The organism is uncultured Veillonella sp. (assembly GCF_963522475.1).
Taxonomy (GTDB): Bacteria; Bacillota; Negativicutes; order Veillonellales; family Veillonellaceae; genus Veillonella.
Map to the genome: position 1 here is coordinate 230,686 of NZ_CAUQYW010000001.1, position 57,671 is coordinate 288,356.

Annotated in this window: 56 protein-coding genes, 4 pseudogenes and 1 other annotated feature (1 of these 61 running past the window's edge); of the genes and pseudogenes, 11 read left to right on the plus strand and 49 right to left on the minus strand. The window is 39.6% G+C overall.

Annotation, left to right across the window (positions count from 1 at the left end; genetic code table 11):
- The 16 genes from hisC to RWP19_RS01120 form a co-directional block, all read right to left on the minus strand.
- Positions 1–640 carry the 5' portion of a histidinol-phosphate transaminase gene (gene hisC, locus RWP19_RS01045; protein ID WP_314356123.1) on the minus strand. 452 nt of this gene lie to the left of the window's left edge, so only the first 640 of its 1,092 coding nucleotides appear in the window; it begins with the start codon at positions 638–640; the stop codon falls past the left edge of the window.
- Positions 641–676: 36 nt separating this feature from the next.
- Complete coding sequence (hisE, locus tag RWP19_RS01050) at positions 677–1,003, minus strand: phosphoribosyl-ATP diphosphatase (RefSeq protein WP_012863732.1); 327 nt, start codon at positions 1,001–1,003, stop codon at positions 677–679.
- Between the two features lie 48 nt (positions 1,004–1,051).
- A complete protein-coding gene (hisI, locus tag RWP19_RS01055) occupies positions 1,052–1,366 on the minus strand; it encodes a phosphoribosyl-AMP cyclohydrolase (RefSeq protein WP_314356124.1) in 315 nt (104 codons plus the stop codon).
- Positions 1,367–1,502: 136 nt separating this feature from the next.
- Positions 1,503–2,261: an imidazole glycerol phosphate synthase subunit HisF gene (gene hisF, locus RWP19_RS01060; RefSeq protein WP_314356125.1), complete on the minus strand. Its 759-nt coding sequence runs from the start codon at positions 2,259–2,261 to the stop codon at positions 1,503–1,505.
- A gap of 107 nt (positions 2,262–2,368) precedes the next feature.
- Positions 2,369–3,088: a 1-(5-phosphoribosyl)-5-[(5-phosphoribosylamino)methylideneamino]imidazole-4-carboxamide isomerase gene (gene hisA, locus RWP19_RS01065; protein ID WP_314356126.1), complete on the minus strand. Its 720-nt coding sequence runs from the start codon at positions 3,086–3,088 to the stop codon at positions 2,369–2,371.
- A gap of 26 nt (positions 3,089–3,114) precedes the next feature.
- Positions 3,115–3,705 (minus strand): imidazoleglycerol-phosphate dehydratase HisB, encoded by a 591-nt coding sequence (gene hisB / locus RWP19_RS01070; protein WP_314356127.1) that lies wholly within the window; start codon positions 3,703–3,705, stop codon positions 3,115–3,117.
- Between the two features lie 21 nt (positions 3,706–3,726).
- Positions 3,727–5,004, minus strand: coding sequence for a histidinol dehydrogenase (gene hisD, locus RWP19_RS01075; RefSeq protein WP_314356129.1), 1,278 nt, complete (start codon positions 5,002–5,004; stop codon positions 3,727–3,729).
- Between the two features lie 47 nt (positions 5,005–5,051).
- Positions 5,052–6,653 (minus strand): ATP phosphoribosyltransferase, encoded by a 1,602-nt coding sequence (hisG, locus tag RWP19_RS01080; protein ID WP_314356130.1) that lies wholly within the window; start codon positions 6,651–6,653, stop codon positions 5,052–5,054.
- A 282-nt stretch (positions 6,654–6,935) separates the two neighbouring features.
- Positions 6,936–7,337 (minus strand): hypothetical protein, encoded by a 402-nt coding sequence (locus RWP19_RS01085; RefSeq protein ID WP_314356131.1) that lies wholly within the window; start codon positions 7,335–7,337, stop codon positions 6,936–6,938.
- A 67-nt stretch (positions 7,338–7,404) separates the two neighbouring features.
- On the minus strand, positions 7,405–8,268 hold the full coding sequence (hisJ, locus tag RWP19_RS01090) for a histidinol-phosphatase HisJ (protein ID WP_314356132.1): 864 nt from the start codon (positions 8,266–8,268) through the stop codon (positions 7,405–7,407).
- A gap of 84 nt (positions 8,269–8,352) precedes the next feature.
- A complete protein-coding gene (locus RWP19_RS01095) occupies positions 8,353–8,853 on the minus strand; it encodes a GNAT family N-acetyltransferase (protein ID WP_314356134.1) in 501 nt (166 codons plus the stop codon).
- Between the two features lie 20 nt (positions 8,854–8,873).
- Positions 8,874–10,094 (minus strand): Fic family protein, encoded by a 1,221-nt coding sequence (locus RWP19_RS01100; protein WP_314356135.1) that lies wholly within the window; start codon positions 10,092–10,094, stop codon positions 8,874–8,876.
- Positions 10,095–10,565: 471 nt separating this feature from the next.
- Positions 10,566–11,234: an energy-coupling factor transporter transmembrane component T gene (locus RWP19_RS01105; protein ID WP_314356136.1), complete on the minus strand. Its 669-nt coding sequence runs from the start codon at positions 11,232–11,234 to the stop codon at positions 10,566–10,568.
- Positions 11,235–11,243: 9 nt separating this feature from the next.
- Positions 11,244–12,056, minus strand: a complete 813-nt coding sequence (locus RWP19_RS01110) for an ABC transporter ATP-binding protein (RefSeq protein WP_314356137.1) — start codon at positions 12,054–12,056, stop codon at positions 11,244–11,246.
- Entirely contained in the window at positions 12,049–13,644 is a 1,596-nt protein-coding gene (locus tag RWP19_RS01115; protein WP_314356138.1) for a tryptophan transporter, read from the minus strand. The genes RWP19_RS01110 and RWP19_RS01115 overlap by 8 nt, the downstream gene beginning before the upstream one ends.
- Positions 13,645–13,809: 165 nt before the next feature.
- Entirely contained in the window at positions 13,810–14,055 is a 246-nt protein-coding gene (locus RWP19_RS01120) for a type II toxin-antitoxin system prevent-host-death family antitoxin (protein ID WP_314356139.1), read from the minus strand.
- A gap of 262 nt (positions 14,056–14,317) precedes the next feature.
- Here RWP19_RS01120 and RWP19_RS01125 point away from each other — a divergent pair, with 262 nt between their 5' ends.
- From RWP19_RS01125 to rbsB, 7 genes are all read left to right on the plus strand, one after another.
- Positions 14,318–14,839: a cysteine hydrolase family protein gene (locus RWP19_RS01125; RefSeq protein ID WP_314356140.1), complete on the plus strand. Its 522-nt coding sequence runs from the start codon at positions 14,318–14,320 to the stop codon at positions 14,837–14,839.
- 79 nt (positions 14,840–14,918) lie between these two features.
- Complete coding sequence (locus RWP19_RS01130) at positions 14,919–15,575, plus strand: NAD(P)H-binding protein (RefSeq protein WP_314356142.1); 657 nt, start codon at positions 14,919–14,921, stop codon at positions 15,573–15,575.
- Between the two features lie 321 nt (positions 15,576–15,896).
- Positions 15,897–16,784 carry a ribokinase gene (rbsK, locus tag RWP19_RS01135; RefSeq protein WP_314356144.1) on the plus strand — a complete coding sequence of 296 codons (888 nt, stop codon included), beginning with the start codon at positions 15,897–15,899 and terminating at the stop codon, positions 16,782–16,784.
- A gap of 25 nt (positions 16,785–16,809) precedes the next feature.
- Positions 16,810–17,223 carry a D-ribose pyranase gene (gene rbsD / locus RWP19_RS01140; RefSeq protein ID WP_314356145.1) on the plus strand — a complete coding sequence of 138 codons (414 nt, stop codon included), beginning with the start codon at positions 16,810–16,812 and terminating at the stop codon, positions 17,221–17,223.
- A gap of 73 nt (positions 17,224–17,296) precedes the next feature.
- A complete protein-coding gene (locus RWP19_RS01145; RefSeq protein WP_314356146.1) occupies positions 17,297–18,778 on the plus strand; it encodes a sugar ABC transporter ATP-binding protein in 1,482 nt (493 codons plus the stop codon).
- Complete coding sequence (locus RWP19_RS01150) at positions 18,778–19,713, plus strand: ABC transporter permease subunit (RefSeq protein WP_314356147.1); 936 nt, start codon at positions 18,778–18,780, stop codon at positions 19,711–19,713. Before RWP19_RS01145 ends, RWP19_RS01150 begins: the two co-directional genes overlap by 1 nt.
- Before the next feature lie 9 nt (positions 19,714–19,722).
- Positions 19,723–20,625: a ribose ABC transporter substrate-binding protein RbsB gene (rbsB, locus tag RWP19_RS01155; protein ID WP_314356148.1), complete on the plus strand. Its 903-nt coding sequence runs from the start codon at positions 19,723–19,725 to the stop codon at positions 20,623–20,625.
- Positions 20,626–20,738: 113 nt separating this feature from the next.
- On the opposite strand, the pseudogene RWP19_RS01160 reads toward rbsB, so the two are convergent.
- The 4 genes and pseudogenes from RWP19_RS01160 to RWP19_RS01170 all read right to left on the minus strand — a co-directional run.
- Positions 20,739–21,212: pseudogene (locus tag RWP19_RS01160) on the minus strand (GNAT family N-acetyltransferase); the annotation flags it as partial.
- 89 nt (positions 21,213–21,301) lie between these two features.
- Positions 21,302–22,075: pseudogene (locus RWP19_RS01165) on the minus strand (amino acid ABC transporter ATP-binding protein).
- Between the two features lie 325 nt (positions 22,076–22,400).
- Positions 22,401–22,868: pseudogene (locus RWP19_RS09430) on the minus strand (MFS transporter); the annotation flags it as partial.
- 146 nt (positions 22,869–23,014) lie between these two features.
- On the minus strand, positions 23,015–23,488 hold the full coding sequence (locus RWP19_RS01170) for an Rrf2 family transcriptional regulator (RefSeq protein WP_314356150.1): 474 nt from the start codon (positions 23,486–23,488) through the stop codon (positions 23,015–23,017).
- Between the two features lie 128 nt (positions 23,489–23,616).
- On the opposite strand from RWP19_RS01170, the gene RWP19_RS01175 reads away from it, so the two are divergent.
- Together RWP19_RS01175 and RWP19_RS01180 are read left to right on the plus strand one after the other, a co-directional pair.
- Positions 23,617–24,531, plus strand: a complete 915-nt coding sequence (locus RWP19_RS01175; protein WP_314356151.1) for an EamA family transporter — start codon at positions 23,617–23,619, stop codon at positions 24,529–24,531.
- 9 nt (positions 24,532–24,540) lie between these two features.
- Complete coding sequence (locus tag RWP19_RS01180) at positions 24,541–24,666, plus strand: S-ribosylhomocysteine lyase (protein WP_314356152.1); 126 nt, start codon at positions 24,541–24,543, stop codon at positions 24,664–24,666.
- Positions 24,667–25,223: 557 nt separating this feature from the next.
- Here RWP19_RS01180 and RWP19_RS01185 read toward each other — a convergent pair.
- The 14 genes from RWP19_RS01185 to RWP19_RS01250 all read right to left on the minus strand — a co-directional run bounded on the left by RWP19_RS01185 (position 25,224) and on the right by RWP19_RS01250 (position 41,096).
- Complete coding sequence (locus RWP19_RS01185; RefSeq protein WP_314356154.1) at positions 25,224–26,555, minus strand: S-layer homology domain-containing protein; 1,332 nt, start codon at positions 26,553–26,555, stop codon at positions 25,224–25,226.
- Between the two features lie 130 nt (positions 26,556–26,685).
- Positions 26,686–27,339: a pyroglutamyl-peptidase I gene (gene pcp / locus RWP19_RS01190; RefSeq protein WP_314356183.1), complete on the minus strand. Its 654-nt coding sequence runs from the start codon at positions 27,337–27,339 to the stop codon at positions 26,686–26,688.
- 21 nt (positions 27,340–27,360) lie between these two features.
- Positions 27,361–28,290 carry a DUF979 domain-containing protein gene (locus RWP19_RS01195; protein WP_295991176.1) on the minus strand — a complete coding sequence of 310 codons (930 nt, stop codon included), beginning with the start codon at positions 28,288–28,290 and terminating at the stop codon, positions 27,361–27,363.
- Between the two features lies 1 nt (position 28,291).
- Positions 28,292–29,041, minus strand: coding sequence for a DUF969 domain-containing protein (locus tag RWP19_RS01200; protein ID WP_314356155.1), 750 nt, complete (start codon positions 29,039–29,041; stop codon positions 28,292–28,294).
- A gap of 215 nt (positions 29,042–29,256) precedes the next feature.
- Positions 29,257–29,742: a GNAT family N-acetyltransferase gene (locus RWP19_RS01205; RefSeq protein ID WP_314356156.1), complete on the minus strand. Its 486-nt coding sequence runs from the start codon at positions 29,740–29,742 to the stop codon at positions 29,257–29,259.
- A gap of 219 nt (positions 29,743–29,961) precedes the next feature.
- Complete coding sequence (locus tag RWP19_RS01210; protein WP_314356158.1) at positions 29,962–31,917, minus strand: S-layer homology domain-containing protein; 1,956 nt, start codon at positions 31,915–31,917, stop codon at positions 29,962–29,964.
- 693 nt (positions 31,918–32,610) lie between these two features.
- Positions 32,611–33,798 (minus strand): MBL fold metallo-hydrolase, encoded by a 1,188-nt coding sequence (locus RWP19_RS01215; protein WP_314356159.1) that lies wholly within the window; start codon positions 33,796–33,798, stop codon positions 32,611–32,613.
- A 213-nt stretch (positions 33,799–34,011) separates the two neighbouring features.
- Entirely contained in the window at positions 34,012–34,554 is a 543-nt protein-coding gene (locus tag RWP19_RS01220; RefSeq protein WP_314356160.1) for a hypothetical protein, read from the minus strand.
- Positions 34,555–34,718: 164 nt separating this feature from the next.
- Positions 34,719–35,789, minus strand: a complete 1,071-nt coding sequence (gene leuB, locus RWP19_RS01225; protein ID WP_314356161.1) for a 3-isopropylmalate dehydrogenase — start codon at positions 35,787–35,789, stop codon at positions 34,719–34,721.
- 175 nt (positions 35,790–35,964) lie between these two features.
- The gene (locus RWP19_RS01230) at positions 35,965–36,456 is read right to left on the minus strand and encodes a 3-isopropylmalate dehydratase small subunit (protein ID WP_295276394.1); all 492 of its coding nucleotides are present in this window, start codon (positions 36,454–36,456) and stop codon (positions 35,965–35,967) included.
- A gap of 1 nt (position 36,457) precedes the next feature.
- Entirely contained in the window at positions 36,458–37,717 is a 1,260-nt protein-coding gene (gene leuC, locus RWP19_RS01235) for a 3-isopropylmalate dehydratase large subunit (RefSeq protein ID WP_295289445.1), read from the minus strand.
- A gap of 1 nt (position 37,718) precedes the next feature.
- Positions 37,719–39,257, minus strand: coding sequence for a 2-isopropylmalate synthase (locus RWP19_RS01240; RefSeq protein WP_314356162.1), 1,539 nt, complete (start codon positions 39,255–39,257; stop codon positions 37,719–37,721).
- A 156-nt stretch (positions 39,258–39,413) separates the two neighbouring features.
- Positions 39,414–39,617, minus strand: a binding site (T-box leader).
- A gap of 82 nt (positions 39,618–39,699) precedes the next feature.
- Complete coding sequence (locus RWP19_RS01245) at positions 39,700–40,107, minus strand: hypothetical protein (RefSeq protein WP_314356163.1); 408 nt, start codon at positions 40,105–40,107, stop codon at positions 39,700–39,702.
- 359 nt (positions 40,108–40,466) lie between these two features.
- The gene (locus tag RWP19_RS01250) at positions 40,467–41,096 is read right to left on the minus strand and encodes a hypothetical protein (RefSeq protein WP_314356164.1); all 630 of its coding nucleotides are present in this window, start codon (positions 41,094–41,096) and stop codon (positions 40,467–40,469) included.
- A gap of 230 nt (positions 41,097–41,326) precedes the next feature.
- Between RWP19_RS01250 and RWP19_RS01255 the strand changes: the two genes are divergently transcribed.
- Positions 41,327–41,674, plus strand: coding sequence for a hypothetical protein (locus tag RWP19_RS01255; RefSeq protein WP_314356165.1), 348 nt, complete (start codon positions 41,327–41,329; stop codon positions 41,672–41,674).
- Positions 41,675–41,742: 68 nt separating this feature from the next.
- Here RWP19_RS01255 and RWP19_RS01260 read toward each other — a convergent pair whose 3' ends face one another.
- From RWP19_RS01260 to RWP19_RS01325, 14 genes and pseudogenes are all read right to left on the minus strand, one after another.
- Complete coding sequence (locus tag RWP19_RS01260; protein WP_314356166.1) at positions 41,743–42,735, minus strand: virulence RhuM family protein; 993 nt, start codon at positions 42,733–42,735, stop codon at positions 41,743–41,745.
- Between the two features lie 424 nt (positions 42,736–43,159).
- Entirely contained in the window at positions 43,160–44,359 is a 1,200-nt protein-coding gene (locus RWP19_RS01265; RefSeq protein ID WP_314356167.1) for an NADH-dependent flavin oxidoreductase, read from the minus strand.
- Positions 44,360–44,610: 251 nt separating this feature from the next.
- Positions 44,611–44,913 (minus strand): helix-turn-helix transcriptional regulator, encoded by a 303-nt coding sequence (locus RWP19_RS01270; protein ID WP_295991126.1) that lies wholly within the window; start codon positions 44,911–44,913, stop codon positions 44,611–44,613.
- Positions 44,914–45,065: 152 nt separating this feature from the next.
- The gene (locus RWP19_RS01275; protein ID WP_314356168.1) at positions 45,066–45,806 is read right to left on the minus strand and encodes a dipeptide/oligopeptide/nickel ABC transporter ATP-binding protein; all 741 of its coding nucleotides are present in this window, start codon (positions 45,804–45,806) and stop codon (positions 45,066–45,068) included.
- 1 nt (position 45,807) lies between these two features.
- Positions 45,808–46,575 (minus strand): ABC transporter ATP-binding protein, encoded by a 768-nt coding sequence (locus tag RWP19_RS01280; RefSeq protein ID WP_314356169.1) that lies wholly within the window; start codon positions 46,573–46,575, stop codon positions 45,808–45,810.
- Positions 46,568–48,091: an ABC transporter substrate-binding protein gene (locus RWP19_RS01285; RefSeq protein WP_314356170.1), complete on the minus strand. Its 1,524-nt coding sequence runs from the start codon at positions 48,089–48,091 to the stop codon at positions 46,568–46,570. The genes RWP19_RS01280 and RWP19_RS01285 overlap by 8 nt, the downstream gene beginning before the upstream one ends.
- A gap of 69 nt (positions 48,092–48,160) precedes the next feature.
- Complete coding sequence (locus RWP19_RS01290) at positions 48,161–48,970, minus strand: ABC transporter permease (RefSeq protein WP_314356171.1); 810 nt, start codon at positions 48,968–48,970, stop codon at positions 48,161–48,163.
- Complete coding sequence (locus RWP19_RS01295) at positions 48,963–49,913, minus strand: ABC transporter permease (RefSeq protein WP_308221110.1); 951 nt, start codon at positions 49,911–49,913, stop codon at positions 48,963–48,965. Before RWP19_RS01295 ends, RWP19_RS01290 begins: the two co-directional genes overlap by 8 nt.
- A 226-nt stretch (positions 49,914–50,139) precedes the next feature.
- Positions 50,140–50,364: pseudogene (locus RWP19_RS01300) on the minus strand (hypothetical protein); the annotation flags it as partial.
- A 292-nt stretch (positions 50,365–50,656) separates the two neighbouring features.
- On the minus strand, positions 50,657–51,415 hold the full coding sequence (locus RWP19_RS01305) for an SDR family NAD(P)-dependent oxidoreductase (protein ID WP_314356172.1): 759 nt from the start codon (positions 51,413–51,415) through the stop codon (positions 50,657–50,659).
- A 286-nt stretch (positions 51,416–51,701) separates the two neighbouring features.
- The gene (locus RWP19_RS01310; RefSeq protein WP_295209894.1) at positions 51,702–52,703 is read right to left on the minus strand and encodes an electron transfer flavoprotein subunit alpha/FixB family protein; all 1,002 of its coding nucleotides are present in this window, start codon (positions 52,701–52,703) and stop codon (positions 51,702–51,704) included.
- The gene (locus RWP19_RS01315) at positions 52,703–53,689 is read right to left on the minus strand and encodes an electron transfer flavoprotein subunit beta/FixA family protein (protein ID WP_314356173.1); all 987 of its coding nucleotides are present in this window, start codon (positions 53,687–53,689) and stop codon (positions 52,703–52,705) included. Before RWP19_RS01315 ends, RWP19_RS01310 begins: the two co-directional genes overlap by 1 nt.
- Positions 53,690–53,693: 4 nt before the next feature.
- Positions 53,694–53,972, minus strand: coding sequence for a ferredoxin family protein (locus RWP19_RS01320; RefSeq protein ID WP_295209890.1), 279 nt, complete (start codon positions 53,970–53,972; stop codon positions 53,694–53,696).
- Positions 53,969–55,276: an FAD-dependent oxidoreductase gene (locus RWP19_RS01325; protein ID WP_314356174.1), complete on the minus strand. Its 1,308-nt coding sequence runs from the start codon at positions 55,274–55,276 to the stop codon at positions 53,969–53,971. The genes RWP19_RS01320 and RWP19_RS01325 overlap by 4 nt, the downstream gene beginning before the upstream one ends.
- A 390-nt stretch (positions 55,277–55,666) precedes the next feature.
- On the opposite strand from RWP19_RS01325, the gene RWP19_RS01330 reads away from it, so the two are divergent.
- Complete coding sequence (locus RWP19_RS01330) at positions 55,667–56,128, plus strand: helix-turn-helix transcriptional regulator (protein ID WP_295209884.1); 462 nt, start codon at positions 55,667–55,669, stop codon at positions 56,126–56,128.
- 81 nt (positions 56,129–56,209) lie between these two features.
- Here the strand turns inward: RWP19_RS01330 and RWP19_RS01335 are convergent, their stop codons facing one another.
- Entirely contained in the window at positions 56,210–57,526 is a 1,317-nt protein-coding gene (locus tag RWP19_RS01335; RefSeq protein WP_314356175.1) for an aminotransferase class I/II-fold pyridoxal phosphate-dependent enzyme, read from the minus strand.
- Between the last annotated feature and the right edge of the window lie 145 nt (positions 57,527–57,671).

Genomic DNA, 57,671 nt, shown 5'->3' on the forward strand with positions numbered 1-57,671 from the left:
GGAATTCATCTAATAAAGCTCGCACTGTTGGGACCGTTACAGAGGTAACAAAGTCAATATAGGCCTCGTCTACTATAACTAAAGTTTCCTTTGGTACAGCAGCTACGAATTTACGAATATCTTCAACAGACTCATAGGTGCCTGTTGGATTATTAGGATTACAAATCCATACGAGGCGTGTTGTCTCATCTATAGCTTTTAACAATGCAGCGAAATCATAGTGACCTGTTGCAAAATCAGCTGGAACCTCGCGAATTTCAGCACCTTCCACAAGGCCGTTCAATGCATATTCTGAGAAGGCTGGCACACTAACCACAATGGAATCCCCAACGTTAATCAATGTCTTATTGACCATTGCAATGACTTCATCAAGGCCTACACCAATGACGAGTTGTTCTGGTTGTACCTTCCAATACTTCGCCAATTTCAAACGCAAATCAGTGGCATTCCCATCAGGATAATAGTTAGCATCATTATGTGTTACATAACTAAGAATAGCCTCACGCACCAACGGAGATGTACCGTATGGATTTTCGTTGGCAGACAGACGCACCAAGCGGTCCACACCGAGGCGTTCCTTTACTGCTGCAGCAGGTTCCTCAGGTATATAAGGTTTCAATGTGCGAATTATCTCTTTCATAAGCTATCCTTTCTAACTATTTTCTTAAAATGTATATTATAAATTTGTAATTTCTGGGCGATCTGTAGTCTTACTTACTACGCCTTCACGGCTAGCAAGCTCTGCCTCAATGGCTTCGTAAGGGATGTTTTTCTCCACTAATAATACGAGCAAGTGATACAACACATCTGCTGTTTCGTATATCAATTCTTGAGGGTCCTCATTCTTTGCAGCGATAACAACTTCAGTAGCCTCTTCTCCTACCTTTTTCAAGATTTTATCGAGCCCTTTATCAAATAAGTAGTTCGTATAAGAACCTTCCTTTGGCTGTGCCTTGCGGTTCTTAATAATTTCGTATAATTCGTTCAATGTTTGCTGTGCCATATATAACTCCATTATGTCTCTAATAATTTATATCCTATTGTGCTTATCTTATGCTTCTACATCATTAAAGAAACAGCTTGTACGCCCCGTGTGACATGCAGGGCCTTCCGGCTTCACTTGAATGAGCAAGGTATCGCCATCGCAATCGAGGGCCATACTCACCACATGTTGCACATTGCCGCTCGTACCGCCCTTATGCCATAGTTCCTGACGAGAACGAGACCAAAACCACGTTTCCTTTGTCTCTAGTGTTTTGTGAAAGCTTTCTTCGTTCATCCACGCCACCATGAGAACCTCTTTCGTATCTGCATCTTGCACAACGGTTGGCAATAAGCCATTTCCTTTTTCAAAATCAGGTTTCATATATTAATCCTTTATGAAAATAATCGTTTTAAAACTCAGTATTTTATTAGTATCGTTACCATAGTATTTTATGTACTACCTTCAAGTACCTTTAAATACTGTAATTATTTAAAAACGTATATATGAAAGCTACTTTCTATCGTACAGTAATACCGTGAGCTCGTAATTCATCTTTGAGTTCTGGAATTTTAATCTCCCCAAAGTGGAAGATTGATGCCGCTAAGGCACCTGTCACGCCTGTTTCTTCAAAGAGATCTATAAAATCTTGCACAGTACCCGCACCACCAGAGGCGATAATAGGCACATCTACAACGGCTTCAATTGCCTTATATAGTTCAATATCAAAACCAGATTTTGTGCCGTCCTTATCCATGCTCGTTACGAGCAGTTCTCCGGCCCCGCGAGATACGGCTTCCTTAGCCCAATCGAGAGCTTTCCACTCTGTACGTTTACGACCGCCGTGAGTATAGGCATACCATTCACCAGTTTCTTCGTCTGTTTTTACATCGATGGCTACTACCATGCATTGATTGCCAAACTTTTGAGCCCCTTCTGTGATGAGTTCAGGATTAGCAAGGGCTGCAGAGTTCAAGGACACCTTATCGGCACCAGCTTTCAATAAAGCCGTCATATCATCGATACTCTTAATACCGCCACCAACGGTGAGAGGCATAAATACTTGGGATGAAATCTCTTGCACCACATCGCGCATGGTGGTCCGTGCATCAACAGTGGCCGTAATATCTAGAAAGACAAGCTCATCTGCCTGTTGTTGCTCATAGGATGCTGCAATATCTACGGGACTGCCTACATCTACGAGATTAACAAAGTTAACCCCTTTTTTTACGCGCCCATCGTCTACATCTAGGCACGGAATAATCCGTTTCGCTAACATAATTTCCTCTCCATTGAGTGCTACTCAATTTATTTCGTCTGTTTAATTCTATCTGTCATCCCATTTAAGATTTACTTTTAAGCAGATACAATTCTGTCATTTCTACATTATCGTTGGTTATACTCAGCGATCTCCTCTAATGTAATCGTTCCTTCATATAGCGCTTTACCGACGATACTATCCATGACGCCTTTTGCTTCAAGTGATTTAATATCCTCTAAATTACGAACACCACCAGAGGCAACGATACGAGCTGTAGGGAATGTTTTTTGCAAATTGCCGAGCAAGTCTTCGTTAGCCCCCTGCATGGTACCGTCCCGGTCCACATCAGTAACGATAAAGTACTTTGCGCCGCCTTCAATCATGGCGCCGATTAAATCGGTCATAGGCACATCGGATTGATCGAGCCAACCTTCAGCAGCGACCTTACCATTTTTACCGTCTACACCAATAACGATACGCTCTGCACCATATTTAGCAATCACTTGTTTCGTAAGCTCAGGGTTTTTAAGGGCCACAGAGCCTAGGATAACTCTGTCTACGCCTAAACCTAAATAGAGGTCAACAGCCGCTTTATCGCGGATGCCACCACCGATTTCAAGGATGCCTGTGAAAGCCTGACGCACTGCTTTTACAATGTCCACATTAACAGGCTTACCTGCCTTAGCACCGTCTAAATCGACGAGGTGGAGTGCGCCTACCTTGGCATCTTCATATTGTTTTGCTTGGTCCACTGGCTCTGGATTGATAACCGTTTCCTGTGCGAAGTCACCTTTATAGAGGCGAACACTGCGACCATCTTGTAAATCTATAGCTGGAAAAATCATAGGTTCTCCTTTATTAAATGACTGTATTAAATAACACCCTTTGTAGAGTTTACCCCTTGAATATCTGGGTTAATAGTAACGGCCTTGCGCAATGCGCGGCCTGTAGCCTTAAACATGCTTTCAATGATGTGGTGCGTATTGCGACCATATAAATTGCGCACATGTAAATTCATAGCAGCGCTCATAGCGAGAGCTTGGAAGAAATCTTCCACTAGCTCTGTTTCAAAGTTACCACCTAAAACTGGAGTGCTCCATTCGCCTTGGAACACGAGGTATGGACGACCACTCAAGTCGATGACAACTTGTGTTAGTGCTTCATCCATAGGAACCCATGCATCGCCGTAACGCTCGATGCCAACCTTATCGCCAAGGGCTTTCACCAAGGCTTGACCTAACGCCAATCCAATGTCCTCAACGGTGTGGTGAGCATCTATGTATGTATCACCCTTTGCCTCAACTACAAGGCCAAAACGGCCGTGTTTTGCCAGTAGCGTCAACATGTGGTCAAAAAATCCAATTCCTGTGGAGATGGAGCTCGCTTGCGCCCCATCAAGGGTAAGTTCTACTGTAATATCTGTTTCTTGCGTGGTGCGTTGCACCGTACCTGTGCGTATCATAACGATCTCTATACTCCAAATCTATTTTTCAAAACGTACTTCAATGGCACGAGCATGTGCTTCGAGGCCTTCTGTACGAGCTAATGTGGTAATGTGTGTTGCCACTTCTTCTAACCGTTCTTTTGTAAATTGTGTAAAGGATGTACGTTTTACAAAATCATATACACCAAGTGGAGAGGAGAAGCGTGCTGTACCACTTGTAGGCAATACATGGTTTGTACCGCCTACGTAGTCGCCTAATGGCTCAGATGCATAGGCACCGAGGAATACGGAGCCTGCATTTTGAACGAGGCTCATATAGTTCATTGGATCTGGTAATTGGATTTCTAAATGCTCTGGCGCTACTTCGTTCATGACTGTAAACATGTCTGCAACACTATCCATAACAGCAATATAGCTATTATTTTCAATGGCTAGACGAGCGATGCTTTCACGAGGCAACAATTTCAATTGGCGTTCTACCTCATCTGATACGGCATTTGCCAAGCTTTCACTAGTGGTAACCATAATAGCGCGCGCTCGAGGATCATGTTCCGCTTGGGATAAAAGATCTGCCGCGAGATGAACTGGATTAGCACTATCGTCAGCGATAACACCGATTTCGCTAGGGCCTGCAATCATGTCGATATCGACTTGACCGAATACTTGACGTTTTGCAGTGGCTACGTAAATATTGCCAGGGCCTACGATTTTATCAACCTTTGGAATACTTTCAGTACCATATGCAAGGGCCGCTACACCTTGAGCTCCACCAACTTGGTATACTGCATCAACGCCAGCAAGCTTAGCTGCACCTAGTACAGCAGGATTGATGCCGTCCTTTTGAGGAGGTGTGACCATGACGATTTCTTTAACGCCTGCAATTTTAGCTGGTAACGCAGTCATGATAATAGTAGAAGGATATGCTGCAGTACCACCAGGAACGTAAAGGCCAACGCGAGCCAATGGAATTACCTTTTGACCGCGGATGATGCCTGGGGTGTCCATGTCCACAAAGCCTTGCTCAATTTCACGGCTGTGGAACTCTGTAATATTAGCCTTTGCCTTTAATAATGCAGCCTTTAAATCATCAGATAAGGACTCATAAGCAGCATCGATTTCCTCTTGAGGCACCTTGAAATCTTCGATAGACACACCATCGAATTTTTCAGAATAGGCCTTTAAGGCCACATCACCATTGGTGCGCACATCGTCGATGATATCGTACACGCGGCGTTCAATTTCCATGTCTGTAGTTTGTTGCGTATAATTTCGCACGATACTGATCATCGTATCTAATGATTCTTTATAAATTTTCATGTCTTATCCTTCTTCCTATATGCTATTCACACTATTAGTCCTATCTTTTATTTATTAATGGCTTCTGAAAGCTGGTCTATAAGTGTAAAAATGGTATTTCTCTTTTGTTTTAGTGCTAATGGATTAGCTACTAAACGGGTAGAAATCTTTTGTAACCAGTCAAAGATTTCTAAGTTGTTTTCCCGCAATGTTGTGCCCGTTTCTGTAATATCTACGATGGCATCTGCAAGTCCTACTAGAGGTGCCAACTCAACGGAACCTTCAATTTTGATGATTTCCACATCTTGCGCTCCAAAGTACTGTTTTGTAATAGTTGGATATTTTGTACCAATACGTTGGCGGCGCCCTTCTTTAGGATCATAGCCCGCAAGAGAGGCTAAGATAAATTGGCATTTGCCCGTTTGTAAATCAAGCATTTCATAACTTGTATCATCTTGTTCATCTAGTACATCACTACCAACAATACCGAGGTCTACTACACCATTTTTCAAATATGTTGTTACATCAGGGCCTTTAGCAAGTATTACCTCAATGGCATCACCTAATGGAATGATAAGCTTACGCGCCTTGTTGCGCAGTGGCTCACAATCGATACCGCATGATTCCAAGAGAGGAATGAAATCCTTTTCGACACGGCCCTTTGTAAGAGCAATACGCAATTTGCCATTATCTTGATTGTTGCTTTCACCATTCAAGGTAACATCTGTCAATACATCAATATTAAAAGCCATCCCAACCGCCGGCATCGGTGTACCATCAAAGCTAGATAACAAGCCATCATAACGGCCGCCGCTGACGATGTACTGAGATACGCCGTCTATGTAGCCTCTAAAGGTAAGGCCTGTGTAATAAGATTGAAGCGGCTCTGTAGACACATCAATGCGAACCTGTTGGCCTGTTTTAGACACTTGGTTGGCCATATCTACGAGATTATCTAAAATGCGTTGTGCTGCTGCAGGCAAGATAATTTGGTTGAGCTCATCCTTAATATCTCGGACCGTACCAAACAAGCGAGGCCATACAGTTAAGAATGGATATAACGCACTATTTTTAAAGTCGGAAATCAACTCGTTGTAACGAGGTAAATATTTAGTAAACAAAGCGTCTAATAGCTCTGTTCTTTCCTCATCACTAAGGCCTAGCGCATCGGTGATAGCACGAGAGAAACGAGCGTCCCCAATCTCAAGCAATAAGTTATTACCAAGCTGCGTTTCATTTACCTCTTTAATGATGGCAAAGCATTCTTGCTCTGCTTCAATGCCTTCATAGCCTACCATCTCGATGCCGCCTTGCGTTACTTGGTTCACATCACCACGGTGCTTTTTATTTTTCATGAACACATCGCCTAAATAGTAGAACATACGAGGTAGTTCAATATTCGTGGTCGCCAAGAAACGACCGATTGGCATGGTCAAATCAGGACGAATTACGACGGATGCATCCGAACTATCCATGAACTCGTACATATGCTGACCGCGCCCCATTGCATAGCCATTAAATACATCCTTGTACTCTACAAGAGGCGTAGAGATCTTTGTGTACTGGCGGCTACGACATAGACCGAGCACATATTGGCTCACATCATCCTTGCGCTCCGCTACGGCCCCTATATCATCGCGGAACCCCGTAGGTAATTGCTGCTGTACCATCGTAAACATCCTTTCTATCATTTCATTTCTCATACCTGTGAAAGCCCAATACACACTATTTTATATAAGTTATATTTCGCTACAATTTACTATGGGAAAAATTTTACCTATATCGATACTTTTATATTTTATCGCTTTATCTAGCTAAAGTATGAAATTATAATATAACGGTTCTATAGAATTGTCAATAGAACCGTTATGATTTCACATTATTAATATAAAGACACTACGCCTATGGCTTACATCCTTTTATAAGTATAGTTAAATACATATAATTAAGAATTAATTTTGACTTTGTAACGATAGATATATAGACCTATCAACTTCATCTAAGTCTTCAATCTTATACTTCGTTTTACTTGCATCAAAATGATAATATTTCTTTACATGATTTAATAAAGCTTTGGACTCTTGGTTTTGTTTGGAGAAGAATAGAATACAATTCATATTATTATCAAAGACAATCATATTATCCTTACATAATAAGTATAGATACGAGCTGCCAGCCTTATCTTTCTCTACAAAGGCATCAAAGAAATAAGGAAATTTAGAGTTAGAGAAACTAGTATCAGATACAATAAATTGGCTACCAAATTTGCTAATATAAATTTCATTCTTAGGCCCAAACTCTAAAACTACACTACGGTCAACCAGCTCATCTGATGATGGTTCATGATAAAACATATAAGCTACAAAAGCTGTTATTAGAGTAATCAAAATAATCAGATAAAATAACAATTTTCTCATCAATCTAGCCCCAAATTCGTTCTATGTCTGCTATGCTATGTGCATCAGAGCCCAAAACAAATGGCACCCCAATGACAGCAGCCATGCCTTGGATGAAGCGGCTTGGGTACATTTCACGGCAGTCTGGTTTGAAGAAGCCACTCATGTTATAGTCTAGTTCGCGCCCTTGTACGCGCATAATATGTAAAATATCGCTTACCACCTGCGCATTACGACGATCTAAATGATGTTCAAAGCCAAAGTGGTGTTGGTATTTCTTAATCAAATCAAAATGGCCAATACGTTTTGGCGTATATTCACCGAGGTCAGCACGCACGGCTTGACGCACAGTAGAATAATATTTGTAATATAACTCATATTGCTTTTGAATCCATGGACCAAAGCCCTTTTCAAATTCTTCAGGGCTGTAGTCTAAGCAGTAATAGGCATTATTCACGCCTTCCATAAAGTGAACGGACAAAATATTATCGTCCGTCAACGGACCATAGCGATCGAGGAACTCTTGAATATCTGCCTCAAAACCTGGAATGTAATCCACTTCAAAGCCAAGGGAGATGTCGATATGTGTGCCATAAGCACGTTGTAGTTGACGACCTAATTCTAAGTAGGTATCTACTTGGTTCAATTTCAAAGATGCTGTGTCATAAGCTTTTTGGTCACCACCGTATTCAGCTGCAAAAGCCTTTGGCAACGGCGCGTGCTCTGTAAGGCATACTTTTTCAATGCGCAACTCGATGGCCTTTTCAATCATCAATGCAGTTCGGTCCCCACTACCATGTGGACACAATTCTGTATGTACATGACCGTCCACAAGTCGGCTGCGATACTTGCTATAGCCAACGAACTGTCGTTCATCTTTCATGTTCATTCAATCACCCTATTCGCCCTACCCCACGGCGAACCCTTATCTATCATCTGTACATTTAGTCTTTAATTTAATATCTACGTTTTATTATACCAATAATGCGTATGTTTCGGTATCCTGATATTTACCCTGTTTGAAACCAACTTGCGGTGTTAGACCACAATAGGTAAATCCAAACCGTTCATGTAACGCTGTACTTGCCGCATTTCCCGCCGTAATGACAGACACTACCGTATGTAATGTTTCCGTTTCTTTCGCATGTTCTAATATATGGGCCATCAATTTAGATGCCACGCCTTTGCCGCGATACCCTTGATGAATGTAGATAGATAATTCGACAGTACTTTTGAAAGCATCCTTCGTTCTATATGGTGAAAGCGATGCATAGCCTACCACAACATCGTCCATAATCCCTACAAAAATGCAGTGCTCCACCGTTTGATGCGCCGCAAACCACTCCTGCCATTCTGGCAACGTACGGAGTTCAAGATCAAGAGTAGCCACACCGTTTATGACCTCGTAATTATAAATATCTAAACAAGGCGGTACATCATCAACTCTAGCACGACGAATATTTAAATTATTCATAGTAACTCTTCTTTCATAGATTACTGAATAGAACTCAATATAGATTTCTTTAACTTAAAATGCTCTGTTTTACCCACTTTTTGAACTTTAAGATGTTCACGTGGTATATGTTTAATACGTTCATACACGGTCTTTTTACTCTTACCTAAATTTTTCCATAATTCTTCTCTAGTAACTCCTGGTCCAATCGCAAATAAAGATGTCTGTAACAAGATATAATATATATCTTGAACCAGTTCATCTGTAATTCCTTGGTTGATAAAAAACTGATCTAATTGATCACAGGCGTTACGTAATCGTTCTAACCGTGTATTAAGCAATTCACTTAAATTATCAACTGTATCAACTAAAAAGGTTAGAAACTGAATAATAAAAGGCGTCAAATCCCCTCCGTTGCGTTCTGACGTAGTATTAATAAAGCTTTTATAATATTTAGAACGATTAGCCTTTATTAAAGCGGACAAACGCAAGGCTACCAATGGATGAAACACCTTTGATAAATACGAAGAAGAAATATACCTATTCACACGACCATTACCATCATAAAAAGGATGAATGTAACCAAACATATAATGAAATACCGCTACACGAATTGGTAATTGTATCTCATCATTATTCAAAAATTCTAGCGCTACGGTCATAAGTTTGATGATTTGTGATTCCGGCGTAGTTCCTATATGAATCTCTCTATCATAACCATCATAAACTGAAACAGGGTCGCGTCTAAAAATCGCTCCATCTAGTTTATTTTTCTCTTCAATTTCATTTGATACTAACTCATCATATAGAGCCCTAATATCTTCATTTATATAGAATTCTTTCTTCCCTGATGCATTTAATATATCTCTATATTTTGAAACAATACTACTAAACCTTTTTACCTCAGTAATATTTGTATCAATAGCCTCTTGAATCTCTCTTCTACTACTATGAACACCTTCAATATCATTACTAGCCTTGATTTCTTCTACCAAGAATGTGTTTAGTAAGTGAGGGTGCATAATTAACGGAACTTGCTTTAATAGATTTAAAAAAGCTGAATGTTTCCGCTCCAATTGGATCATTACATCAAGAATATCCTTATGATACATAAAAAAAGCAGGAAAACTCTTTTTTCTATTGATTTGTGCTATTGATATATTTAAATGTTGCGTATTTTCAGATGCATATCGTGCATCAAGAAGCTCTTGCCACTTCTCTTCGCATTTATAAAACACTTTATATAAAGGTTCATATGACATAGCTTTTCACCTTTCACAATCCATTAAAATGTAAAAATTGTAAATTTTACCTTTATACACCCAATATAACAAAACTGAGTGGTAAAAACAACGTTTTTTACCACTCAGTTTATGCATTTTGAAGTATATATAAGTAAAAAGCTCTTATTTTACTTATATACTCAAAAAGGCATAAAATCCTCCTAACAAACTAGCCCAAATATAACTTATCGCTGTATCAATACATAAAGAAAATACGCAACAAAAAGGACGAGCTGCAACTCGTCCTTTTTGTTATATTGTACGTAATATTTTGTACGCTTTACTACCTATCAGTAGTATACCATAAATAAATTTCCAAAAGATAATCAAAAGACACCTAGAAATTTCGCCCTTTCTAGGTGTCTTTTTAGGTGTACCAATTAAGATACCCCATACTCTTCAAATTAATTATAACACAATTAACACTATGAATTTATCCAATTCTATCTATTACACAATTACGAATAGTAGTACTGTAATAGCAATCAATGCACCAATCACGCCGTAGTCCACAGTTTTCAAGCCTACGGATGCAGCAAAGCTATGAGTAGGACCACCAAAGCCGCGTAGTTCTAGGGACAGCGCCATTGTTTCGGAGCGGCCCAAGGATTTTAAAAGCAATGGTTGGATCACAGATGCGTAAGATTTCATGCGCTTCAAGAAGTTGCCTTCTAAGGATAAACCACGGCACGCTTGCGCCTCTTGTACAGCATGGCTTTCAGCAATGAAATCAGGTACAAAGCGTAGTGCTGCGGTGAACATAAATGCATATTCATAAGGAATCTTGCATTGTGTTACGAGCGCTGCTGTAAGGTCTTGCAATTTTGTAGTTGCCAACAGGCAGATAAACACAAGCGTCATGGCAAGCATACGCAAGCCAGATACGATGGCAGATATTACATCGCCGCTACCAAGGAATTGGATAACCCCAAGGAATACAGCAAAGCTAGTCAATGCCAATACGGCTTTGTGTTGTTTAAATAGCAAACCAGCTACAAACAATACACCCAGTTCTACAACGACTAACGCCAATAATGATGCCCAGTCGCGCAATAGAATGGCCCACACGGATACAGCGAGGGTCATCAAGATTTTTGTTAACGGTACTAAACGTTCCATATGTCCCTCCTATTTTCTGCCCAACTGAGCCACTAACTTAGATTTCAATTCATCCATGGATTTGCAATAACCGAGGGATGGTACCGCTAGTGAAAGTTCCACACTTGGCGGTTTTGTAAGGCCTAGGTCTTGCAATTCATCCGTAGACTTCTTGAATAATTCTTCCGGACTACCATCAAAGGCAACGGTTTGGTTACCCATGATGAGTGCACGGCTACATTCGCTAGCCATGATTTCCATATCATGTGTAATAAGAAGGATCGTAATACCTTCTTGATTAAGCTGACGCAATAGTGCTAACAACTCTTTAGTTTCCTTCCCATCTTGACCACTTGTTGGTTCGTCGAGGATGAGGATTTTAGATTGCATTGCTAATGCAGAAGCGATAGCAACACGTTGTTTTTCGCCGCGGCGCAATGTTGGAGGATAGGCTTCACGTAAGTGAGCAATACCTGTACGTTCCAACACTTCATCAACGATTTGTTTTACTTCGGATTTAGTGCGACCTAGTGATTCAGGACCGAAGGCAACCTCTGTGGCTACTGTTGGTCTGAACATTTGGCGATCTGGTTGTTGGAATACATACCCAATAAATTGACCACGTTTAGACGGCGGCATGGATGTAATCTCTGTGCCATTGTAGTACATGCGACCGTCGCTCGCCTTTTCAAGGCCTACGAGCAATCGAGTAATGGTCGTTTTACCACAACCATTGCGGCCACCGATAGCGATATATTCGCCGCCTTCGATGGTGAAAGTCACATCGCGGAAGATGTCTACGGATGGCACATAACCAAAGCGGATATTTTCAACCTTAAGCATGAGCGCCACCGTCCTTTCCTTGTACATCATCAACGCGTTGAATTGGTTGTTTATTTTCTACTGTATTTGTTTGATTTGCTGTAGAGCTGCTTTCACCATGCACCTCATGTTGAATAGCGTGAGCCATTTCAATTTGGTGTAAGCCCTTGATCGCAGACTCGATGCTGAGCCAAGGTTCATCACTATGGAAACCGGCTTGTTCAAGTTCCATGTACGTTGTGAACACAGATGGCAACGCATCTACGTGAATATTGTGTTCGTACATATAACGAAGCGTAGTTGGTACATCCGCATCACATGCAACGGAGCCATCAACCATAAGAGCCATGCGGTTTGCATACGGCAATACAGCATGTAAATCATGATCGATAACGACAACAGTAATACCGTGTTTTTGATTTAAATCACCTACGAGACGATATAATTCTGCAGTCCCATCTGGGTCAAGGGAGCTTGTTGGTTCATCAAGGACAAGAACAGTTGGGTTCGTAGCCAACACAGAAGCGATAGCTAAACGTTGGCGTTGACCACCAGATAAACTTGTAATTTTACGGTCCTCTAAGCCTACGAGACCAACTTGCTTAAACACCTCTTCAGAACGAACTTTGATGGTTTCACGATCATAACCGCGGTTTTCCATAGCAAAGGCTACCTCTTCACGAACGGTCATCGTTACGAGTTGCGTATCGTAATCGGCAAGAACAACACCGATGTGGTTTGCAAGCTCTGGAATTTCCATTTGTGTAGTCGCTTTGCCATCTACAAAGACCATGCCTTCTAGACGACCGCCGTAGAATTTAGGCACAGCTCCTACCATAGCCATGCAAAGGGTACTTTTACCACAACCAGCAGGACCAGTCACAACGAGGAAGTCACCATCATGTACGTCGAGATTGATGTTTTCAAGAGACGGTGTCGTCGCCTTAGGATGGTAGTAATTTACGTGTTCAATAGAGATTTTAGCTTGGCGCTCAGGCAAAATCGTCATATGGCTATGGTCAGATGTCAATTGATCTGTACTTGGCAACATGCCACGTTTGGAGAATAAACGTTGCGCCGGAATGTACAGGATTGGCGTAATGGCACCGTTCAAAGCGCCTACAATAAGAACCATCGGCCACATACCATACATATATACATTGTCTGGTAGGCCCAATACTTTCCACAAGATGGTAACGAAAATACCGCCAGATACAACAGTCGCTAAGAAGCCAGATAGGATTGGCGTTAAATCAAAGCCACCGATTTTACGGAACTTCACGACCAACATAGCGCGTGTCACGAGAGCTGCCGTCAACGCACCGCCTGGCTCTGACAACAAGTTACCGTAAGGGAATGCTGACTTAGATGTCAAAACATTGATGAGGGCCGCTACAAGGCCAATCCCCAAGGTTTGACTCAAACTAGGACGAGTCAATAAAATAGCTACGCAGTACGTAGCAATCGTCCAGTTCGGCGTTACCCCAGCCACACTAGGGCTCACCAAATGCAATATCGTGCCCAATGCGAGCATCAATGTGCTGACAGTAACCCATCTAAACTGGCCACCCTGCACATGCGTGTACACAAGATCTTGAATCCGTTCCATAATAGCCTCTTTTCTAAAAATGAATATATAGTGTCTATTGTAACATCCTTCGAGAATTTGTTAAAGCCAAGATACTATTAATAAATAGTATCTTTATCATATGATAAAAAGCACCATCTATTAACGATAGTGCTTTTGGTGCATAGCTAATTTGATTATTCATAATTAAATCCCCAATTCACTCTTTAGTTGCTCTGATGAAATCCAGCCTAGTTCTTCACCAGATTTACGACCTGTCTCTAAAGCCCCCATAAGTTTTATAGTAGCCATTACACGTTCATAATCTTGAATATCCATAATTGCATATCTACCTCTACCATTTTTAGTTAAGAATACGGGACTATCTATAGTAACATCACGTAAAACTTCAGAATAATTACGTAAATCTGAAATAGGTTTTATATTCGGCATACTATCACCTCCAGAATACTTTAGTGATATAACACTCATCTTTCTAATATCTTATCATTATTGTAGTTAAATTATCATATAAATTCAACATCAAATTTTACAACACTTCTTAAAATTACTATCAACATATATGATACGGCTTTCTTCTTTTTCTTGTTATATAATATGCATAGATACTTGTAATAATTTAATAACTAATATAATAAATTCTAATTACATACTTATAATACATATAATTTATTTTTAATAAAGGAAATACATCATGGCACAAGCATTAATCGTAATCGATATACAAGAAGGCTTAGTTAACGAAAACCCTTACGATGCGAAAAATCTTATCGCTAATACAAAAGCCTTAATTAAAAATTTCAGAGATCAAAATATAGAAGTCATTTTTATAAGACATTCTGAAGATGAAGGTTTATTAGCAACAGGTAGCGATAATTGGCAAGTCTATCATGAATTAAAGCCTCAAAAAAACGAAAAGATTTTCAACAAATATTACAATAGCATCTTCAAAGATAGTGGATTAAAGGAGTATTTAGATAGCAAAAGTATTACCGATTTAACATTTGTAGGAATGCAAGTGGAATTTTGCATTGATACATCTGTGAAAGTAGGCTTTGAATATGGTTATAAAATCACCATCGTCGAAGATGCTATCTCAACCTTTGACAACATCCATCTATCTGCCAATCAAATCTTATCCTTTTACAAAGAGAAAATTTGGAGAAATCGATTTGCGCAACTAAGAACAACAAAAGAAATTCTAGCTATTAATTAAATTGTTATTCTCACTTTCTCGTCATATAGTTGTGATATAATGCATATAAATACTTATGCCTAGGACATAGGAGGTCTATATGTACAAATATATTACAATTTTAGGGGCCGCAGGCCAAATTGCACAAAAGTTGACTGCTACATTATTAACATATACAGATATGCACCTTACATTATATGGTCGCCAATTGAGTACTCGTTTACATTCAGAAATTTTAGAGCATGAACGAGTTACTGTCATCGAGGGTTCCTTCCAAAACCCTGCTAAACTAGAAGAAGCTGTAACAAATGCAGAGATCGTATTTGTAGGCGCTATGGAATCTGGCAGTGATATGGCGGCTATTGTGAAAGCATTGAGCCGTAAAAATGTACGCCGTGTTATAGGTCTTTCTATGGCTGGTCTTTCTGGTGAATTCCCTGCAGCTCTTGAAAAGTGGACCTTCGACAGCTTACCGATTAGCTATGTCCAAGGCGAACGTCAAGCACGCAATGTGTTGCGCGAGTCCAATTTAAACTACACAATCTTGCGCCTCACATGGCTCTATAATGATCCAGAAAATACAAATTACGAGCTCATTCCTGAAGGCGTTCAATTTAACGATGCCCAAGTTACACGAGAAGCTGTAGTAAAAGCCATCTTCGACATCTTGCATGTAGATGATGAAACTCCATTCCATCGCGCAAGCATCGGTATTGGCGAACCAGGCACACACTACGACAAACCAAGCTTTCACTAATATATAATTATATTAATTCTTAAATAATAAGGTATATCCAAAATCAAAAGAGTACATTTTTACTCATATAACACAGGTTTTGGGTATACCTTTTCTTATACCCATATTTTATAGTTATTTATATAGATAAACTTCTGTATTTGGGCTATACTAATAAATGATTAAGTTATACTAATAGATATGTGAATGCAATCGCCTATGCGGTTAGCGATTACATGTCTATATACATTTTGCGGAATAAAATCTTGTATTTTTATGTATAAGAATTAATGATATCCATTTCTAGCCCCACTAGGAGCTGAAACTTATTAAGGAGTTATTATGAATCGTATTGTTGTTATTGGCAGTTGCAACATGGATATTGTCGTCCTCGCAGATAAACGTCCGGCGGCAGGCGAAACAATCATGGGCAACGAGTTGCACATCGCTCATGGCGGTAAAGGTGCGAACCAAGCGGTAGCTGCTGCTCGTCTAGGTGCAGAGGTTACTATGGTAGGTTGCATCGGCGAAGATGCGTACGGCCAAATGATTATGGATAACCTAAAGGAAAATCATATCAATACAGACTACATCGTTACGGTTCCAGATACTACAACTGGTACAGCCCACATCACATTGGCTGAGGGCGATAATAGCATCATCGTGATTGCAGGCGCTAATGCTAAGGTAGACCAGTCCGTAGTAGATAACGCTTGGTCTACTATCGAGCAAGCAGATCTTGTAATGGTGCAAAATGAGATTCCTATTCCAACTATCGAATATATCGTTCGTCGTTGTCACGAGTCTAATGTGAAAGTCCTCTTAAATCCAGCTCCAGCGGCGGATCTAAATCCAGAGTGGTTAGAATTGGCGACCTATATTACGCCAAACGAGCATGAATTGTCTGCCCTCTACCCTGACCAATCGACAGAGAAAACATTATTGGCAAACGAAAACAAAATCATCGTTACTCTTGGCAGTAAAGGTGTAGGCTACGCCGATAACGGTGAAATCCACACCGTATCTGGCTTCAAGGTTGAACCAGTAGATACAACAGGCGCAGGCGATACCTTCAACGGTGCCTTTGCAACAGCTATCGTCAATGGTAAAAGCTTAGCTGACGCGTTACACTACGGCAATGCAGCTGCGGCCCTCTCCATCCAACGCTTAGGAGCCCAAGGCGGTATGCCAACGAAGGACGAAGTTGCTGCATTCTTGGCAAAGAATTAACTATTGAATAAATAAGGAGTTATGTATGCAACGACACGGCATTTTAAATAGCCATATAGCTAAGGTTCTTGCAGATCTTGGTCATACAGATACGATTTGTATCTCCGACTGTGGATTGCCAGTACCTGAAGGGGTTCAGAAAATTGACTTAGCTTTGGATTTTGGTGTACCAAGCTTTGAACAAGTGGTATCCATCATCGCTAAGCATATGAAATCCGAAGCAGTTCATGTGGCAAAGGAAATTAAGGAAAATAATCCTAAAGTTTACGACTTCTTGGAGTCTACCTTCCCATCCAATCAATACGAATGGATTGAAACAAGCCATGAAGCTTTCAAAGAAGCAACAAAACAATGCAAATGCATTATTAGAACTGGTGAAGCATCTCCGTATGCGAACATTATCTTACGCGCCGATTGTATTTTCAGCGATCGTCCCTAGAGCAATAGATTAACTGACCCTCAAATCTATTACATACATTAGAGATACTTTCACAAGTCATATAGGAGTAGTTATGGAAATTGTTATGTCAGGCATTGCAAAGGCATTTGGTACGAACCAAGTACTACGCGATGTAAGTATTACCCTCAAGGAGGGCGAGGTTCATGCCTTGATGGGTGAAAACGGCGCCGGCAAGTCTACCCTCATGAATATCCTTACGGGTATTCACAAGGCAGACGCTGGTAAAATCACCATCGACGGCGTAGAGCGTACCTTCCCGAACCCGAGAGAGGCCGAGCTAAACGGTGTGGCTTTCATCCACCAAGAGCTCAACATTTGGCCAAATCTAACCTTGTTAGAAAATCTATATTTAATGAGACCGAAGCGCAATAAATTCGGTATGCTCGATAAAAAGGCGATGCTCGCTGAGGCAGAAAATACATGCCGTGAACTAGGCATCGAATTGCCGCTCACAACAGAAGCAGGCCTTTGCTCCGTCGGTCACCAACAGATGACGGAAATCCTTCGTATCTTGATGTTAGATGCCAAGGTTGTCATCATGGACGAACCGACAGCAGCCCTCACAGAGCGTGAAACGGCGACATTGTTCAAAATGATGCGCAAAATGAAAGCCCGCGGCGTGGCTATCGTATATATTTCTCACCGTATGGAAGAGGTATTTAGCGAATGCGATACTATAACGGTTATGCGTGATGGTCACACCATTATTACAAAACCAACTGCTGAGATTTCTGTAGATGAAGTGGTACGCCACATGGTAGGTCGTTCTATCGACGAGTTCTACCCTGCTCGTACTACAATACCTGGCGAAGTTGTGATGAGCGTCGATAACCTCAAACCAGAAGGTTTCGACAACGACATTTCCTTCTCCTTGCGCAAAGGTGAAATCCTCGGCGTAGCAGGCCTTATGGGCGCGGGCCGTACAGAAATCATGCGCGCCATCTTTGGTGTAGATAAACATAATGGCGGTACCGTAACAGTTAACGGCTCTGTTCTGAACTGTAAAAAACCAGAAGATGCCATCAAAGCTGGCATTGCTTTCATTACAGAAAATAGAAAGAGCGAAGGCTTGATCCTCGATTTCTCCATCGGTTCCAATATTACATTGCCGAACCTTAGCGAAATTTGTCCATCTCATGTACTGGATAAGGGCAAGCTCAATTCCTTTGCTGACGAATTGTCTAAAAAGCTAGGCGTTAAAACACAATCTATTCACGAACCGGCATCGTCCCTATCCGGTGGTAACCAACAAAAGGTGGTTATCGCGAAATGGGTTGGTAAAAAGCCATCCATTATCATCATGGACGAACCAACACGCGGTATCGATATCGGCGCGAAACGTGATATTTATGATTTAATGAACGAATTAACGAATGATGGTGTGTCCATTATCATGGTGTCCTCTGAGTTACCTGAAGTGCTAGGCATGAGCGACCGCGTTATGGTCATTCATGAAGGCCGCGTAGCAGGCATCTTGGACCGCTGCGATGCAACACCAGAATCGATTATGACATTAGCCACAGGAGGACAATAATGGACAGCAAAGCTCTGCAATATGTAAAAAAATTAGGCCCCCTCATCGGCCTCATCCTATTATTTGTAATTATCTCTGTCATGAACGACAGTTTCCTTGAATTCTCTAACTTGCGTAACTTGTTACGCCAAGTATCCATCAATGCGATCATCGCCTTTGGTATGACCTTCGTCATCTTAACGGGCGGTATCGACTTATCCGTTGGTTCCATCCTTGCCCTCTCTAGTGCAGTGATGGCCAATCTCATCGTAACCGGTACTGACCCTGTGTTCGCTATTGTGTTGGCTGCAGGTGCTGGTCTTGTATTGGGCGGTATTAACGGTCTCGTTATCACCTATGGCCGTGTAGCTCCATTTATTGCTACCTTGGCAACCATGACAATCTACCGTGGTGCCACTTTGGTATTCACCGACGGTAACCCAATCTCTGGTCTTACACAAGATCCTCTATTCCACGGCTTTGGCCAAGGGGATATTGCAGGCCTTCCAGTTCCAGCCATCACAATGTTCCTTGCTTTCATCATCCTCTGGTTCGTATTGAGCCGCACATCCTTAGGCCGTAAAACATATGCCGTAGGTGGTAGTGAAAAGGTTAGTTACATTGCTGGTATCAAGATTGACCGCATTAAAATCTTCGTGTATGCCTTGACTGGTATGCTCTGTGGTATTGCCGGTGCAATCATCACTTCTCGTCTTAACTCTGCACAACCTACAGCAGGTGCAGGCTACGAACTTGACGCTATCGCAGCGGTAGTTCTCGGCGGTACAAGCCTTGCTGGTGGTCGTGGTCATATCGTTGGCACATTAATTGGTGCCCTAATTATTGGTACCCTCAACAACGGGTTAAATATTCTCGACGTTTCCAGTTTCTATCAACAAGTTGTAAAAGGTATTGTTATTTTACTAGCTGTTCTTGCAGACCGTAAGAAAGCCTAGGAGGTTCCTATGAAAAAACTATTGTTACTGTTGGCGATGGCCGTTATGGTTATCGGTCTTGTAGCAGGCTGTGGTAAAAGCGCTGATAACGGCGGCGACAAAAAATCCGGCACCATCGGCTTCTCTGTTTCCACATTGAACAACCCATTCTTCGTATCTATGAAAGAAGGCGTTGAAGCTCAAGCTAAAGCGCTTGGTCTTAAAGTTAAAATCGTTGATGCTCAAAACGACCCTGCAAAACAAGCAAACGATATTTCCGACTTAATTGAAAGCGGTGTTTCCGTATTGATCATCAACCCTGTAGACTCTGCAGCTATCTCTACTTCTGTAGAAGCAGCAAATGCTAAAAACATTCCTGTAATCACTGTTGACCGCTCTGCTGATAAAGGCAAAGTCGTTGCTCACATTGCTTCTGATAACGTAAAAGGCGGCGAAATGGCAGCTCAACTTATCGCTGATAAAGTTGGCAAAGCTGCGAAAGTAGCTGAAATCGAAGGTATCCCTGGTGCTTCCGCAACTCGTGAACGTGGCCAAGGTTTCCATAATATCGCTGATAAAAACTTAACAGTAGTAGCAAAACAAAGTGCTGAATTCGACCGTACAAAAGGTTTGAACGTAGCAACTAATATCTTACAAGCTAACCCTGATGTACAAGCTATCTTCGCTCATAATGACGAAATGGCATTGGGTGCTATCCAAGCAGCTAAATCTGCAGGCAAAACCATCTTCATCGTAGGCTTTGACGGCACTGCTGATGCAGAAAAAGCCGTTCAAGACGGTACATTAGCTGCAACAATTGCTCAACAACCAGATCAAATGGGTAAAATTGCTATTGATACAGCTCAAAAGATTATCAAAGGCGAAACTGTAGAAGCTAAAATCCCTGTAGATCTTAAAGTTGTTACAAAATAATTGTAAATAGAAACTGGGTACAAAAAAGAGTCGCATCCTTTGATGCGACTCTTTTTATTTTTGCACTTGTTCCAAGAATCTTTGAAAACGCAATAATCCTGGTAACTACAGTATTTTTTGAAAAATATGGTGATATGTACCTTACCAGGCAGTTGTTTCCGCTTATATTCTTTAAAGGCAAAGCCTTCATACATTTTGGCAAGCCACAGATGTTCTGCAGCGGTACCAAGGGTTACGGCTGGTGTTTTATATACATTACGCAATAAATCTTCTGCTTTGGCTAACACTTCTCAATCGTAGCCTTTTCCCTTATGTTCAGGGGCTGTTACAAAGTGCGCAATGTGCGGATATACATCCGGTGTAGCCTTTGGTATCCAAGGCATGCGGAATGAAATAGAGCATACCAAAGAGCCATCTACATACAGACCAAATACAGGATATTTCAAGATCCATGCGCGAGACTCTTCTTGACTAAAGTTGATAGCATCAAAGGATATAGGGTAGTTCTTATTCTCTGCATACCCTGCAATCAATACCTTATGGTACTCAGCCGCATCATCTACAGTTAATTGTCTAATTCCTTTCATTATGTACCTCGTTTAAATACTTTATTTAAAGTGACCTAACGCATCAAGTATTAGGCCGCTATTTTTATCATTCTAGTATCATCTATACATTACAGTGCTACGCTATCAAGAGGCAAGTCGCTGTCGAGTGTAAGGTAACGACTCAAGAATTTACGAGTACGCTCCTCTTTTGGATGTTCTAGGACCACTTTAGGATCACCTTGTTCTACGATGACGTTGCCTTACATGAATACTACTTAGTCTGCTACTTCTTTCGCAAAGCCAATTTCATGCGTTACGATAATCATGGTTGCTTCTAACTCTTTAGCGATCTTGCGGATAACGGCCAATACTTCACCTACCAACTCTGGATTGAGGGCTGATGTAGGTTCGTCAAAGAGGATAACCTCTGGGTCCATCGCAAGGGCACGAGCGATGCCGATACGTTGTTGTTGACCACCGGAAGGTTGTACAGGATAGTAATCATCATAGCCTTCCATGCCTACTTCCTTGAGCAAACGTTGGGCATTCTGACGAGCTTCAGATTTTTTCATCTTCTTAACTGTTACAAGGCCTTCCATGATATTTACAATAACATTCTTGTTAGAGAATAAATAATAAGACTGGAACACCATGGATGTATTGCGGCGTACATTTAAGATTCCCTTATTAGACGCTTTATGTAGGTCTACAGAAATATCATTTAATTGCCTCGTCCCTGCATCAGCCTTTTTAAGGAAATTCAATGTTCAAAGGAACGTCGTCTTACCACTGCCGAATGGACCAAGGATAACCATTACAGAACCCATTGGTACATGTAGATCGATCCCCTTTAAAATTTCACGGTTCCCAAAGGATTTGTGAACTTGTTTAATATCTATCATAATACATTCCATCGTTTATACTTGCTTGCATAGACTTCTAAACGATGGAAGATAAATTCAAAGACAATCCCCATCACCCAAAATAGACCGGCCACCACACCGTAGGCCTCAAAATACTATGAATTTTCCTCTGTATATAACTTTGCAGCACCGAACAATTCAATTACCGTAATGACGAATACAATACTTGTACTCTTCATAGTGTTAAAGAATTGATTAGTAAATAGTGGCAACGCAAAGACTTTCACTTGTAGCAATACGATACAACGAAACGCTTGGAAACTCCCCTTATAGTTTCTAGTGAATTTTTGTTTTTCACTGTCTACTATATGGGGAGTATACCAGGTTTTCTTATGCTTTTAATTTGATGTGGATCTGTTTCATCTGCTAAGGCTATAAATAAAATTAAGAAAACTAATGTTATTACTATTAAGAAAAGAAATGCAGCTGCTACTGAATAAAAAAATTGGGCAATAGCTGGTAAGAAGACAGCTCCTATGGCATTTTCAACATTACCAAACCCAACAATTCCTAAAATTATCCATTGTTCTTTCTCAGAAAAATAGCTACTCACGTATGAGGTGGAGACTGAGAAGGAGGCTCCAGATATACCGATAAACGTTGATAAAATTAATAGTATTGAGTAGGTGGGATGAAAATACAGAAAGATAAAAAATAAAGTTAATAGAGGAAGTAAAGTTAATAGAAATAGGATGATATAAATTCTTTTACCTCCATACCTATCACTTAGGTACCCAATTGATATCCGGAACAATGATCCTAGTAAAACTGGAAAAGCAACTAAAACTTTTGTTGCCTTTGACTCATGCTGACAACCAAATTAATATTATTAATTAGTACACCAAACTTGACCAACTCATAAAAGTCATTATCATAGCTAAAGTTCCTAAGATGAGAACACGATTTTGTCTATTTGCGTTACACATTATTTTTTACCCATTCTCTTAGTTCATCTAAATTATAATTTGAACTTACTTGATTGAAAACCTGAGCTAAGGAAATTGAAGAGAGTGTAGTGACTAAGGTATTTTCGATAATATCAAGTGAATCAGTAATTGCACATTTTTGTGCTTTTTTCCCTTCGTTTTCACCTAAAAATTTTTTTAATAGCTGTTGATTAGCAAAGATTTTTCCTCGTCCTTCAATAGCAATAAAAACATCATAAAAACTTATCTCCTCCAGAGACTTTGCTAATGAAAAACCACCATATTTTCCAGGAATAGAAGTGATTAACCCCTCATTTACTAGAAGTTTTATTATTTTTTTTAAATATGAATGTGAGGTTCCTAATCGCAAGCTTAATGCTTGAGAGTTTATTGTTTTGTTATCTGGTAACTGAGATAATATTAAAAGAACATATACTGATTGTTCCCAACCAGATGATAGTTTCATGTTGACATCCTCCTACAAAAAGTTATATAGTCTCTAATAGAGATATTTAATATCTCTATTAGAGACTATATTTTTTTCATATTATAACTCTTTATAAATACCTTGTAAAGAAAGGAAGGATGATAAAATTGAATTTTAAAAAGTCCTCAAGAGTTTCGTTTTTGCTTAGTATTACTCTAACAACTATTTTTATGGGGTCATCATTTCCAACGGGCAAGTATTTAATTTCACTAAACCATGCCCCGCCTTTTCTGATTGGAAGTTGGAGATTTATTAGCGCGGGTATTTTAATGTTATTACTTACTCTTTTTACTGAAGGAGTATCTAAAGTTATACCTAAAAGTAATGGCAAAATAACCAGCGGTTTTCTTCTAGTAACCATTATAGGAATTTTACAGACAATTGGTACTATGGGGTTTTTAAATCTTGCAATGTCTAAGGGTTTATCTTCCTCAATGTCCTCAATTATTTTATTTACTAATCCTCTGTGGTTAGCAATTTTGGCACCTTTTCTTTTAAACGACAAGCTTAATAAATGGAAAATTTTATCATTATTTTTAGGAATTACAGGAGTAATTCTATGTTTAGGGCTAGATAAAACAGCATTTAGCGTAGGTGCTTTTTTTGCACTTCTTGGTTCATTTTGCTGGTCTATTAATACGGTCATTACTAAGCGAGTTCCTTTTGATCAAGGTTCATGGGTGTTTACAGGATGGCAACTTCTTATAGGTGGTATAGGAATGTTTATAATTTCGACATTTCTACATGAGCATTATAATTTGACACAGATTGATACAACTGGTTGGTTTTGCTTTATTTGGTTAATTTTGCCAGCATCTATCGGCTCCTTTTGGCTGTGGTTTCATAGCCTAAAACAAGGAGGTGCTACTAGTGCAAGTAGTTTTTTATTCTTAGTTCCACTATTCTCTACAATTTTTTCAATGATTGGTCTGCACGATCGTTTTACGCTAGGTTTAGTAATAGGTGGAATATTGATAATATTTTCGTTAATTTTTGTTAATAAAAGTATACCTAATACATGAGGGGATTAAATGGCAAAAGTAGAAAGTTTCAAATTAGATCATACTAAAGTTCGTGCTCCATATGTTCGCAAAATTGATACACAAATTGGAGAGAAAGGAGATTCTATTAATAATTTTGATGTAAGACTTGTTTAACCTAATCAAAGTGCTATTCCGAGAAGAGGAATTCATACTATTGAACACTTCTTATTAGAGATCGTATCATTGGAGTAATAGATTTTTCTCCATTCGGATATCAAACAGGATTTCATCTTATTATTTTGGGAAATCACACATCATAAGAGATTGCTTTAGTGATAAAAGAATCTCTAAAAGAAATAGTAATTGATGAATTTAGTTGGAAAAATGACCCTGTCATGTCAGAAAGGCAATGTGGTATTTGCATAACCATTTTGTGTACGCAAGGCTCTGTGTCTTTGTTGCCATATAAAATCACCTTTCTTTTGCATATAATGTGGCTTGAACACCTACATTATACTTAAGCAAGGTAATTTTTTTGTATAACTTTCGTTGCCGTCCCCGCATAGCGGGTGGTTTAATGATTCGCGACTACGTCGCGAACCAGTCTAAAGATAATCTAAATAAAGCTTGAGCCACATCTTTTTTAGATATAACTCGAGCTTTATTTAGATTATACGTTATATAACTACTATATAGTATATAACGATTATATGTTATGCAAACAACATATATTAGAACATAAAGTTCACGTCTGTACGCCAGTAATCACCTAAGTGGTTACCATCCATATCCTTATTTGCAAATCCATAGTATGCACCAATCGATACATTTTGGAACGGTACGTAGTTTACATTAGCTACGAAACCTTTGAACCCATTACGTACATGAGCTACACCCTTAGTATCTACATAATGTTGATTGTAGAAGCTATATGCAGGAGCAAAGGCACTACTAAAGATTGGAGAGTTTCCTTCTTGATAGTAATATTGACCACGTACGCTATAAGTATGAGCTTTCTTAATGTCATAGTTACCATAGCCAAGGCTAGTCATCCATGCTTGGGAGTTGGATACACCTGGCGCTGTAAGCCATTCGCCGAATACATTCCAACGGTTAAAGTTCATATTCGCGTTAAGGCCCCAGATATTTTTATATGGAGAATCGATAAAGGATTTAACTTGTTTCCCAGTAACCGCATCAATATTTTGACCTTGGTACAATTTACCATTATGGAATCGACCATACATACCGCCAAGAGTTACATGTTTATTAAGTTTGCCCTTCACTTCTAACATAGCTGCAGAGATAGTGTTTTCCTTATTTTGGTACGTACCTGCACCACCCCACCAGTAACCATAACTAGCGGATACATCTAACTTGCCATGTTTGTACATGAGTCGTGCCCCATCGATAAGATCATCATACATAAGGCCTAATGCAGGCGTATATAATTGACGACCTATGCGCAATGTCGTATTTTTGCCAAAATGATGGTCTACGTAAGCAAGGTTAATTTTACCTTGTGTAGGAGCACTGCTATTGCCGAGCTCACCAGAACCTTGTACACGAATAACCACATCAGTTTTATCATTAACCTTTGCATTAAAGATTACACGTGCCCGGTAATCAAAAGAAGAATGAGTACCATAGGCATATGCATCATTTTTTAATTCACTACCACGATAACGCAATCGGTAATTACCTGTTACTTTTACATTCCCTACTTGGTTTTCTAATTTTGCTACACGCACGCCCAATGTGTTAAGTTCATTACTAAATTCATCGGCCAAGCGATTAATCATAGCTTGTTGTTCTGCATTAGCACGGTCTTGATTTGCCATGGCTTTTGCTACCATTTGGGCCATTTCGTACCGCGTAATATCATTGTTACCTTTGAAAGTTCCATCTAGGTAGCCATTAATAATACCAGCAGAAGCCAATTGTTCTACCGATTGATAGGCCCAACTAGAAGGATCTACATCGCTAAATGGATTTGCTGCATAAGCACTAATAGAACCTAATACAAAACAAGACACTAAGCTTGCTACTAATTTTTTATTCATAGAGATAACCCACTCTCATCTATACAAAAACTCAATATAAATATACGAGTCTATATGCGCCACACATTACTATAATATATAAAACACTACAAATATAGTTATCAATCATATAATCTGTTATATGCACTGATTATTCATGTGGTGTTGTATATGTAATATCCTGTGCGGCGTAGCTTTCACCATGAGCAAATACATGAACGATTGTTTCCAATGTAGCACGTACAGTTTCAATAGCCATGCTAGGTTGATTAGGTTTATCCACCACTTGAGATGGCAAGTATGGAATATGCATAAAACCAGCCTTGATATTGCCCTTTTGAGCAGCATAATGGCATACGCCATACATCAAGTGATTGCATACAAAGGTACCTGCCGTATTAGAAACTTTCGCCGGAATACTAGCTTGGTGCAATGCATTAACAATATTTTTAATAGGCAATGTAGCGAAGTACGCACTAGGACCATCAACTACGATTGGTTCATCCTCAGGTTGGTTGCCTGCATTGTCTGGAATACGGAAATCATCACAGTTAATAGCAACGCGTTCTACTGTAATATCAGGACGACCACCGGCTTGCCCCACACAGAGAATAAAGTCTGGTTGGCACTTTTCAGCAGCTGCTTTCACCGTATCAACAGAAGTATAACGTACTGTTGGTACCATTTGTGTAACGACCTTGTAATCACCATCTGTATAACCATCCATAGTTTTAACTGCTTCCCATGCAGGATTAATAGGTTCGCCACCAAAAGGATCAAAACCGGTAATTAAAATTGTTTTCATCATAACACCTCTACACAATTTCTAAAGAAAATAATACATTAGCAAAATATTCAATGTTAACATAACTAAAGCAATTGGAATTTGTGCTTTAATAACGCCATATTGATCGCGCATTTCAAGAAGTGCCACTGGCACAATATTAAAATTAGCAGCCATCGGCGTCATCAACGTACCACAATAGCCTGCCAACATGGCAATGGCGCCAATAGCCGCAGGATTAGCGCCATGAGCCACGACAAGCATCGGCACACCAATAGCGCTTGTAATCATAGCAAAGGCCGCAAAAGCGTTCCCCATAATCATAGTGAAGATAACCATACCAATACAATACGCTATAACGATAAGGAATACATTATCCGCTGGTACGACGCTAGCAACAGCACCAGAAATAATTTTACCTACACCGGCCAAATTGAATAAATACCCAAGAGCAGCTAACAATTGAGACAAAATAGCAGTCCAACTAATTGCATCAATCAATCTACGCCCCTCATGAAAGCCTTGTTTTACATTGGCTTTTGTAATGTAAAGCGCCACGAACATCGCAATGATAGCAGCAATAGCCAAACCTACAAGAGCGCCTAACTTAGTAAAGAATCCGATAATAAATGTAATAATACCAACGAGTAATGCAGGGATAAAGATAACATTTCCAATACGAATGGCTTCTAACTTCTTAAAATCGATGGGAGATTCAAAATACCCCCCTTTGCCAAGTTGTTTTACTAGTACAATAACAGCCATAGCAATAACGAGCCACCCATTGATTTCTTTAGATAAGTAAGAACCAAAAATAAAAGATACACTGTACAATAACCAAAATAGTCCTGTTCCAATTCGGTGTTTATGCTCTTTGTCCAAAAAGGATTGAATAGCAAATACAAATAAGATAATCCCTACGAGGAGGTATACATAATCTAAAGGTTGCATTTTATACAATAATTCCATCATATTATTCAACCTCCTTTTTTAATTCTTCTGGTGTGACAAGGATATTAAGCTCATTAGGAACCAGTTTACCAGCTTTCATATCTGCTTCGTCTTGCGCTACATAAGATTGAATTGTTTTATCAAAAATAAAGAATCGAATCACACTGACTACGTAAGCACAAATTGCTGTTGGCAATCCATACAGTACCATATCAGTCAATTCCACGGTGTACCCTAATTGTTCCATAACACCTTTAATAAGCAACAATCCACCTGCTGCGAGGAACAAGTTTTGACCAAAGAAACTGCCTGTATTATCTGATGATGCAGCGACACCGCGAATTTTATCGAGTGTACGATGAGAAACAGGTCTACCTTGAGATACTGCGGCTTCACTCATCGGTGCAATAAGGGGACGGACCATGGCTACTAGACCTGACATACCAATCCCCAATGCTACTGTTACTTGACGAACCAATAAATAGATCATAAAAATACGTCCCGCAGTAGCAGCATGAATTTTACTAATTAAAATTTCAGCACGTTCACGCAAACCATGGCGTTCCATGACACCTATAACAGGTAAAATCAAAATAAATAATGACATATAACGATTTTTAACAAAGGCCTCGCCAATAGCGCCCACAATATCTGTGACACTAAGACCAGCAGCTAGGCCCGTTACAAAACCTGCTACGATGACAACTAACAAGGCATTAAAGCGTAGCATCAGGCCGATGACCATCACTAAAATACCAGATAAGACTAACATAGTCACACATCCTTTCAACAAACCATCTATGAACCTATATGGCTCATAGATAAACTATGTATAGTTTATATTATATACCCAAACATGCATTTTTTACATAAATAAACCTTATACATCAACTCCATTTAGTGCAACTTTTCTATCTTATTATCAAAATACTTACTATTAAATGAAATCATATATAAGATTTAGTTAGTATTTCAAAAAAGGATTTACTATAGTAAATCCTTTTTGAAGAGTATTGTAGTATGTTGTTTGCCTCTAAAATGAACTTTATCATAGGCTTTAAACCCAAAAGATTCATACATGTTAGGCAACCATGGATGCTCTTGTGCGGTACCTAATGTAACGGCAGGGGTTTTAAATTGATTAATCAACAACTCTTCCGCATAGCCTAATGTTTCCCGCGCATAGCCTTTACCTTTAAACTCAGGCGCAGTTACAAAGTGAGCAATATGCGGAAACTTATCCGGTGTGGAATATTTTACCCAAGGCATACAGAATGTAATAGAACTTACAAGTTGTCCATCAATATACAAACCATATACAGGATAGGTTTCGATCCACTCTTTAGATTCTTCTTCTGTAAAATCGATAGCATCGAATGTGATTGGATAGTCTTTAATGGCTGCGTAACCATCGATTAATACCTTATGATATTCCGCTGTATCTGCTACTGTTAATTGTCTAAATTCTTTCATTGTCTTTCCCTCATATCTATATTTTTATTCATTAAATTTGTATATTTATTACTTCATGAACGTTATTATACACCTATGCGAATTAACTTGCAATATTTTTACATAAATATTACATGAAGTTTTACATACATTAATCTTAAAACAAGCAAAAAAACAGGATGTATCACGAGGATACATCCTGTTTTTGAACTTTTACGAGCTCGAGGGGAAGTCAACGTATTATTGATTAATACGGGAACCGTATACGTCACGTTGATTTTTTGGTTCGTTGTTAACACGAACACGTTCTGTTTTATGACGATCGTTGTCAGCACCAGAAATACGATCAACACGGAAGTGGTTAAGACGAATATTTTGTAATTCAGGTCCGAATTCATTCATAGCACGTTTCATGTTGTCATCGATAGGAGCACCATTTTGAAGTGCACGGTACAACATAGTAGCAAATTCGTAACGAGTCATTTTAACGTCGCCTTTGAATGTGCCATCAGGGTAGCCAACAAGGATACCATTACCAGCCAATTGGCTAATGTATTGGTAAGCCCAGTGGTTACGAGGAACGTCTGGGAATTCAGCAGTTTTACTAGGATCGATTGCATGTGGAGTCAAAATTTGTAACAAGTTGTTATATTTGTTTTCCATGTCTTGAAGACGTGCGTTCAATTCAGCAATTTCACGGCCCATAGCTACACGAGAGCGGGACTCAGGAGAACGTTTACCAAGACGAAGAGATACGCCAGCGTTCAATTGAGTTTCGCCAGTACCTACAGTACCACCAACGGAGAACATTGTATCTTCGTTAGGACGGTAGAAAGCACCTAATGCTGCGGAGTTAGCATTGTGGTAGTGACCATAACCAGCAGCGATTGTCCATTTGTCATCTGGATTGAAGTCCAATGGATGTAAAGCAGCCAATGCAGCAGAACCTGCACCTACTTTATTAACGCGTTTTTCAACATTACCAACACGATTGTTCAAGTTAGTAATATTATTGTTGATTGCACCTGGTGTAGAATTGTTAATTTGAGTTTGTAAATCGTTTGCAACGGAGTACAATTGGCTACCGTTTACAGCATCTGTAGAATCAGCGGAAATTTTACCAGCTGCTACGTTGTGGATTTGGCGTTCGCCGCCAGCAGTACCAACAGATACAGAACCTACTGGGCTAGTACCTGCGAAGCCACCAAAAGTGTGACCAGCTACAGTTGCATTAGTTACAGTTGTTGCAGAACGAGTAGTGGAGTCAGCACCTAATGCAATGGAGTTTGCAGTGGATGCCTTAGCTTTATTACCGATAGCAATGCTGTAATCAGCAGTTGCAGCTGCATCAGAACCGAATACGTTAGTGCGTACGCCTGTTGCTTGAGCACCAGCACCAAATGCTTGTGCATGATCGCCTGTTGCTTTTGCAGAGGAACCAATTGCATTAGCATGGTTGCCATTTGCAGCAGCATCAGCACCAATAGCATTAGCTTTGTAACCAGTAGATTCTGCTTGGTGACCAAGTGCTAAAGAGCGTACATCAGCAGCATGTGCACGAGTACCGATTGCGATGCCCCAAGTTTTATCAGCTTGAGCTTCATGACCGATAGCAACTGTTTCGCTCATTTTAGCTTGAGCTTTGTTACCTACTGCCAATGCAGAACTACCTAGTGCAGTATTTTCAGAACCAATAGCTACAGAATTGCTATTCCAAGAACCGTTTAACAATGTTGCAGAATCAGGCTCATTATCGAAAGTACGATCACGGAAGTTTGTAGTTGTACCGTCTACAGTATTGCCATAGCCATAACCGATAGCATTTGTACCAGTTACATTATTAGTGTCACCAAACGCTTGTGCAAATTCACCTGTTACAGTATTGCCGTCGCCGAATGCATTAGCTTGGTTACCATTAATAGTGTTTTGGTTACCATACGCACTGCTAGAACCGTTAGCACTTAAAATTGTATTACCTTGACCTACAGCAATGCTTGTAGCTGTATTATTAGCAACAGTACCGTAGGATACAGCATTACTTGGAGCAGGAGATGCTGTAGCATTACCAGCTGCAGAGATGAAACCACCTGCAGTAGTCACAGAAGCTGCACTTACTGGAGCAACAACAGTACCTACTGCTGCAGCTGCCGCTAATACAGCAAACGCTAATTTTTTAGAATGTTTGTTTTCTCTCATCTTACACCCTCGCTAAATTAAAATTCTTAACCAAACACAATACAATTTTTCGTTCTCTCTTAAAGCCGCCTCTCTCCTCTGGCTGATAAAATATACTTCTTATAGTAAGCTAAGAAATATATTCAATTCATTTTAAGAAAAATTTATATTGTTGATTACTCGCCTAGCATATCAAAGTTTTACGATATAAACAAGACTTTTTCCCATATAAAGTTCATTAACAACTCTTCATATTTCCCAAATATTGCCAAAAAATAGCATGGTTACTAATATTTCTTGTCATATCAATATACTTATTAATTTTTGTTATGAGTAATAAAAATCACATCTTTTTTGAGATTCTACAAAATACATATTGTATATCTTATAAATAATTATTACTTTTATAAGTAATGCAAATATTTTTAAACGACCGCCAGATGCCATTCATATTAATTTCATGAATATTTTCTGAACTTTTCACCAAAAGAATAATTAACCATTTTTCTGAATTTTATATTATTTTTATTTTTATTGAATATTATCTAATACATATATTTAGATATATAATTAAGAATACAAATATCATTCAGAATATACGCATAAGTTTACGAAAACAAATCTATAAGCCATATATGATGCTTATAAAACTTTCTATACATAGAAAAATACAAAAGCTCCTACATTCTATGAATGTTAGGAGCTTTTTACATGTTAATTTAATAATGCTGTTACAAGTTCTTCTGCTTTGCCAAAATCCTCTGCATCTGGATTCCAATTACATTTAATTTCTGGTTCTACTACAGAGAAACCATATTTAGTCAATTCTTCACGAAGCACTTTTGTAGATTCACCAGACCAACCATAAGTGCCAAATACAGCAGCTTTTTTATTTTTAAACTTCAACTCACGTAAGAAGTCGAGCCACCCAGCTACAGAAGAGATAACACTATTCCCTACTGTTGGAGATCCCACAGCAATCGCTTTTGATTTGAATACTTCTGTCATAATGTCATTCTTATTGGTTTTACTGATATTAAAGATCTTAACCCGTGTATCAGGAGATTGTTTAGCAATCTCATCAGCAATTTTATGGGCTAATTTCTTTGTACCATCCCACATAGTATCATATACAACTGTAACTTGATCTTCTTGGTATGCTTGAGACCATTCATAGTATTTCTCTACAATTTGCATTGGGTTTTCACGCCAAATAGCACCATGACTAGTAGCGATAATATCAATTGGCAAGTTGAGCTTTTGTATTTCTTCAACTTTAGCTTTTACCAATGGAGAAAATGGATTCAAAATATTAGCATAGTATTTCATCGCCTCTGCCCATAGACTACATTGATCAGCCTTATCAGCCCATAGCTCTTCTACAGCAAAATGTTGACCAAACGCATCATTGGAGAACAAGATATTGTCGCCAGTCATATAAGTTGCCATAGAGTCAGGCCAATGAAGCATACGCATTTCTACAAAAACTAAAGATTTTCCATTTCCGATATCTACAGAATCACCGGTTTTAACAGTTTTAAAATTCCATTCTGGATGATGATATTGACCAACCAAGGATTTAACTGCATTTTCCGTACAATAAATAGGCGTATTAGGAATTTTCTCCATTAATGCAGGCAAGGATCCGCTGTGATCTACTTCGCCATGATTACATACGATGAAATCAATCTTATTTAAATCAATTTCAGATTCCAAATTATCAATAAACTCAGAGGAATGAGGCTTCCACACTGTATCGATGAGAACAGTCTTTTCTTCCTCAATCAAGTACGCATTTTGACTAGACCCATTATTAATACTGTAATCAGAACCGTGGAATTCTTGTAATTCCCAGTCGATTTTACCTACCCAAGATACATTATTTTTAATGTGCTTTCTCATAATAGCCTCCTTTTGTAAAAGTTAAAATACTTACCTTATTCCAATTCATAATGTTATAAAGAAACTAAATAACTTTCACTAATAGTACAAATTACAACCTAAAAGCTATATCAATAGATATACCTCAAGGTCGCTAGTAACTATGGTTTTATTATACTGAAATTACATAAAATAGTCTGTATCTGCAGATACGATTTTGATATGGATTAAAAATTACTCTATATGCGTATTAGGTTTCAATCCTGGGATTGCTTTATAGATATATAATGCAATATATCCGTCAACCATGCTATGAATGATAGTACCAACACCAACAAGAACAAATACGACATAGATAATATCAATATTTGGAGTCGTAGTTGTAGTATAAAATAACAAGCAGGCTAATACTTCAGCAACAGCATGAATCAAAGCGCACACAAAGTTAAAAGTCACAAAGGAAAAGGCATTAGATAATACTTCCATGTGATTTTTAAGATACCAGGCGCCAAGCAAAGCAAAAAAGATATGTGATGCTGCACGCATAACAATAACGATAGGGAATCCTGCTACAAAGAACCCTAACGTAGAGCCAATAACTACACAGGCTGCCGATTTACGCGATAAAAACATAGCCAAAAAGATTGGCACGTGACTAGCCAGTGTGTAAGAGGCTGGTGGTATGACGACTTTCAATGGCATCATGATAGGGATCATAATTGCTAAAGCCATTAATAACGCAGTAATAGTGAGATTTCTGTACATAGTTGATTTCATGGTAAACACCTCATTTTAAAACTATACTAAATACAAACTAAAAAATACCTCACCAAATGCGATGCAATGTCGTAAGCGTTCTTTTACCGCACATGATATAGGATCATGCATCTGACTATATGACAAAAATCAGAGAACTAGTCAAGATGCACGAGCTTACATGACTACAAACGTTCAATAACAGCTTGTGCCATTTCTGTCGTACCCACACGTTTTAAACCATCGCGATAGATATCGCCTGTGCGATAACCATCAACGAGTACTTGTTCAACAGCTTTTTCGATAGCGTCAGCCACTTGAGGTAAATCAAGGGAGTGACGGCACATCATAGCTGCGGACAAGATTGTACCCAATGGGTTTGCCAAGTTTTGGCCCATAATGTCTGGTGCAGAACCGTGGATTGGCTCGTATAATGCTGTGCCAGTACCCATGGATGCAGATGGTAAAAGCCCGATAGAACCAGAGATTACAGCGCCTTCGTCAGACAAGATATCGCCGAACAAGTTTGTTGTAACGATAACGTCGAATTGTGCCGGATTTACAACAAGTTGCATTGCTGTATTATCTACGTAGAAGTAATCTGTTGCGATATCTGGATTAGCTGCCGCTTTCTCTTGAGCGATTTTACGCCACAAACGAGAAGAAGCCAATACATTTGCTTTATCTACGGATACAACCTTTTTATTACGTTTGCGAGCTGTTTCCATAGCAATATCCATGATGCGCTCTACTTCATAACGGCTGTAAGTTTCTTTATCCCATGCGAACTCGTTAGCGCCTTCGCCTTGTGCCTCTTCGCGTTCACCAAAGTAAATACCACCAGTTAACTCACGAACGATAACGAAATCTACATCTTGTACGAGTTCCTTTTTAAGTGGGGAATACTCTTGCAAAGATGAATAGATTTTTACAGGGCGCAAGTTACAGAACAAGCCAAGCTCCTTACGAAGACCTAGAATTGCTTTTTCAGGACGGATAGAAGGATCTACATTATCCCATTTAGGACCGCCTACAGCACCAAGCAATACAGCATCAGCCTTTTTACAAGCCTCGATAGTATCCTCAGTCAAAGGCACACCATATGCATCAATAGACGCACCGCCCGCTTTTTTATCAATCCAATTAACCTTTACACCGGCTTTCTCAAAAGCCACATCACACACAGCCTTTGCTGCCGCAATAATCTCAGTACCGATACCATCACCAGGAATCAATACGATATTCTTTTCGCTCATATTACCTCTCCAATATATAGTAAAAGATTGCAAACCTCATACTCTCCCCCAGTGCCCTTTGCGAAGAAATCGCAATAGCACTTAATGGAACAAGAGCTGGCATATGCCTTGAGACCGACTTAGCTCGCTTTGGAGGCTCGAGAGGCATATGCCAGCTCGAGCCTCGTATTAAAGTCTACTTGCGATTTTTCGCAAAGTTCACAAGACCACCAGCTGCCGCAATGTCTTGAATGAATTGTGGCAATTCAGTCCCTTGGTATTGTTCATTTTTAGTCAAGTTGTACACGATACCTTTAGACAAGTCTACACCGATAGCATCGCCTGCGTCGATATGATCTACTTGTTCACCGATTTCAATTACAGGTAAACCGATATTAATGGCATTACGGAAGAAAATACGTGCAAAGGAGTGTGCAATAATAACAGGCACACCTTTTGCTTTGATAACACCTGGTGCGTGTTCACGAGAGGACCCACAGCCAAAGTTTTTACCGGCTACCATGATTTCTCCAGCTTTCACATTGGGAGCGAAAGTAGTATCAATATCTTCCATCGCATGTTCAGCCAATTCGTTCCAATCGGCAATTGCCAAGTAACGAGCTGGAATGATTACGTCTGTATCTACATCGTCGCCATAGCGCCAGATTTTTTTGCTTTCAAAATCCATATTAAACCTCCTCAGGGCCTGCAATGCGGCCTAATACAGCACTTGCTGCCGCCACGTAAGGGCTTGCCAAATATACTTCAGAATCAACGTGACCCATACGACCACGGAAGTTACGGTTTGTTGTGGAAACTGTGCGTTCCCCTTCAGCCATGATACCCATGTAACCGCCAAGGCATGGACCACATGTTGGTGTGGACACAGCGCAGTCAGCTTGAATGAAGATGTCCAATAAACCATCTTTCATAGCTTGATCGTATACATCTTGGGAACCAGGAATTACGATACAACGAACGAATGGAGCTACTTTGCGACCTTTGAAGATTTCCGCAGCTGCCACCAAGTCTTCGTAACGGCCATTTGTACAGGAACCGATGATAACTTGATCGATTTTAATATCTTTGTCGATTTCGTTGATGTAATGTGTGTTGGATGGCAAATGAGGGAATGCTACAACTGGTTGTAATTTGGACAAATCGATTGTCACAGTTTGAGCATATACTGCATCAGGGTCTGGATTAATTGGTTCTACAGGACGATTTACGCGACCTTTAATATATTCTTCAGTGATTTCATCATATGGGAATACGCCACATTTACCGCCAGCTTCGATAGCCATGTTACAGATTGTAAGACGGTCAGCCATAGTCATATGTTGTACGCCTTCGCCAGCGAATTCAAGAGCCATGTAACGAGCACCATCTACGCCGATTTTACCGATTAAATCAAGGATTACGTCTTTACCAGTTACCCATTTGTTAGGTTTGCCGATAAGTTCAACCTTAATTGTTTCAGGCACTTTGAACCAAGTTTTACCTTCTGCCATAGCAACACCCGCATCAGTAGAGCCTACGCCTGTGGAGAATGCATTTACCGCACCATATGTACAAGTGTGGGAGTCAGCACCGATCATCATTTCCCCAGGACCAATAAGGCCTTTTTCTGGCAAAATAACGTGCTCGATACCCATTCTACCGACTTCAAAGTAGTTTGTAATGCCATTTTCGCGTACGAAGTCGCGCATGACTTTCGCTTGTGTAGCGGATTGAATATCTTTGTTTGGTGTGAAATGGTCAGGCACCAAGTAGATTTTATGACGGTCAAATACAGGTTTGCCGATTTTTAAGAACTCTTTACGCGCTGGTGGGAATGTGATGTCGTTCATCAATACCGCATCCAAATGACATTCGATAATTTGGCCCGGTTTTACAACATCAAGACCCGCGTGGCGAGCCATATTCTTTTCAGTAATGGTCATACCCATATTATTTTTCCTCCTGTTGTTCTAGCTCCATAGCTAGGAATACTGAGTTTACTGCATTAATATATGCATTTACACTTGATTTAACGATATCGGTGCTGATACCACGACCATGGTACAAACGACCGTTATATTCTACCTTAAGGGTTGCTTCCCCAAGAGCGTCTTTACCAGCTGTGATGGCACGGATTTGGTAGTCTTTTAAGCTAATTGGCAAGCCAACTACACGTTCAACTGCTTTAAGGGATGCGTCTACTGGACCATCACCTACGGCAGCATCTGCTTTTTCACCTTCTGGTGTCATGAGGCGAACGTCAGCATACGCGTAGCCTTTTTCACCCAATTTATAGTATTGAGCCACAAGCTCAAATGCTTTTTTGTGATGTAAGTTATCTACTACAAGAGCGATAATGTCATCATCGTATACTTGTTTTTTACGGTCTGCCAATTCTTTAAATTTAGCGAAGAGGTCGTTGATTTTCTCTTCTGTGAAAGATTGGAAACCAAGTTTTGCCAAATGATCGGCAAAGGCATGACGACCAGAGTGTTTGCCCAATACGAGGTCTGTTTTTTCAGCCCCTACGGACTCAGGAGTCATGATTTCATACGTTTCAGGGTTGCTCATCATACCATGTTGATGGATACCAGACTCATGAGCAAAGGCATTAGAGCCAACGATTGGTTTATTTGGAGGAACTACAACACCTGTTAAACGGCTCACAAGTTTAGATACTTTCGTAAATTGTTTTGTATCAATGTTCACTTGAAGGTCGCCGAAGTAATCATGGCGTGTTTTAAGAGCCATTACTACTTCTTCAATTGCTACGTTACCAGCCCGTTCGCCTAGGCCATTAATTGTGCCTTCTACTTGGCGTGCACCTGCTTTAATAGCAGCTAACGTATTCGCATTGGCAAGACCTAAGTCGTCATGGCAGTGAACAGAGATTATGGCATTTTCAATGCCTGGTGTATGTTCTTTAATATAGCGGATTTTATCACCGAACTCATTAGGGTTCATGTAACCTACTGTGTCTGGTACATTAATAATCGTTGCACCACCAGCAATGGCAACACCAAATACTTGGCATGCGAAATCTAAATCAGAGCGTGCCGCATCTTCACCGGAGAACTCGATTTCATCAACCTTACCTTTTGCATATGCCAATACGGATTTAACCTTATCCAATACCTCTTGGCGAGTCATTTTTAATTTATATTTCATATGAAGTTCGGAAATAGCAATGAATACATGCAAACGGCTACGTTCCGCATCTTTCAATGCATCAATCGCTTTTTGTACGTCCTTTTCATTAGCACGTGCCAACGCACAAATTGTTGCGCCTTTCACTTCGCGTGCAATCGTTTGTACTGCTTCAAAATCTCCAGGGGATGCTGCTGGGAAGCCAGCCTCGATTACGTCGATGCCGAGGCGTACTAGGCCTTTCGCAATTTCAATTTTTTCAGGAGTTTGTAAAGATACACCTGGTGTTTGTTCCCCATCACGAAGGGTTGTATCGAAGAAATATACGCGATTTTGATCCATAATCCTCACCTTTTCTATACTAATAAAACATAACACTGTATTATATCTATCCATTGTGAAAGTTTAGTAAAATCGCTGATGTGTCTATAGTAATCTATCAGTGCTTTTACTAGACTTTTACAATAAAAAAAGCCCCTCAGAACAACTATCGTTGCTCAAAGGGGCGTTATATACATAACACGGTACCACCCTAATTGGGACTCGTTGCGGGTATAACGGAACCACCGTCGATGACTACTGCTGTATTCGCCACCAAAGCTCACGGGAGAGTGTCAGCGTACAACCTCTATTGCCTCGCACCAACCGGCAACTCTCTGAAAGCAGGATTTGTAAACCTTTATACCCATTCATAGCTTGTATTTAAGATATAAGGGTATTGTACTGTATTCTATAGAGTTATGTCAATTAAAATAAAATGAATATTATGCATCTAGCATTCTTATTAGTAACTAATCCACTCTAAATTCTCAAAATTATTTAGAATTCGTTTATCCATTTTTACCACTTGATTAGTAAACTCTATTCGACCATGAATAAATGAAATATCTGTATACCAGTTCTTTAAACCCGCATACAATTCATTCTCTAAATCAATAATGATGGTTTCAATGGGATCCCAAGTTTTGCATCTTACAGACTCAACCATAACCATACTATTACCTATGAAAGTAACATCCCTACCATAAATCCAAAATGGCAATGCTTTTCCCTTTATGGTAATGGAATATATCGCATCTCCATGAGGTGGTTCTGTTCCATATTGCGCTTTTATATTGTACTTTTCCATTATCTCATTGCTAGTATTTTCTATATATGGCAACGTTGAAATCTTGTAATTTTTTAGGTTCATAAAAACTCCGTTATTTTTAATATAAATCACAACAAAGAGGACTGTATATCGCTATTTGTGTAAAGTATATTTTGCTATACTATAAGTGTTGCTAACCCTAATCTGGCAACAGAAAGGGGGTGTAGTTATTGCACAACAACTATCAATTTTGGCTAGCCGTCATGGTAAATGTACTCGCCTACTACATTTGCAAGTGGTTAGACGCTTTCCTAGCCTTTTTCTTTAGCAACTAGCCCAACGCTCTAACATTAGCGTAATAATGTAAAAAATCCCTCGGAGTTGCAGCTCCGGGGGATTTTGTAGTTAATTGCACAACTATCAATTGCCTATCTATAATATACTACACTTAAAGTGTTTTTTCAATAATCTACACTCTTAATCATTTCTCTAGCCCGCTCAACAGAAATAGGCTCATTAAATAAGAACACATGATTCTGCCCCGCATGTTCGCAAGATGCTAAGTAAACGGAGTCATCCACCATTCGATAAGTCACGGTCATGCCATTTATAATCTCTGTTTTCTGAGGTACATAATCCTTATAATCGCCTGCGATATTACCTGATACTGTCGATACGCGATACTTAATATACTTTGGCATATCATCTACACGGTCAAAATATGTTCCTTTTAAAAGCTCATGATAGGCATACACAACTTGTAATACATCGTGATCCACAATGGATACATGTACAGGACGTAATCCCTCTAAACCACTTGGCAACTGCGGTTTAAAGTTCAAATGTTGCTTAGCCTCATATAGGGTATCAAACACCTCTAAAGATTGACCTTTACGAGTGCTTCTATAATCCTCATCAGTCATAGTGCAACTTCCAAGTCTATCTGGACAAGGAAACTCATTTCGATCACCATAAGGCTGATCATAAATCGAATTACCATTAAGACGAAACCGCAACAAATCATCTGCGGACACAACATTGATGGAACCTATAAAAGCTAGCGTAACTAACGCACATACAACCTTTTTCATGATACAATCCCCTGCAAACAAACTACATTTATTAAGTAAATTATATCATTAAAATTTGAAACAGCTATCATCATAAATCTATCCTATTTGATAGTATCTATCGCAAATCATTCTACTATTCAAAATTATAGTAAGTGCTATAATGAACTCAACAAAAGGAACAGGTGCTCATATGATACTAAATGCACTATTCCAAAACTATAGTTAGTAATTATATGGAGGAAATAATCATGACACATACACAATTAACACAACTCGTACAAGCTTTATTAGATGCACCTACAAGTAATGAAACAGTAAAGGAATTTGCTCAATCTTGGATTAATGCAGAAGGTACACCTAAACAAGAAGAACTTACAAAACAGCTCGTATCTGTAGCAGAGCAAAACATTGCTCTTATCGACGAAACAATCAACTTTGCTGGATCTGAACTAGCTGTACAAATCCTTGGAGAAGAAGGTGCAGCTAACCTATTACAACACGCTAAAGACATCAAAGCAGAAGGCGCAGAATTCTGCGACTGCCCTAGCTGCGTGGCATGTAAAAACGTTATTGATTTGAAAGCGGAAATTAAATAATCATATAAACTACATATTACCTATTAATTGGCTATCAATACATTGTTGATAGCCAATTTTTTGAAAAACTATTTACCGCTTTTTTTTGCATATGTATCAAGAACTTTTATTTCCCGTAAATAATCGCGTTCGACAGTACTTATAGTTTGATTCTGATATTTCTGATATTCAGAAAGAACCTTCGCTTGCATTTGTTGATGAGATATACGACCTTTATCCTGTAATACATCTTCGCCTGTAGCCATCAAAATAGAATCTATATGCTTTACCCAGTCAGCCATTGTCATTGGGATTCCACGCTGTGCCTGTCTTTCTGCAAAATCCAAATATCCTGAAACTAACTGATTGAGTCCTTTCAATTCTTTTTCTGTAAGATAATTTTTAGCAATTTGAGCTTCTTTCAATGTAGGCAACTCTCCTTTGAAAGTAGTCAAACCCATAAATTCTTTTTGACTATCTACACGTTTATAAATAACTTCACTAGCCGTATTATGATGAATCGCAAAATGCATCTTATTTTGTACTGTAGCAAAAAATGATTTTGCTTCTACAGATACTGGATTATAATCAACAGCAGTAGAAAATAAGTCCAACACTTGACGATAAAAAACCTTTTCACTAGAACGAATATCTCGAATCCGATCTAATAATTCTTTAAAATAAATGCCACCGCCCAATTCTTTCAGACGTTCATCATCCATAGCGAATCCCTTTATCAAATAATCCTTCAATACGGTTGAAGCATATTTTCTAAATTGAATTCCTCGCGGTGATCGTACACGATATCCTATGGCTAAAATCATATCAAGATTATAATAAGCTAACTTTCTTTCAACAGTCCGAGCACCTTCATTTTGAACTGTCAACTTATAGTTGACAGTTCCTTCTTCAGACAATTCCAAATCTTGAAATATAGCTTTAATATGCTTACTGATATTTTGTTTTGTTGTTTGAAATAATTCCGCTATTTCACTCTGACTCAACCAAACAGAACCATTATCTAATATTAGATTAATTTTAGCTTTTCCATCTTCAGTATTATAAATAATAATATTATTCATCTGAAAGCCTCTCTGTCATTACATCCATAGTCATTCAATATCTGTATACAAAAATCTTAAAATTAGCATATATTCAACTAAAACAAGCCCTCTATATTACTATCATTGTAACACAGAAAACTTATACTAATAGGTCAAAGAAGATAATTGCTTCATCGGCAAATCCATTGTAAGGCGTCAAGATAAGACTAGCACAATAAGCAATCGTTATTACATATCAATAAAAAAGGCTGTAGCAGAATACGTTATAATTATATTCTGCTACAGCCTCTTATTTTACAAACTCGCTTTCACAAGTTATTTATGGGTGTATAGTTTTATGTGTTGTGATTCGATTATTTAACTAAAAAATGTACTTAATAATCTGTATTTTTTACGAGTTTATTTACGAAATTTTTTTACTAATTTAGTTGGTGTTTGCTTTTTATTGTTCCGCATATGGAATTGCTAGTGGATGGTTATCATAGGTACCTCTATGTTGGTCATAGATGGATTCTGCACCTGGTAATGGTGGCAAACCCAAGGAGTCAGTGCGAGTGAAGGCTTCAAATAGGCCTGGTGTTAGGTGCATGTTTGGAACGTGTTCAGGTGTTACTTCGTGAACGATGGTATCGCCTTTACCGTTCATGATTTTATGCCCAAATTCAGGGTCTATCAAAGTACCGCGACCTACTGCAATGATGTCTGTATAGTTTTCTACCGCATCACGAGCTGCTTCTTCGCTGAAGATATTGCCTACAATAATAAGTTTTGTTTCATCATCGAGAGCTGCTTTGAATAAAGAGCCAAAGGATTGATCCGCACCTTCTGGTTTGGAATCATAGCCACCCCATAAGGATAGATGGATATAATCTAGCTCTTCTTTTACAATAGCCTCTATGAGTTGAAGGGATTCTTTATAGGTATAACCAATATCTGTACCGTGGATTTCTTCTGGGCTCAAGCGATAGCCAATAATGAAGTTTTGTACGCCCGCTTCTGCTACAACGCGTTTTACTTCACGCACAACGGCTAATGGGAAACGCATGCGATTTTCTAAAGAGCCGCCCCATTTATCTGTGCGGTGGTTCGTCAATACAGAAAAGAATTGTTGCAATAAATAATGGTTAGCACCGTGGATTTCTACACCATCAAAGCCAGCTTCAATAGCTCGTTTTGTAGCACGACCAAAGTCTGCAATGATCTCTTCAATTTCACTTTCAGTAAGAGCACGAACAGGGAACTTACGATGTAAGTCGCTAGGCGCTACTACGTCATGATGATTGATAAAGCGACCAATCGCCATACGTCCACCGTGATGGATTTGCATAACTGCTTTATTACCGTCTTTCTTTAAAGCTTGTGCAATTTTCTTTGCGCCCTCTAAGTGAACATCAGAGTAAATGCCCATTTGAGATGGATAGCCAGGCATGTACGCTGGGCCACCACTTTCACTAACGTAATGAAACTCAGTAATCAATAGGCCGGCTGCCTTAGAACGATGATTGTAATAACGAATTGTATCATTACTTGCATAACCACCCTCTAATGCAGATTGACTTTGCATTGGAGCCAAGGCAATGCGGTTAGAAATCGTTAACCCACGACGGAATGTAATTGTATCTGTTAAGTTATGTTGTGCCATTATAGCCTCTTTCTCCTAATACTATAGGAATTTTATACGATATACATCTAGCTGATGACTGAATTATATTTTCACATTTACATATTGCGAATTACCGATGTGTTGAGTTAATAAAAAGCAATCCTATATAATCACACTCACTAGATAATACGCATCGTATCAATATAATTGCGTTACTAATATAAGTATCTGACTAGTAAACTCTAGTAAATTATGCTACACATACTTATGTGTTATATATTCATGCTCTTTTATAATTCAGTTTCTACCAACTTTGCTAATTCTGCAATGGTTTCCTCGTTGCGACGGTAATAGGTCCATTTACCAATTCGTGTAGCAATCACCAAATCTGCCTTTTGCAATACAGACAAATATTGAGATGCTGTCGATTGGGTAACGCCAAGTTTTAGTTGAATTTGACCTACACAGACGCCGACTTCCACCATGTCTACCGGTTCTTGATGTGTAAAGTAACGCTTTGGATCTTTTAACCAAAATAGAATTTGTAGACGTGATTCATTAGCAAGCGCTTTAAAGACCTCTAATTGATTCATCTTTAGTCACCTCTAGCATCATTATATCGTAATTTCGCGATATGTCAATTTATCGTTACATCATATGTTTTATAAATAAAAGCCCCTGATTGATATGTACTACCTTTACTGGTTCTCCAGTAAAAATAGCATATCCAAACAGGGGTATTTCTTTATAAACTTGCTTCCACAAGTGATTTTGTATATAGGTGTACCGCTTCTTTAAGTCGTTTTGATTCGATATTTTCTACGATTTGCCCATCTTTCATAACGATGATTCGGTCTGTTACGGCTTGTAACAGGCCTATGTCATGACTGACGAATACGTAGCCGAAGGGTTGTTCCTTATGTAATTTTTGTAAAAGGTCTAGCACTAGTTTTTGGTTCACCGCATCAAGGGCTGATGTAGGTTCATCAAAGAGTACTAGTTTTGGATGCATCAACATAATCCTTGCCAGTACTAACCGTTGCAGCTGACCACCACTTACTTCATGAGGGTATTTCTGAACAATAGTTTCAGGTAGATCTACATGTTGAATCCATTTACTGATATCTTCCTTTGCAGCGGCTATATCCATAAGCCCATAGTTGATATACGGCTCCAAGAGAAATGCTTCTAAGTTCATCCTCGGTGGAATCACTGCCAAGGGATTTTGAAACATCATCTGCATAGAGCGATATATTTCCCTATGATGTTGAATGGAATGGATATCCTCACCAAGGAGTCGCAAGGTACCAGATGTAGGTTTTTCTAGCATGGCAATCATCCTAAGCAATGTACTTTTACCAGAACCACTACCACCAGCAATACCTACCCGTTCATTCTCCGCTACAGAAAAGGATACATCATCAACAGCACGAACCGTATGATGGTGGTTTGTATATTGTTTACATAAATGCTCAACTTGAATCATACTACACCACTTTCATTACGGAATCTAACAAAATACGAGTATACTCATTCTTCGGATATGTCATGACCTCTTCGGTGGATCCCACTTCAACGAGTTGCCCCTTATTCATAACCCCGATGCTATTGGCAATTCGTGCGGCCGACTTGATATTATGAGTTACGATAATCACCGTTGCTCCAAGAGCTTGTGTTACCTCTTTCATAAGATCTAATACAGAGGCTTGCACGAGCATATCTAAGGCACTAGTTGGTTCATCGGCAAATACGATGCTAGGCTTTAAGATAAGACTTAAGGCTATTGCTAGTCGCTGTTGCATACCACCGCTCAATTGAAACGGATAAGACTGCAAGATACGCTCACCATCATTAAGATGAACTAACTTCAACATGTCGATGACGCGAGCTATTTCATAGCTTTCACCATGAGCACGGAACAAATCCTTGAAGTGATTTTCTACGGTGCGATTTGGATTTAAATAGGCGCTAGGGTTTTGAAAGATCATAGAAATCTTCGTGCCCCGTAGTTGTCGCCAATCGCCATCACTTAAGGTAAAAACATCGGTACCATTTAACAAAATTTGACCACTAATACTAGCTTGTTTCAACATGCCAAAGGCGGCACGGACCAAGGTAGATTTACCAGATCCACTTTCACCAACAATGGCAAAGACCTCGCCATTAGGTACGGAGAAGGATACATTACGCACCGCCTCTTCCGCACCATATGAAATTGTAACCTTATCAAATATGATACAATCAGATTTATTCAATAGTAGAATCCTTTGTTAATAAGTAGTAATCAATTGGATGTACTGGTATATTTTTAACTTTTGTAGTAGATACAACCGTTGCACTTGGATACAACAAATAGATATCTGCTACGTCATCAACTAAGATTTGTTGCGCTTGTTTTGCAATATTAGAGCGTTCGTTTTGATCAAATGTTACGGACAATTGGTCGATTAACGCATCTACTTGAGGGTTAGAGTAGCCACCAACGTTTGCTTTAGCACCAGTTTTGTAGAACAAGCTGAGGTACCAGTATGGGTCATTTGTAGACATAGTAACCACAGCACGTTCTACCATATCAAAGCCATCTGTACCAAGTGTATCTACATCACCAGGGCTTTGTAATTTTTTAAGAGTTACAGCAATGCCAGCTTGTTTCAATTCTTGTTGAATTTCTTCGTACAAGCTTGTGTCTTTACCCCAAATAGCAAGAGTTAGAGATAATTCCTTACCATCTTTAGCATAGATACCGTTTGCATTTTTAGCATAGCCAGCTTGAGTTAAAATTTGGTCAGCTTTAGCTACATCTGTCATCGGTTTATTAGCGATAGAATCAAAACCTAAATTAGCAGATGGTGGGAATGGAGCCGCACCTGGTGTAGAACTGTTACCAATGATTTTCGCCATAGAATCGTAGTTAATAATATGAGCAATAGCGGAACGTACAGCTTTGTCATGTAATGGAGATAATTCAGTATGGTTCAATTTCAACATGAGCACACGAACGCCTGCAACGTCTTGAATATTGAAGCCATCTTTGAACAAGCTGCGGTTAGCAGAGTCCACTTTTTGGATTACATCAACGTCTTTAGATTGTAACGCCATAGCGCGTTTGTTGTTATCTTCGATATCTTTTACTGTTACAGTATCAAGACCTGGTTTGCCACCCCAGTAATCTGCGAAGGCAGCAAGTTCGATTGTTTCACCTTTTGTGAAAGCAGTGATTTTGTAAGGACCTGTGAGAACTGGTTTAGATGCTACATCTTTAAGATCTGCAGTGTCCATGATAACGAACGCTGGTTCAGTTAAGCTAGATAACAAGGAACCATTAGGTTCTGTCGTTTTAATAATCAAGTTTTGACCATCTACTGTGATGGACTCGATTTTAACAGCTTTCGCGGAACGAGCACTTTGTTTCATTGTGTACTCGATAGACTCTTTAACCTTTTGTGGCGTCATAGGCGTACCATTATGGAATTTTACATTTTCACGGATGTGGAATTTCCATGTTGTAGGGTCCACATTTTCCCAAGAGTCTGCTAATTGTGGAGTAAATTTCATATCTGGTGTTACCGTTGCCAATGTTTCACCAGCACCGATACGCGTCAATGTCCACGCATCCCACTCGTGAGTTGGATCTAATGTTTCACCAAACCAATATAAGCCAACATTCATATGCTTCCCTTGTTTGTCTTGTTTAGCCGTATCACTTCCGCAACCAACCAAGAGAGCTACCATACTCAGCATAGTTAGACACACTAATAACCAACGTTTCATAACTTCTCCTTTTTTGAACATCGCCTCTGTGAAAGAGGCTTTCACCATAAAACTCTATACACAGCGCGGTTAGCGAGATACATCGAGAGCATCGCGCAACGCATCACCAATATAGTTAAATAAAACAACAGTAATAAAAATAGCGAGCCCCGGATAAATTAACAGCCATGGCGCAGTTTGTAGAAAATCTCGGGAGCTCAACAAGATAGCGCCCCACTCCGGATCCGGCGGTTGTACACCGATGCCGATGAGTGAGAAACTGGCTACCAAGATGATAGTCTCCCCCAGATGTTGAATAATAACAATCAACAACGGCGGCAATACATTCGGCAAAATATATCGACTCAGGATTCGTAGGTTCGAAGCCCCCGACATGCGAGCAAAGGTAATATACTCCGCATGGCGTTCAATCTGTACGAGGCCTCTAGTGATACGCGCATATTCCGCCCATTTAGTAATGCACAGGGACAGGATGACATTCGTGATGCTCGGCCCCATAATACCGATGAAAGCAATGGCAATAACCATATTCGGGAACCCTAGTACCAAATCAATTAAGCGAGATAACCAACGGTCGATACGCGGTGTAGAGAATCCTGCCAATCCGCCAATAACGATGCCGATAGCACCGCTGATACCGATAATGGTGAAAGCAATGCCTAACGAAGCTTTACCGCCATAGAGGATGCGAGACCAAACATCTCGCCCTAACTGATCAGTACCTAATAAGTGAGTACTGCTTATGTCTTGTAAGCGATCTGCCACACTAGTCATCTCTGGATCAAATGGTGCTATATAAGGAGCACATAGGAAAAATACAATCCATAGAGCTGCTAATACCAACATAGCATATAAAGTGTACGGCTTTCGTCTATTCATAGGAGCCTCCTTTTATAGCGGCTCTTCGTTTCGGATTTAGCCAAAAACTCAAAACATCGATGATAATATTAATCACGATAAACACCATAGTAATCCAAATAATGTAGCCTTGCATCAAAACATAATCGCGAGCCACAATGCCTTGCACCATCATGTAACCAAAGCCTTTAATGGCGAATACCATTTCAATAACGGCAGACCCACCTAGCATGGCACCCATCGTTACCCCCATCATGGGCAATAACATAAGGCCTACATGAGGGAAGATATAACGGGTATACACCATCCACTCAGGTAGCCCCAAAGCGCGAGCCCCTTGCACAAAAGGCTGCCGAGATACTTCTAAAATGGCATTGCGCAAACGACGAATATACAAGCCGCATAGCCATAAGGCTAGGGTTACAGCTGGCAATACATAGGCAGCAAAGCCCTTTGTATTCGTCACAGATACGAGCTGTAATTTGACACCAAATAGATACAATAGCAGTAGGCCTACCCAAAAGCTTGGGATAGCTAAAGCTAAAAACGTAACTAAACGGATACCATGATCCACCCAAGAATCCTGATATTTTGCAGCTAATATGCCAAGAGGGATAGTTACAGCGATACCTATAACAAGTGCTAGCGATACAAGACCTAATGTATTCGGTAAAGCACCACCTAAAATCGTAGCCACTGGCAACGCATACAGAATAGACTCACCAAAGTCCCCTTGTACAATTTGACCTAACCAACGTAAGTATTGCTGCCACCAAGGATCATTGAGCCCTAACTGCTCTCGTATCTGTGCAACCACAACTGGATCAGGAGTAGCCCCTAAAAGATTAAACTTCATCGACACAGGGTCGATAGGAGATAATTTTATCAATACAAATGTACCGATAGTAACCACCAATAAAATACCTAAAATACTTGCTAAACGCTGCAATATTAATCGATACAACACATCACCTGCCTTCTTTATCACAAAATAGCCGTGTTTATATTATAACATTTATTCTCATTTCTATATATCCGTATAGATACATAAGAATGATTTTCATTATGAAATTTAGTTATATATATAAAAACGGCCCCTCATAGAGGAGCCGTTTCTTATATAACCCTTACAGTGTCCATGCGAGTGCTTCACCACAGATCGCACGCCTATCCCACTAGGCTGGACTATTTTATTTTGTATGTAATGTTTGTTCTACAGTATTAGCAATGATTGCTTTCGCCATATCCCGTGTTACAGGACGTTCAAAATAGATTGCATGGTTTTGGCCATCTTTTGTCCAACCTGCGAGATATACCATTTTATTGCCACCTTTGAAAGTATCCTTTGTACCGTTTACTTTCTCGATAGCGGTTACATGATAATCGTTATGAACACCACTGATATCACCTTTTGAGAACCTATGCATGCACAAGCAACTGCTAGTAGTACGAATTTTTTAACATTGGCGACTCCCTATTCCTACATGATATATTTTATAAGATGAGCTCTATTTAATATAATATTCTCAATAATTACATTTTATAAAACTTTCTTTATCAAAACTCACTTTGCAATTATACTCCAAAATTTTAGGGAATTCAAGTAATTTTTATCGTGTATATCGAGTTTCATTAATATAAATAAATAAAACTATTTATCAACTATGATACAGCTAGTTACTTTAACCTAAAACACTAAGCATTAGACTATTTCTTATGTACCATAAAGCCCGCCGCTTGTTGATTCGCCATAATTGTTACATCAGAGATTTGCAAACGTTTAGGTTGGTTAGTTACATACAATACAACATCCGCTACATCCTCCGGTTGAACAGCCTCAATACCAGCGTAGACAGATTTAGCTCGTTCCGCATCACCGTGGAAACGTACTTCACTAAATGGAGTTTCTACGATACCTGGTTGAATGGTGGTAACCTTAATATCTGTAACTATAGTATCCATGCGAATGCCATCGCTTAATGTCTTAACAGCTGCCTTTGTAGCGCAGTAAACAGCTCCGCCTGGATATGCATAAATACCTGCAGTAGAACCCATATTTACAATATGACCTTCATTTTTATCAATCATAAAAGGTAGTACTGCTTTTGTTACATATAAAAGGCCTTTCACATTGGTATCAATCATAGTCACCGCATCATCAACAGCACTATCTTGGAATGGATCAAGCCCTTGTGCAAGGCCTGCATTATTTACGAGCACGTCGACGCCACCAAAAGCCTTAATAGCAGCAGGAACCTTGCTTTCAACATCCTCGCGACTACGCACATCAAGAACTAAAGTCTCAACACGCACGCCATACTCCTTAGACAAACGAGCCTGTACCTCACCTAGCAACTCAGCACGACGACCAGAAATCAACACATTATCGCCATGCTTTGCATAAGCCTCAGCAATACAAAGACCAATACCAGACGTTGCACCAGTGACAAAAACATTACGACCCATAAAAGCCTCCTCATCATCAATCCGTTTTATTCTATTAAGTTCATTATACCATTATGAAAATAAAAAAACGCTACCCTACTACGTATAATATGTTGGCGCAGATAGGAGTTAAAAGAATACATAAAGTGGCTTGTAGATTTAGAAATATGATAATAAAAAGAGGATACCCTTTCTGAAAACGACTTAGCGGCCCCGCATAGCGGGGTGGGTGGCTTTGGAGGCTTTCAGGAAGGGTATCCTCGTTCTTTATTGTATTAAAATTTTAACGCCACTTTATGCACATCTTTTATTTCAGATGCGCCAACATATCATTTAACACGTCCATGCAATCCCCCACGATACCGTAGTTAGCGTGTTGGAAGATTTCTGCGTTTGGATCGTTGTTAATGGCTACGATTGTGTCAGCACCGGAGATGCCGCTCACGTGTTGGATAGATCCGGAGATACCAAATGCCAAGTATAGTTTAGGGCTTACAGTTTTGCCTGTTTGACCTACTTGGTAAGGCAATTCAATCCATCCTTTTTCAACAAGTGGGCGTGTTGCACCTACTACGCCACCGATAGCATCGGCTAGTTCGTAAAGTTTATCAAAGTTTTCTTTGGAACCCATGCCGCGACCACCAGCTACAATGATATCTGCTTCTTGGATATTGTAACCAGCTTTGCTGAACGGGATAAAGTCGAGACGTTTTGTGCGAATGTCTTCAGGCTTAAGGTCAAATTGCTCAATTTGGATGCGCCCCCAGCTATCTGCAATACGTTCAGGCTTTTTAAATACGTTAGGACGTACAGAACCCATTTGAGGACGATGGTTTGGAGAAATGATTTCCGCCAAAATGTTACCGCCTAAAGCAGGACGCGTCCATTCAACAAGGCCTTCATTGGTATCTACCGTCAAAATAGTACAGTCCGCAACAACGCCATTTTGCATACGACCAGACATGCGAGGCGCCAAATCGCGGCCATTGTTAGTGGCACCAATCAAGAGGATATTAGGCTTATGGTCTTCAAAGAAATCTGTTAACACCTTAGTATAGCCATCCGTTGTATAGTATTTCAAAAGAGGACTTTCAAAAACGTGAACAATATCAGCACCATGTGCTACCAGTTCTTCTGCTTCGGTTTGAACATTCTCACCTAATAGCATAACTTGAACAAGCTGCCCCAATTCTTTAGCAATGCGACGAGCTTGACCAATCAGTTCATATGTAACCGGATGTACCACGTCATCAATGGTATCAGCTACGACAAAAACGTCTCTATATTCATCAAAATTTGTCACGGCCATTACCGGTCACCTCCTTTAGAACCTTCATTACCTTTAGCAGCCACTACCGCCTTAAACTCGCTAGGGGATACGCTTTCAACAGACGCAGCCCGTTGTACTGGGTCTTTTACATCTACGCCTTCATCATTGTCCTCAACCACCTCAACAGGTGCATCATTTGGCACTAATAGATGAGTAAATTTTTCTGGCTTAATATGATACGCCAATTCAAGAACCTTTTTAGCCCCTTCCTCTACGGATGGCAGCATTTCTACCTTACCACGGAGAGGTGGTTGGTATACTTTGCGCACTCGCGTAGGAGAACCTGTAAGACCAATACGACTTTCATCAATATGTGGCATATCGCGCAATGTAATATGATTAATGGTATAACGTTTCGCGTAAATAGAGCTCCAAAGGCCTGGTTGACGTGGTTCGTTGAGCTCAGCTGTCGCTGTTACGAGTAATGGCAATGGCACCTCTACAATTTCATAGCCATTTTCATGTTGTCGTTTTACAACTGCTGTTTGAGCCCCTTGATCTACGGATAATTCACATGCATAAGTAGCTTGTACCATACCGAGTTCCTCTGCAATTTGAGGACCTACTTGTGCCGTATCGCCATCAATAGCTTGTTTACCACAGAAAATAATTTGGAACTGACGATTCATAGTTCGTTGAACATGACGGATGGCAGACGCAATAGTATAGCTAGTAGCCAATGTATCGGCACCACCGAACGCGCGATCTGTAACGAGTACTGCATCATCCGCACCGAGGGACAAACACTGGCGAAGCGCTTCTTCAGCCTGTGGAGGACCCATGGATAAAACGGTCACACGGCTACCTTCATATTGGTCTTTCACCGCAAGAGCCGCCTCTAACGCATGCATATCATCAGGGTTTACAATGCTAGGCAAGCCTGTGCGGATGAGATTATTTGTTTCCGGATCCAGCTTAATCTCAGATGTATCTGGAACCTGTTTGATACATACTAATAACTCCATACACTCACCCCTGTCTAAATTCTACGCCCTTAGCGTTACGCGGATATTTCCAAGTTTTTACGATAGTTTCACCACAAAGAACACGGCATGTACCACATTCTAAGCAACCGGCGAAATCAAAGGCTAAATCGCCATTTTCTTGCAATGTATATAGACCGGCAGGACAGCCATTAACGAGTTTCATTTTTTCTTCAACGCTAAAACCCGCGCCATCCACGAGGATATGAGGAGACGTTTCATCTACATAATATTTATTGGCGCCCAAACGCTCTTCTAATTTCATAGGGAACGCACCCCTTTCCAAGCATCACGAATTAAAGTAAATAGGCCGATATCTCCGATACGGCGCCTAATTTTTTTCATCATTGGTACTGCTCCATCACCGTTTACAGTGAATATATCGCGCATCAAATGATTAACAAACGCAGGATATTCATTGAAAATGCGTGGATGTGTGGCTAGGAATTTAGGCATATTTTTGTAACGCTTCAAGTCCTTACGTAACCAAGAGTTCTTGATTTGACGTTCATACAATTTACCGACGCGATCCATATTTTCGTCGCGCAATGCTACGTTAACCGCGTCTGCCGCACACATGCCAGATTCAATGGCAAGATCCATTCCTCGAATAGTATACCCCAAGTTCATACACATACGTGCCGCATCACCAACGATAAGATAACCCTTACCACCTAATTTTGGCATCGATTTATAGCCACCTTCTGGTACAAGATGGGCACTATGCTCTTTTAATTGACCATTTTTCAATAAAGGCGCAATTCTAGGGTGACTTGTGAAAGCTGTTAACATATCGTCTACAGAACGATTGGCTTTGCCAATATCTTCAAGGCCCACAACCAAACCTACAGAAAGACTGTCTTGATTTGTATAAATAAAACCTCCGCCCAATAAGCCAGAGGTCATATCGCCCAAAGTAAGCCATGCCATACCATCATCTCCAGATAGCATGAGACGATTTTCCAGATCCTCTTTTTTTAGTTTGTAAACTTCTTTTACACCTACAGCCATCGTACTTGGATCAGTAGGACCTGTGAGGCCTGCTTGTTCTAACAATACTGTATTAGATCCTTCTGCAATAATAACAAGCTTTGCATACACTTCATCATCATGGCAACGAACACCAACAACGCGTTGTTTCTTTCCTTCCCCTTCAGTAATGAGTTCTGTTACTTGTACATTAGATACGAGAAGAGCTCCCTTTTTCTCTGCCTCTTCAGCTAGCCATTTATCAAATTTAGCACGTAATACTACGTAGGATTCTTCATTTGGCTCACTATCCTGATAGCTATATTCAATCGTTGTCATTTCATTGCCAGTACCAATAGAAATGCGTTCTTTTGTCACCTTCCGTTCCAATGGGGCCCGTTCTCTAAAGTCCGGTACTAACCGTTCTAAAGAATGCGTATAGATACGTCCACCCATCATATTTTTAGCGCCTGGTGCGATACCGCGTTCAATGAGTAAAACTTTTACCCTTTGTTCTGCGAGGCGTAATGCCGTCGCAGCACCTGCTGGCCCTGCACCAACAACGATAACGTCAAATGTTTCATTGCGATCAATTGCCATATACTCAGCTCCTTTAAATCAAAGCTTAGACTTACATAAGTTCATATAGTATATATATTTCTCTATCTAGAACTAAAATACCTTTAAAAAGTACCATAGAAAAATGAATATATTCTATATTTTATGATACTATATTATAAATGTATCTGTAGGATGTATATATACTCATTTATAACTTATACTATTGCATACTTTATGTTATAAATAAGTGCAACAAAATTCATCAATTCGTGAAATTTATAAGTTTATCTAGCTTTCATAGTAAAAGTAGCGTATGATAAAAGTAGATAAAACCCTATACGGAGCAACACGCGTATAATACGACCGCATAATGCAAGACTACGGTCAAGGTTAGGCACTCATTATTTTGGAATTACCAGAGGAGGCCATATGGACCCGTTAAGAATCTTGAAAGCATTATCCAATCCACATCGGTTAGATATTATATTGTGGCTGAAACACCCAGAGAAAGAATTCGGTGTACAAGTGCACACTAAAACTCTTATCGATTTTCCTAACAGCGTAAGTGTTAAGAGTATCCAAAAGCGCTGTGGTGTATCTCAATCTTCCATCTCTACATTTATGAGCATATTAGAAAATGCAGAACTTGTAGAATCTCGTAAGATTGACCAATATACCTACTTTCGCCGTAATGAACCAATCATTCGTGAATTTGGCGAGTGGTATAACAAAGAGGTATCCATCCAATCGGACGATATCAATAAATTATTAAAAACGGTTACCTTAGAAGACAATTCATATCATACAGCGGGAGAAATCCCTGCATCTAGCGAGCAGCTCGCTACCGAATTCAATACTAAGGGATCGGATCATAATGAAAATAGGAAATAAAAAAGCTTCCCTACTTGCCATACTTAGGGATAAAAGAAAAAGAGCTATAATGCATAAGATTATAGCTCTTTTAATATTGTTTTATCGTTGTGCTTCGTAAGCTCTGAATAGTTTAGATAATAATTCAGGTGCTAAGCGTAATAAATCTGGGTTCTCACAGAAGGATACACGTAATTGTGTTCGGCCAGGGTTGTTCTCTCCCTTTTTACCGCTGTAAAAACCATTAAGCGGAGCCATAAGGAGTGTGTATGCCTTACCATCTTCAAGGCTTACCGCACCATGTTCAGCACACCAAGATGCAAATTCTACACCATCAAAGCCTGGTTTTGCTACTTTGCGCACGTCAATTACAAAATAAATAGACGCTTCAGGGCGAGATACAATGAAATCAGGTTCCATCTCTTTAAATCCTTCATGGAGTTCAAAAATCATCTTACGATAATAATCACGTTGCTGCTCGTACCAATTATGGAGCTCTGCATAACTTTCATGAGCCAAAGCACCAAAGATATATTGACCTAACGTATTAGCACTAAGGTTGGCAGTGTATTCGGCTACAGATTTTTCATAACATAATTTGTTATCTGTAATAATAGCACCAATACGAAGACCGCAAGCATTCCAAACCTTACTTGCCGTTTCAAGACTAATACGACGGCCCTCAATGCCAGGCACATCTTTATCAGTTAACGCCCAGATACTAGATGTTTCTTTACCTTTTTCATACGCCAATTCACGATAAGCTTCATCAGAGATGATCCACAAATTATGTTTAACACATAACTTAGCATATTCAATTAGTGTTTCTTTGCTAAATAATTGACCTGTTGGATTATCGTAAGGAATAATGAGCAATGCCCCTGGTTTTGTATCAATAATACGTTGTTCCACCGTTTCTACGGATGGTAATTCAAATTCACCATCTTCGTTAAGTTGACGTTCAACAGTTACAGTTTTACGGCCAATACGGAGACCTACTGCATCATAGTTTGTATAAGATGGGTTGAACATTAAAAGAGGGCGTTCCTCTTCGCCAGCACCACCACATACGCCAAGCATGATAATTTCCATCGCCATAGAGGCACCGTCTGTTACAAGTACATTAAGACCTGTTGTATCAAAGCCTTGGCTGCGTAAAATATGTAAGAATGCTTCGCGGCACTCATCGGTACCTGTAGTTGGTACATACGGTACAATACCTGTGTTAAATGGGCTATTCACACCGCCTAAATCGAACAACCGACGCTGCATGGCGGGATGCATAGGACGCATTACATTACCAATAGAACCATTCACCAAGATTGGTGGGTTCTTACGTTCCAAGAATTTAATTTGTCCTAGGCGAATGCCAGATGGCTTTCGAGCCATCATATACGGCGACAATTCTGGTTGTTTCATTCAGATCCAACTCCTCTAAAAAAGAAACTGCCTCGATAGAGAGGCTAATATAGATACCTAATATTATAGTGCTTTTACTATAGAAAATCTATAGTTTTATAACATATACTGACTCACTTATATACTTTTCGTTCCATAAAGTAAT

What these genes read in the sequence shown, in the direction of transcription:
- hisE (WP_012863732.1), bottom strand. Translation starts at nt 1,003, where the DNA reads ATGGCACAGCAAACATTGAACGAATTATACGAAATTATTAAGAACCGC.
- hisI (WP_314356124.1), bottom strand. Translation starts at nt 1,366, where the DNA reads ATGAAACCTGATTTTGAAAAAGGAAATGGCTTATTGCCAACCGTTGTG.
- hisF (WP_314356125.1), bottom strand. Translation starts at nt 2,261, where the DNA reads ATGTTAGCGAAACGGATTATTCCGTGCCTAGATGTAGACGATGGGCGC.
- hisA (WP_314356126.1), bottom strand. Translation starts at nt 3,088, where the DNA reads ATGATTTTTCCAGCTATAGATTTACAAGATGGTCGCAGTGTTCGCCTC.
- hisB (WP_314356127.1), bottom strand. Translation starts at nt 3,705, where the DNA reads ATGATACGCACAGGTACGGTGCAACGCACCACGCAAGAAACAGATATT.
- hisD (WP_314356129.1), bottom strand. Translation starts at nt 5,004, where the DNA reads ATGAAAATTTATAAAGAATCATTAGATACGATGATCAGTATCGTGCGA.
- hisG (WP_314356130.1), bottom strand. Translation starts at nt 6,653, where the DNA reads ATGGTACAGCAGCAATTACCTACGGGGTTCCGCGATGATATAGGGGCC.
- RWP19_RS01085 (WP_314356131.1), bottom strand. Translation starts at nt 7,337, where the DNA reads ATGTTTTATCATGAACCATCATCAGATGAGCTGGTTGACCGTAGTGTA.
- hisJ (WP_314356132.1), bottom strand. Translation starts at nt 8,268, where the DNA reads ATGAACATGAAAGATGAACGACAGTTCGTTGGCTATAGCAAGTATCGC.
- RWP19_RS01095 (WP_314356134.1), bottom strand. Translation starts at nt 8,853, where the DNA reads ATGAATAATTTAAATATTCGTCGTGCTAGAGTTGATGATGTACCGCCT.
- RWP19_RS01100 (WP_314356135.1), bottom strand. Translation starts at nt 10,094, where the DNA reads ATGTCATATGAACCTTTATATAAAGTGTTTTATAAATGCGAAGAGAAG.
- RWP19_RS01105 (WP_314356136.1), bottom strand. Translation starts at nt 11,234, where the DNA reads ATGGAACGTTTAGTACCGTTAACAAAAATCTTGATGACCCTCGCTGTA.
- RWP19_RS01110 (WP_314356137.1), bottom strand. Translation starts at nt 12,056, where the DNA reads ATGCTTAAGGTTGAAAATATCCGCTTTGGTTATGTGCCATCCGTAGAC.
- RWP19_RS01115 (WP_314356138.1), bottom strand. Translation starts at nt 13,644, where the DNA reads ATGGAACGGATTCAAGATCTTGTGTACACGCATGTGCAGGGTGGCCAG.
- RWP19_RS01120 (WP_314356139.1), bottom strand. Translation starts at nt 14,055, where the DNA reads ATGCCGAATATAAAACCTATTTCAGATTTACGTAATTATTCTGAAGTT.
- RWP19_RS01125 (WP_314356140.1), top strand. Translation starts at nt 14,318, where the DNA reads ATGGCACAAGCATTAATCGTAATCGATATACAAGAAGGCTTAGTTAAC.
- RWP19_RS01130 (WP_314356142.1), top strand. Translation starts at nt 14,919, where the DNA reads ATGTACAAATATATTACAATTTTAGGGGCCGCAGGCCAAATTGCACAA.
- rbsK (WP_314356144.1), top strand. Translation starts at nt 15,897, where the DNA reads ATGAATCGTATTGTTGTTATTGGCAGTTGCAACATGGATATTGTCGTC.
- rbsD (WP_314356145.1), top strand. Translation starts at nt 16,810, where the DNA reads ATGCAACGACACGGCATTTTAAATAGCCATATAGCTAAGGTTCTTGCA.
- RWP19_RS01145 (WP_314356146.1), top strand. Translation starts at nt 17,297, where the DNA reads ATGGAAATTGTTATGTCAGGCATTGCAAAGGCATTTGGTACGAACCAA.
- RWP19_RS01150 (WP_314356147.1), top strand. Translation starts at nt 18,778, where the DNA reads ATGGACAGCAAAGCTCTGCAATATGTAAAAAAATTAGGCCCCCTCATC.
- rbsB (WP_314356148.1), top strand. Translation starts at nt 19,723, where the DNA reads ATGAAAAAACTATTGTTACTGTTGGCGATGGCCGTTATGGTTATCGGT.
- RWP19_RS01170 (WP_314356150.1), bottom strand. Translation starts at nt 23,488, where the DNA reads ATGAAACTATCATCTGGTTGGGAACAATCAGTATATGTTCTTTTAATA.
- RWP19_RS01180 (WP_314356152.1), top strand. Translation starts at nt 24,541, where the DNA reads ATGGCAAAAGTAGAAAGTTTCAAATTAGATCATACTAAAGTTCGTGCT.
- RWP19_RS01185 (WP_314356154.1), bottom strand. Translation starts at nt 26,555, where the DNA reads ATGAATAAAAAATTAGTAGCAAGCTTAGTGTCTTGTTTTGTATTAGGT.
- pcp (WP_314356183.1), bottom strand. Translation starts at nt 27,339, where the DNA reads ATGAAAACAATTTTAATTACCGGTTTTGATCCTTTTGGTGGCGAACCT.
- RWP19_RS01195 (WP_295991176.1), bottom strand. Translation starts at nt 28,290, where the DNA reads ATGATGGAATTATTGTATAAAATGCAACCTTTAGATTATGTATACCTC.
- RWP19_RS01200 (WP_314356155.1), bottom strand. Translation starts at nt 29,041, where the DNA reads ATGTTAGTCTTATCTGGTATTTTAGTGATGGTCATCGGCCTGATGCTA.
- RWP19_RS01205 (WP_314356156.1), bottom strand. Translation starts at nt 29,742, where the DNA reads ATGAAAGAATTTAGACAATTAACAGTAGCAGATACAGCGGAATATCAT.
- RWP19_RS01210 (WP_314356158.1), bottom strand. Translation starts at nt 31,917, where the DNA reads ATGAGAGAAAACAAACATTCTAAAAAATTAGCGTTTGCTGTATTAGCG.
- RWP19_RS01215 (WP_314356159.1), bottom strand. Translation starts at nt 33,798, where the DNA reads ATGAGAAAGCACATTAAAAATAATGTATCTTGGGTAGGTAAAATCGAC.
- RWP19_RS01220 (WP_314356160.1), bottom strand. Translation starts at nt 34,554, where the DNA reads ATGAAATCAACTATGTACAGAAATCTCACTATTACTGCGTTATTAATG.
- leuB (WP_314356161.1), bottom strand. Translation starts at nt 35,789, where the DNA reads ATGAGCGAAAAGAATATCGTATTGATTCCTGGTGATGGTATCGGTACT.
- RWP19_RS01230 (WP_295276394.1), bottom strand. Translation starts at nt 36,456, where the DNA reads ATGGATTTTGAAAGCAAAAAAATCTGGCGCTATGGCGACGATGTAGAT.
- leuC (WP_295289445.1), bottom strand. Translation starts at nt 37,717, where the DNA reads ATGGGTATGACCATTACTGAAAAGAATATGGCTCGCCACGCGGGTCTT.
- RWP19_RS01240 (WP_314356162.1), bottom strand. Translation starts at nt 39,257, where the DNA reads ATGGATCAAAATCGCGTATATTTCTTCGATACAACCCTTCGTGATGGG.
- RWP19_RS01245 (WP_314356163.1), bottom strand. Translation starts at nt 40,107, where the DNA reads ATGAACCTAAAAAATTACAAGATTTCAACGTTGCCATATATAGAAAAT.
- RWP19_RS01250 (WP_314356164.1), bottom strand. Translation starts at nt 41,096, where the DNA reads ATGAAAAAGGTTGTATGTGCGTTAGTTACGCTAGCTTTTATAGGTTCC.
- RWP19_RS01255 (WP_314356165.1), top strand. Translation starts at nt 41,327, where the DNA reads ATGACACATACACAATTAACACAACTCGTACAAGCTTTATTAGATGCA.
- RWP19_RS01260 (WP_314356166.1), bottom strand. Translation starts at nt 42,735, where the DNA reads ATGAATAATATTATTATTTATAATACTGAAGATGGAAAAGCTAAAATT.
- RWP19_RS01265 (WP_314356167.1), bottom strand. Translation starts at nt 44,359, where the DNA reads ATGGCACAACATAACTTAACAGATACAATTACATTCCGTCGTGGGTTA.
- RWP19_RS01270 (WP_295991126.1), bottom strand. Translation starts at nt 44,913, where the DNA reads ATGAATCAATTAGAGGTCTTTAAAGCGCTTGCTAATGAATCACGTCTA.
- RWP19_RS01275 (WP_314356168.1), bottom strand. Translation starts at nt 45,806, where the DNA reads ATGATTCAAGTTGAGCATTTATGTAAACAATATACAAACCACCATCAT.
- RWP19_RS01285 (WP_314356170.1), bottom strand. Translation starts at nt 48,091, where the DNA reads ATGAAACGTTGGTTATTAGTGTGTCTAACTATGCTGAGTATGGTAGCT.
- RWP19_RS01290 (WP_314356171.1), bottom strand. Translation starts at nt 48,970, where the DNA reads ATGAATAGACGAAAGCCGTACACTTTATATGCTATGTTGGTATTAGCA.
- RWP19_RS01305 (WP_314356172.1), bottom strand. Translation starts at nt 51,415, where the DNA reads ATGGGTCGTAATGTTTTTGTCACTGGTGCAACGTCTGGTATTGGTCTT.
- RWP19_RS01310 (WP_295209894.1), bottom strand. Translation starts at nt 52,703, where the DNA reads ATGGCCGTGACAAATTTTGATGAATATAGAGACGTTTTTGTCGTAGCT.
- RWP19_RS01315 (WP_314356173.1), bottom strand. Translation starts at nt 53,689, where the DNA reads ATGGAGTTATTAGTATGTATCAAACAGGTTCCAGATACATCTGAGATT.
- RWP19_RS01320 (WP_295209890.1), bottom strand. Translation starts at nt 53,972, where the DNA reads ATGAAATTAGAAGAGCGTTTGGGCGCCAATAAATATTATGTAGATGAA.
- RWP19_RS01325 (WP_314356174.1), bottom strand. Translation starts at nt 55,276, where the DNA reads ATGGCAATTGATCGCAATGAAACATTTGACGTTATCGTTGTTGGTGCA.
- RWP19_RS01330 (WP_295209884.1), top strand. Translation starts at nt 55,667, where the DNA reads ATGGACCCGTTAAGAATCTTGAAAGCATTATCCAATCCACATCGGTTA.
- RWP19_RS01335 (WP_314356175.1), bottom strand. Translation starts at nt 57,526, where the DNA reads ATGAAACAACCAGAATTGTCGCCGTATATGATGGCTCGAAAGCCATCT.